Genomic DNA, 57,671 nt, shown 5'->3' with positions numbered 1-57,671 from the left:
CGTCCGGTGATGTGGTCGAGCACGTACTCATCGGCACCCGCACTTGGGCATGGCCCGGAGTCCATCTGACGGCCGCTCGTCAAGTAGAAGAAGCTGCGCCGACCCGGTCTGCGCTCCGCCGCCCGGTGCCGCGGGCGGCGGAGCGTACGTCCTCCCCGTCAGGGCGCTGCTCACGGCGAACTCGCACCAGTACGGTGATCCCGTAAGTCCTCGCTGCCTCCGGTCCGTCGACGCCGGTTACGCGGACGCCGAGGGCGGTATCCGCACCCTTCGCCATGGTCCCGGTGTCCTCGCGTCCCTGTTCATGCGACCTCACATGCGGATGTCGGCGGCGCGCAGGCCACCGGGATGACGTGACGTACGCCCCGGCAGCCGCCCGGCCTCGCCCCCGTCGGCCGGACGGGGCACTGCCCACCGGAGGAAGCCCGTCGCTTCCCCAGGTGGGCCCGGACCGGCGCACCGTCATCCGTCCGCCACCGAGGGGACGACGGCGACGGGACAGTGGGCCGTGTGCAGGACCTCGCTGCTCACCGAGCCGAGGAGAAGCCTGCGCAGGCCCGTTCGCCCACGGGAACCGACCACCAGCAGATCGGCCTGCCCGGACAGCTCCGTCAAGTGCGTCGCCGGACGCGCCCAGTCGATACGCACCCCGACCGGCACGTCCGGATACCGTCCGCTCATCCCGGCGATCCGCTCGTCGAGCAGGCGCCGGGCGCTGTCCTCGGTCTCGCGCGCCGCGGGCTCGACTCCGGTGAGTCCCCCGGTGACTCCGCCCGGAGCAGGCAGCAGCGCGGGCAGGTGGAGGGCGTGGACGACCTGGAGGTGGGCCGCCCGGCGGTCCGCCTCCGCGAACGCGAACTGCACCGCCTCGGATGCGTCGTACCCGGATTCGTGCACGAGGTCGACACCTACGACGACGCGTCCGCTCGGGGGCTCGACCGGTGCACCGGGGCGCATCACCAGCACCGGGCACCGGGCGTGCGTGGCCACCTGGAGGCTCACCGAGCCGAGGGGCAGGCGCGGGAAGCCACCGCCGCCGCGATGTCCCAGCACCACGAGGCACGCCTCCGCGGAGCGTTCCACCAAGGTCCCGGCTGGATCGCCGAGGGGCAGTTCTCCCGCCACGGTCAGGCCGGGGAACGCGGTCCGGGCCACCTTCTCGAACCGGTCCACCAGTGCCGCGCTCCGCTGGACGGCGGACCGGCCTTGGGCAATCTTCTCCTCCGCGTCGCCGAAGGGGCCGGGCAGCCGGACCGCGTGGGCGATGTGCAGGGGGACATCGCGCATAGCGGCCTCTCGGGCCGCGTACCGCACGAGGGTGCCCTGGCCGTCGACGTCGTCCACCCCGACGATGACGGGTTTCGTGTCAGCCATCTCGTCTCCCAGGAGGCCCGGCGGTGATCTGGGCCGTCACCGGAACGCCGGCGTCGATGACGGGTCCGGCCGGTGAACTCCCTCTGGTCGGCGTGGCCGACGGGCCCCGTGGTCCGGCGAAGGACTGGGTACCCCAGGTCCGGTGCGCGAAGCGCGGAGTCCGGAAGCCGCAAGGCTCTTGGAGCCCGTTCGAGGCGATGCCCCGAGGAGAGGACGGCCGACTCATGTGTCACCACGGCCGAACGGCGTACGACGCGTCACACTGAGCACGATGGAGGCGGCCAGGACGGTGACGATCACCGCGAGGCTGAGGAGGGAGTGCACCTCGGGTACGGCGGGGCTGATCAACTCGTGCGACGCCTGCAGGACCAGCTTCACACCGATGAACGCCAGGATCAGTGCCAGGCCCTTGTTGAGGTACCGGAACCGGTCCAGCAGTCCGGCGAGCAGGAAGTACAGGGCGCGCAGCCCGAGGATGGCGAAGGCGTTGCTGGTGTACACGATGAAGACGTCGTCGCTGACGCCCAGGACGGCGGGGACGCTGTCCACGGCGAAGACCAGGTCGGCGCCCTCGATCGCGGCGACGACGGCGAGCAGCGGAGTGGCGACGAGCCTGCCGTCCTCCCTGACGAAGAACCGGGCACCCTGGTAGTCGTCCCGGACCGGGACGACCTTGCGCAGCAGCCGCACGGCGATGCTCCTGCCGGGGTCGACACTGTCGTCCGCCCTGGTGAGCATCGTGTACGCGCTGTAGAGGAGGAGGGCGGCGAAGACGCACAGGACGGCGGTGAAGCGGTGGACCACCGCCACCCCCGCGGCGAGGAAAACGCCCCGGAACACCAGGGCGCCCAGGACCCCGAGGAAGAGCACGCGGTGCTGGTAGGCGCGGGGCACCTGGAAGTAGCCGAAGATCAGGGCGAAGACGAAGAGGTTGTCGACCGACAGACTCTTCTCCAGCAGCCACGCCGTCGTGTACTCCACTCCCGCGGTGGTGCCCACCACGAGGAAGACGACGAGGCCGAAGACCACGGCCAGGGCCACCCAGAGCCCGCTCCAGGCGGCGGCCTCCCGGAAGCCGATGACGTGTGCCTGCCGGTGCGCCAGGAGGTCGACCGCCAGTGCCAGCACAACGGTGACGGCGAACACCGCCCACAGCCACAGCGGTACCTCGTACACGAGCGCCCCCTCTCAGGCCCGGGTGACCGGCGGTCGTTGTCTCGTGTCCGTCACGACCGCCGGGGGCGACCGGGCGAGCCGTCGTCGCGGGCCGTACGACGACCGCCGCGGGACGGGCCGCGGCCGTGGCCGAGGGCGCCGAGCCCGTCCGGCGTCACCGCGGGGCGGCGACGACCACCGCGTAACTGCCGACTCCGAGGAGTGCGTCGCCGGGAATCCGTTCCTCGTCGGTCAGCAGATGACCGATGCGACCTGACCGCTCGTCGAAATCGATGCCGCGCACGGTGCCCTTGGTGCTGTCTCGGTCAGTACCGGTTTCCCGATGGGATCGTGGAACGAGTGGGCGGGATCGCCGGGATCGATGTTCTTCTCGTCGCGGATACGGCCGGCCCCGTCGACGGTGACCGCGTCCGGGCCGAAGGAGTACATCTCACTCCAGTCTAGGACGTGGTGTCCGCGGCCTCGCGTCTTGAGACGCAGGCCGGAGACGCGCGCCGGTGACGCGGCGACGGTGCAGGCGGTGACCGTCCCGACCGTCTCGGCCGTGGTGAGGTCCATGACGGCCCTGCCCTGGGCCTTGGTCAACAGCATCGGTCAGTTCTCCTGCCGCATCGGTCAGTTCTCCTGCCGGTCGTACCGGAGGCGGTCGCGCAGGCTCTGCACGGCGGTGCCGAACCCTCCGAGATCACCCGCGCTGTGCTCCGCGGTGGCGTCCGGAACGAGCACACGGTCTCCGGAGACGGTGACGGGGCCGTCCACCGGCAGCAGGACGCGACGACGGTCGGCGGTCTCGATCTCGTACCCCGCCACCACCGGCGTCCTGCCTGTCTCCACCACGGCGTCGGTGACGACGCCCAGCCGTGTGCCGCCGCGGGTCGTGATCGCGGAGCCCAGTACGTTGCCGCCGCCCGTCCGGCCCGTGCCCGGCCGGGCGGCCGCGTCGTCCTCCTCCAGGGCGGTCTCGTCGCGCACCATGACCACGTGCGGGCCCAGGGCATGGACGTTGCTCCACAGGAGGGCACGGTGCAACGGGCCCGCCAGCAGGCCGCGCCCGGCGAGGGTGAAGCAGCGGATGCTGCCCGTCGAGGCGTCGAAGACGAGGTCCTTCACCTTGGCGGAGGCGCCGGTGTCGAGGGCGAACATGAACGGCCCTTCGCCTCCGATGCTCACGGGGACGAAGGCCAGTGTCATGCCTTCCTGCTCCACGACCCTGAGCGGTACCTCGCGGGTCGTCTCCGAAGCGGTGCGCGGCGCATCCGTGCCGTCGCGTTCTTCCTCCACAGTGCAGCCGACGAGAAGCAGAGCGGCCAGAGGAACCGCCACGAGGTTCCGGCTCATCCGTCGGCACCTCGTGGCGGGAACTCCGTGGTTCCGCATGCCCGTTCGGCCGAGGTGTCCACCGCCTGCCCGCCTGAACTGCTGCAGCGCCGGCGTCGCCCTTCAAGCCTTCTGCAGGCGGCATACAGGTGGCGCCCGACACCGAGGGCCGATCCTGGAGTCCAGGGTCGGTGTGGCCGGGCGCGGCGGGCCGTCCGTTCAGGCGTCTTCGGCGTCCGTACCCGTGCCCGGACGTCACTCCGTGGGCTGGAGCCACTCCGTCGTGGGCTGGAGCACCGCCTCCGACAGTGCGCGGGTGCGCAACTCCGTCACGGCCTGGTACTCGGGATCGGCCACCATGCGGCTGAACGCCTTGCGGTCCGGGTAGCGCACGAGGATCACCGCGTCCCACGCCTGGCCGTCCTCGGCCACCAGTGCGGCACCGCCGGTCCCGGCGTACAGCACCTGCCCGCCGTAACGGGGAAGGAACGTTTCTCGCAGATGCCGTGCGTACTCGTCGCACAGTGCCCTGCCGCCCGGCGCGAAGCGCAGCAGGTTGAGCATCGTCACCGGGCCGCCGGGATCCTCGGCGAGCAGGTTCTTCAGCCGGGCGCCAGTGGGATCGACCGCCACGAGATGCCCCCTTCGCAAGCGTCGTCGCCCGCAGGACGCGGACTGCCGGGCGCCCGAGCATACCGGACGGTACGTCAGGTGGGGCAGACAGAGTGGGCGCAGCCGGGAAACGGGGCTGATACAAGATCAGGCACGGGCAGGGCGGGTGACCTCTCTCTGCGTACCGCAAGCATCAGTGAAGGACCACTTTCCCCTGGTGCCGGCCGACCGCTGCCTGTTCATCGCGGGCGGCATCGGGATCACCCCGCTGCTGCCGATGATCCGGCAAGTCGAAATGACGGGCGCTGAGCGGCAGTTGCTGTACGACGGCCGTACCCGCGCCTCGATGGCGTTCCGCGCGGACCTCACGCACGCCTGCGGCGGCCGCGTGCACCTCGACCCCCAGGACGAGTGCGGCCCGCTGGACCTGGCCGCGTGGCTGAACGAACCGCTGTCCGCGACCAAGGTGTACTGCTGCGGTCCGGCCCCTCTCCTGGCCGCAGTCCGGGAGGCGTGTGCCCACTGGCCCGGCCACAGCCTGCGTACCGAACGGTTCACCGCCGCGGACCGGTCCGAGCCCGTGCGCCGGACGCCCTTCGAGGTGGAACTGCGGCGCACCGGCCGTACGGTGACCGTCACCCCGGACGTCTCCGTGCTGCAGGCTGTGCGCGGGGCCGGCGCCGAGGTGCTGTCCTCCTGCGAACAGGGAACCTGCGGCACCTTTCTCGTCCCGGTGCTGGAGGGCACCCCCGACCACCGGGACGCGGTCCTGGCCGACCATGAACGCGCGGCGGGCGACCGCGTGATGCCCTGCGTGTCGCGCTCGCGCTCCGACCGCCTGGTCCTGGACCTCTGAGCGTTCTCGACCGGCAGCCGACCTGAGCCGCGTGCTGCCGAACCCGCGATCACCGCCGCCTCGAACTCCTCCGACCCGAGCCGCCTTTCATGGAGCCGCCATGACCGAGACAGCAGCCGTTCCCGCGTCGCCACCGATCAGTGACGCCGACCCGTTCGCCGCCGAGTGCCTGGCACACCCCGAGCCGCTGCACCGGCGGTTGCGCGAAGCCGGCCCCGTCGTCCGCCTGTCCCGTTACGACGTACACGTCCTGGCCCGTCACCAGGAAGTGCACGCCGCCCTCGTCGACTGGCAGGCCTTCCAGTCCGGTGCCGGAGTCGGACTGGCCGGTTTCCGCCACGACGACCCCATGATCATCACCGGCCGCAAGGCCACCCGGAGCCACCAACTCACCGATGCCGAGAAGGAAGCGAACCGGCTGGTCAGCCGCGAACGCGCCGCCGTCGAGCACGGGTTCGCCCACCTCAAGTCTTGGCGCATCCTGACCAAGGTCCGCACGAACGCCCGCCACGCGACCACCCTCCTGCGGGCCCTCCTCGTCCTCGCGAACACCGGGTCCAGAGGTGACCGACGATCACCCCCGCAGTGGTCATGATGCCGACCGGCGGGAATCCGTCGCTCCCGGACCGCACCAGCCCCACCCCCAGCCCCGCGAGCTGCGGAATCAGGATGAAACGGTCCCACTGGTCGTTCGCGGTGTTCGCCGTACCTATCCAGTACCTGAGCGGCGAGCGTCGTCCAGGACGTCACGCAGTGCCCAGTAGGCGGGTTTCGCCTCGTACGTCGCGTCCCAGGGAAGAGCGTTCCCCGGACTCGGGGGATAGTGTCGCAGGTCAGCCGTGGAGCCGTACTTGTCGGTGAAACCCCAGGTCGAGAACGAGGTGCAGTTGGGTTCTTCGCCGCAGACCGCGAGTTTCCCCGCCAGCTGGCGGGCCTGGACGTCCTCTTCGTCCTCGTCGACGAGGACGTCCGCCTCCGAGACCCGGGCCTTCAGGCCGAGCCCGGCCAAAGCCCGGACCTTGCGTCGGAAGACCTCGGGGTCGGTACGGTCGCCGACGGCGTACTCGTGGTCCTGGAAACCGACGCCATCGATCGGAACGCCCCGTTCCTTCAACCGGATCAGCAGCGCGTAGAGGGCATCCCAGCGTGGACCGTCCTCCTCCACCCCGTACTCGTTGAGGTACAGCACCGCGTGCGGGTCGGCCTCGCGGGCAGCATGGAAGGCGATGTCGATGTACTGCTCACCCATCGCTTCGAACCACAACTGTGGCCGCACGCCCCGGTTGCCGTTGGAGTAGTCCTCATCCTCGTCGGACATGGGCTCGTTCACCACGTCCCATTCCGCCACCTTCCCCCGGAAGTGGCCCGCTACCGCGCGTATGTGCTCCACCATGACGCGCCTGCGTTGCCCGTGCGTCATCTCGGCGCGCATCCATGCGGGCAGGGCTTCGAACCAGACGAGGGTGTGGGCGTGCACCTTCATCCTGTTGGCCTCGGCGAAGTCCACCAAGACATCGCCTTCCGCGAACGCGAACACGCCGCGTCGAGGCTGGACGAACTGCGGCTTGAAGTCGTTCTCCGGCGTCAGCATGGAGAACTCCTCACCCGCCGTCCGGCGGTAGGCGCTGTCAGTCAGCAAGGGCCCCGCGGCCAGGGCGGTTCCCATACGGATCGGGCGTGGGAGAACCGCCGCCAGATCACGCATCGCATCGCTGGACCGGGGCACTCGCAGGCCAGGCGCGTCCACGACGGACATCCGGCCCCGTCCCAGTGACCGCGCGTGGAGATCGCTGAGGGTCCAGCCCTTCCCGCGGGCTCCCGCATCCGCGCCGAACCAGATGCGGCCACTGCCGAAGACGTCCCGCGCGGGAACGGTTCCCACGACCCTGCCGTCGGCCTCCAGCACAAGCCTGTTTGCGCGGACTTCGACGGCGAGGCGGACTTCGAGCCCCAGGCCGCTCCCGAAGGTCCGGGTCATCGCAGGTCTGTCGGAGTCCCCGTCCCAGCGGTCGATCCGGAGCCTCCCGCCGACCACGCCGATGCGCACGCCGCGCCGTTCGTAGCGCCATTCGTCGTAGATGACCGGCGTCTCACCGTACAGATGCAGGTAGGCATCCGTGTCATCCGTGCGCCGCAGGCCGGCTTCGATCCGGACATCCCCTCGGAACACCATGTGGGGACCGCGCAGGTTCACCGGTGGGTTCGGCTGTCCGCCGGTACCGTCCTGGCGTGTGATGCGCCGGTCGAGGGGTGTGATTCGTACCCCTGCGTGCGTGGGCTTCCCGCCGGCGAAGTGAGCCCAGTCCCTGCCGTTCAGGAGGTCCTCCACAGGTCCCCCCGCGGGCACGGAGGTGCCGGCACGGTCCCCCGAGACACCAGCGACCAAGGCACACACAACCGCGATGACAGCGCCCTTTCGAAACCGCATGAACAGCAGCACTCCGTATCTCAGCCCGTCTTCCGACGGCATCGCCGCCCTCAGCCACACCGTCGCCGAGCACCGTCCTCTCCAGCCGCGGCGAGAACGGTGCGCAACCGATCGCGCCGCCCCGCTGTGACTGATCGCCATTGTCCCAGGTGCGAGTGAGGGACCGTCGGCCGAGGACCGTTCGGGAACGACGGCCGGCGAGCGGTCGGTACGGTCGGCGGTGGGCCGGTACGGTCGGCAATGGGACCGTTTCATCCTGATTCCGCAGCTCGCGGGGCTGGTGTGGGCGTGGCCGAGTCGCTCGTTCCCCACCTCTCCCGTTCCTGATGTTCCGTCAGGTAAGTCGGCATCTGATCGGCATCAGTCCCCGAACTGTCCGAGACGGCTACCCGGACAAGCGCCTGGTCTGCGGCGTCACCACAGCCTGCCTCGCACAGAAGCCCAGGTGGGAAGCCCGCTCGGTACGGTGCACGATGTTCTGCAAGGTCTTCGACCGGGAGGCGTGCCCGTGTACAGTAAAGACAGCCCTTGACCTGCACAAAGCGGGCAGGGAGCCGTCTTCCAGGAGTCCAAAAGTGCTGCGTACTCTGTTCAAGTCCAAGATCCACCGGGCCACCGTGACCCAGGCCGACCTGCACTACGTCGGGTCCGTGACCATCGACGCCGATCTGCTCGACGCGGCCGACCTGTTGCCCGGCGAGCTCGTGCACATCGTCGACATCACCAATGGCGCCCGGCTGGAGACGTACGTCATCGAGGGCGAGCGGGGCTCGGGGGTCATCGGGATCAACGGGGCCGCCGCCCACCTCGTCCACCCCGGCGACCTGGTGATCATCATCAGCTACGCCCAGGTGACCGACGCCGAGGCACGCACCCTGAAGCCGCGGGTCGTGCACGTGGACGGTGACAACCGGATCGTGGCGCTGGGCGCGGACCCTTCCGAGCCGGTACCCGGTACGGACCAGGAGCGCAGCCCGCAGGCCGCCGCGGTCTGAGCGCCGCGACCGGGGCACGGTGCCCAGGTGCGGGACCGGGCCGCACGGCGGATCATTCGTCCCGCCACGGAGTGAGTGTGCGCGCGGCACGGGGGTAACCGGGGAAAGGTCCAGAGCCGACGCAGTGAATGGCGGGAGGACCCATGACTAATCCGTATCCCGACCCCGTGCCGCCGGGACCCACGCCCGGGCCCACGCCGGGTCCTCCCGGTCCCGGCCCGGAACCCGCTCCGCCGAACCCGACCCCACCGGGGCCGAAGCCAGACCCGGTCCCGCCCGGTCCGAGCCCAGACCCGGTCCCGCCCGGTCCGAGCCCCGACCCGGTTCCGCCGGGTCCCGCTCCGGACCCCGTCCCGCCGGCGCCGGACCCGGACCCGATTCCCCCGGGTCCCGGCCCGGACCCGGCCCCGCCCGGCCCCGGGCCGACCCCCGACCCGGGCCCGCTGCACACCTGAGCGGACACCGGATCGCCGCGGACGGACGGGCCGGGGGCCCGGGTGCGGACATTCCCGCACCCGGGCCCCCGGCCCGTCCGGGCCCGCGCCGCGCTCGGGCCGCCGGCATGACCGGGCCAGGTCCGGTCCGTTCACCGGCAGGTCCGGCTACCGGCCCGCGCCGGGCTCAAGGGCCCGCCGGCCGGGTGCCCGAACCCCGGGCCGACCCCGGACCCGGGGCGCTGCGCACCTGAGCGGACGCCCGATCGCCACGTACGAAAAGGCCGGTGGCCCGGGCGCGAACTTTCCGCGCCCGGGCCACCGCCGTACCCGCACCAGGGCCGGTCCGGTCACCGGCCGGCCCGCGCCGGTCGGACGGGCCCGCGCCGGTCGGACAGGCCCGCGCCGGTCGTGCGGCCCGCACCGATCGGACGGCCCAGGCGCCGAACCAGGCGCCGCTCGTCAGGCCTCGACCTCGGAGCGGTCGCCGCCCCACAGCGTGTGGAACGCGCCCTCGCGGTCGGTGCGCCGGTAGGTGTGTGCCCCGAAGTAGTCCCGCTGCCCCTGGACCAGGGCGGCGGGCAGCCGCTCGGCGCGCAGGGCGTCGTAGTAGGCGAGCGCCGCCGAGAAGCCGGGCGTCGGCACGCCCTGGCGGGTGGCCGCGACCAGTACCTCGCGCCAGTCGTCCTGAGCCGCCGCGATCTCCTGGGCGAACGTCTCGTCGGAGAGCAGGCTGGGCAGGTCCGGCCGGGCGTCGTAGGCGGCGCGGATGCGGTCCAGGAACGCCGCCCGGATGATGCAGCCGCCGCGCCAGATGGAGGCGACGGCGCCCAGGTCGATGTCCCAGCCGTACTCCTCGCTGCCCGCGGCGATCTCGTGGAAGCCCTGCGTGTACGACACGATCTTCGACGCGTACAGCGCCTGCTCCACCCGGTCCGCGAACGCGGCCGCCTCCGCCTCGCTCAGCGCGGTGGCCGTCGGGCCGGCGAGGGAGCGCGACGCCTCGCGCAGCGCCGCGTGCCCCGACAGGGAGCGCGCGAACGTGGCCTCCGCGATGCCCGACACCGGAACGCCCAGGTCGAGCGCGATCTGCACCGTCCAGCGGCCGGTGCCCTTCTGCTCCGCCTGGTCCTGCACGACGTCCACGAACGGCTTGCCGGTCGCCGCGTCGACGTGGGCGAGGACCTCCGCCGTGATCTCGATCAGGTACGAGTCGAGCCGGCCGGTGTTCCAGGTGCGGAAGATCTCCGCGATCTGCGCGGGGGAGTAGCCCGCGACGTCGCGCAGCAGCTGGTACGCCTCGGCGATCAGTTGCATGTCCGCGTACTCGATGCCGTTGTGCACCATCTTCACGAAGTGACCGGCGCCGTCCGGGCCGACGTGCGTCACGCACGGCGCCCCGTCCGCGGCCTTCGCGGAGATCTTCTCCAGCATCGGACCGAGGGACGCGTACGACTCCTCCGACCCGCCCGGCATGATGCTCGGCCCGTTCAGGGCGCCCTCCTCGCCGCCGGAGATGCCCGTGCCGACGAAGTGGATGCCCTGCTCGCGCAGTGCGGCCTCGCGCCGGCGGGTGTCGGCGAAGTGCGCGTTGCCACCATCGATGATCATGTCGCCGGGCTCGAGGAGCGGGGCGAACTCCTCGATCACGGCATCGGTCGGCCCGCCGGCCTTCACCATGATGACCAGGCGCCGGGGCCGCTCCAGCGCCGCCACGAACTCCTTCGCGGTCTCCGCCGCGATGAAGTCGCCCTCGTGTCCGAACTCCTTCACCAGCGCGTGCGTGCGCGACGCGGTGCGGTTGTGCACGGCCACCGTGTAGCCGTTGCGCGCGAAGTTGCGCGCGAGATTGCTTCCCATGACCGCGAGGCCGGTGACGCCGATCTGGGCTGTGCTGCTCATGCGGTGTTCTCCTGATGGTTACCGGAAAGTGGGGTGCCGGGACGACCTGGTGGGTGATGTCGGCAGCGGCACATTCCGGGGAAACGGGGATCTCGGGGGATGTCGGTGAAAAGGTGTGATCGGGGTAATCGGTCTATCCGGCGTCAGCGTGATCGACAGCGCCGTTCTTGCTCGTCAGCAGTATTGCCGCTCCGTCCGTCCGCCCTCCTCGCTCATGGCCCTCCTTCGGCCATACCACTTCTTCGGCCATATTGCCGCTGCGCTCCCGCCGGTGTGTCCTGACGCAGACGGTGCCGTGCGGCTTGCCTGCGGGGAATGAATACGCAGGAAGAACCGCGCGCGTCTCGGATTTCTTCCGGGACGAGGGACGTTTCCCGGTCATCCCGAGCGCCCCGGCGGCTGGATCGGTGTCTTGTCATGGCCTGTTCTCTGCGTTTAGCTTTGCGGCTCCTGGCTACATGAGGGGGCATTTCATGGCCGTACGCGGTCGGCACCGCCGGTACCAGCCGAACAGGATCAATCGCGCCTCGCTCACCGTCACGGCGGGCGGCGCGGGGATGGCGCTTCCCCTCGTGGGCACCGGAGCCGCGGAGGCGGCCGACGTGGACACCTGGAACAAGGTCGCGGCCTGCGAGTCGAGCAACGACTGGAACATCAACACCGGCAACGGCTACTTCGGCGGCCTGCAGTTCAGCCAGTCGACCTGGGAGGAGTTCGGCGGCACGGCCTTCGCGCAGCGCGCGGACCTGGCCTCCAGGGAGCAGCAGATAGCCGTCGCCGAGAAGGTCCTCGACGGGCAGGGCCCCGGGGCCTGGCCCGTCTGCTCGGACCGGGCGGGACTCGCCCGCGGCGGGGCGGCCGCGGGGGACGACCCGTCGGGCGCCCCGGCCGCCGCACAGGCCTCGACCCGGACCCAGCGCACCCTGCGGGACGTCACCCCGCAGACCACACCCCAGTCGCAGGCCGGCAGCGCGCAGATGTACACCGTCGTACGCGGCGACACGCTGTACGGCATCGCCGACGCCCGTGACGTCCCCGGGGGCTGGAGCCGGCTGTACGAGGGCAACCGCAAGACGATCGGCGCCGACCCCGACCTGATCGTCCCGGGACAGCGGCTGAACCTGCGGCCCGCGCGCGACGGTGCGAAGGCCGACGACAAGGCTTCGGGCAAGGGCAAGGGCAAGGGCGAGGGCAAGGCGTCGACGGAGAGCGCTCCTTCGGGGCAGGGGCAGAAGAAGGCGCCCGAGGCCGCGCCCAAGGCGGGGAAGGCGCCCGAGGCCGAGAGGACGACCGGGAGCGAGGGGGCGGCGAAGGGCGTGACGTCCGCGCAGAACACGGCCTCCAAGTCCATGGTCTCCCCGGTGAAGGGCGGCACGGGCACGCCCTACCGCGCCTCCGGACCCTCCTGGTCGAAGGGCTACCACACGGGCGTCGACTTCCCCGTGCCCACCGGCACCTCCGTGCGGTCGGTGAAGTCCGGGAAGGTCGTGACCGCCGGCTGGGGCGGGTCCTTCGGCTACCAGGTGGTGGTCCGGCACTCCGACGGCCGGTACTCGCAGTACGCCCATCTGTCGGCCATCTCCGTGAGGTCCGGGCAGAGCGTGAGCACCGGTCAGCGCATCGGACGCGTCGGGTCCACCGGCAACAGCTCGGGTCCGCACCTGCACTTCGAGATCCGCACGGGGCCCGGGTTCGGCAGCGACATAGACCCCGTCGCCTATCTGCGCAAGGGCGGGGTCAAGCTCTGAGCAGCGCCGCCGCGTCCTTCAGGACGCCGCCGGAGAGCGGTGCCGGTCGAGGACGCTGACAGGCAGCCCGTCGGGAACGTGGGAGCCGTGGCGGCGCGGGTACGTGCCGCCCGGCTCCCCGTCGCCGTACGGGCTCTCCCGCCGGGCCGGTGGCACCGGTGCCGTCATCCGGCGGGTGCTGGTGGGTGTCGCGGGTGTCGCGGGTATCGCGTCGGCGGACCGCATGCCGAGGACCGCGAGCAGCTCGTTCACGGAGGCGGGCCCGGCACCGGCCGCCACCCCACCGCGTATCGCCACCGCACCGCGTATCGGCACCCCGCCGCGTATCGGCACCCCGCCGCGTATCGGCACGGCGCCTGCAGCCCCGGTGCGGGGCGGCCCCGCGCAGGCCGGTCCCGCACCGGCCGGTCCCGCACCGGCCGGCTCCGGCCTCGCGCCGGTCGGCGCGGATCCGGCGTCGTCCGTGCCCGGTTCCTCCGGCTTCGGCCCGTCCTCGCCCGCCCCCGTCGCCGTGCCGACCGCCGGCTCCGGCCGCTCCGCTGCCAGCCGTTCCGTGGTCAGCAGGATCAGCCCGCCCGCGGCGACGACACCGCAGCCCAGCGCGAGAACGGTCCCGGTCGTGCCGTGGCGGAAGGTCTCGCCGAACATCGTGATGCCGACCGCCGCCGCCACCACCGGGTTCACCACGGTGAGCGTGGCCAGCGGAGCGGCCAGCCCCGCGCCCCGGTAGGACGCCTGGGACAGCAGCATGCCGGCCGTCGCGAGAACGCCTATCAGTACCAGGCTCGGCCATGCGTCCGGGCCGGTGGAGACACCGCCGGACCAGTCCACCGCGACCGTCTTCGTGAACACCGAGGACATGCCGAAGGCGACCCCGGCCGCCAGCGCCAGCAGCGTGCTGCGCACCGCCGGGTGCCGGTGCGCCGTGCGGGCCGCCGTCATCAGCGCCACCACCGCGCCGCCGGTCACGGCCGCGGCCACCACGCGCTGGGCGCCGTGCAGGGACTGCGCCTCGGCCGTGCCGACCAGCGCGAGCAGGCCCGCGAGGCCCACCGTGGCCATGACCGCGCCCCGCCAGGCGGTCGCCCCGGCCCTGCGGCCCACGAACACCGCGGCCATCGGCAGCGCGCACACGATCGTCAGCGCGCCGAGCGGCTGCACCAGGCTCAGCGGACCGTAGGCCAGCGCCGCCACGTGGAGCACCCCGCCGAGGCCGTTCAGCGCCACGGCCGCCCACCAGCCCGGGCGGCGCACCGGCGCGTACGAACGGCCGGGGGAGGACACCGCGACCCGCTCCTGCACGATCGCGCCGCCCGCGTACACGACGGCGGAGACGATCTGCAGCAGCACGGACAGCGCGAGCGTGCTCATCAGCCGCTCCTCCGCGAGGTGCGGAGGCGCTCGGCCCGGCGTGGCGAAGGGGCGGAATCCATGGTGTCCACGATGCCTCGCAAAAGTGTTCACGTCGTCGTCCCTGAGCACTCATCCGGGCCTACTACCGTGGGAGTAGAAGGACCGCCCCGTCATACCCAAGGGGGGCGCCCCCTTGAGGGATGCCCTGATGAGGTCGGTCGGGGTCCTTGGTAGTACTGCCTCCTGTGAACCTCGACCCCGACCTCACCGCGCTCGGCACGCTCGGCGGCTTCTTCGTCCTGCGTACGGGAGAACCGCCTCAGGGATCCCTGCCCACCCTCGTCCGGGCGTACGCCGCCCGGAAGGGCGACGGCGCGGGCGCACGGGAGGCCCACGGGGACCCGGTGGCCGCCCGCGTGCGCAAGGTCGCCGGCTCCCTCCGTACGTCCGAGACAAGGGTCGCGGCCTCGGTGGCGCACCAGGGACTCGTGGCCCGGCTGTGGTCCGTGGCGCTCGGCTCGGTCGCCGTGTACGGTCACGTGCCCGACCTCGCTCCGCGGCTGCTGCGCTGGGACCCGGAGGCCGGCGCCCCCGACGACCTGTGGCTGGCCGAGGTGCGGTTCCTGCCCGCCGACGCGCTCGGCGACCTCGTACGGGACCGGCACCTGGCCCCGCTGGCTGCGGTCCTGCGGGCCCGCTTCCGGCTGCCGGACGGGTTGCTGCGGGGCAACGCGGCCTCCGCGCTCACGGGTGCCGTGCGGCAGATCGACCGATGGGCGCGCACGGGGGCTCACCCGGAAGCGGGCGACCGGGCACGCGCCGTCGCCGCGGAGCTGCTCGCGCACCCGTTCCTGTCCGGCACTCTCGACCCCGTCACCCTGCGCCGCCGTAGCTGCTGCCTGTACTACCGGGCGCCCGGCGGCGGCGTGTGCGGCGACTGCTGCTTCGACCGCCCGCCCCGCCGGTGCGACAGATGACAGAAGACGGCAGACAGATGACAGGAGACAGGAGACAGGAGACAGGAGACAGGAGACAGGAGACAGGAGACGAGAGACGGGTGACAGGAGACGGCAGACAAATGCCGGGAGACAGGTGACAGGAGACGGGTGGCAGGAGACGGGTGGCAAGTGACGGGTGGCAGGTGACGGGAGACGGGTGACGGGTGGCACGAGACGGGTGGCACGAGACGGGTGGCACGAGACGGGTGGCACGAGACGGGTGGCACGAGACGGGTGACACGAGACGGGTGACAGAAGACGGGAGACGGGAGACGGAGACAGGTGACACGACGGCGCACGGGTTCCGGTTCGCGTCCCGGTGCAACCGGCCACCGAACCGGCGGAACCCGCCACTCCACCCCGATCCGACCGGGCCGCACGCCCGTCCAGCCCGGCCGACCAGGTACGGAACCGTGCCTGCTCCGTGCGCGCCCGGCGGTGCTCTTCCGCAACCGTCGGAGCTGGGTCACCATGTGGGGACCAACCGCTGAGGCACCGCTGAGACAGGGGGGTTCCGGGTGCGTGTCGGCCTGCTGACCCGGGAGTACCCGCCGGACGTGTACGGCGGTGCGGGCGTCCACGTCGAGTTCCTGGCCCGGGAGCTCAGGTCGCTGACCGAGCTGGACGTGCACTGCTGGGGCGAGGGCGCCGCGGGCGGAGTCGTCCGGCACCGGCCCTGGTCCTCGCTCGACGGAGCCAACGACGCGCTGCGCACCTTCTCCGTGGACCTGTCGATGGCGGCCCGCCTGGAGGACCGCGAACTCGTCCACTCGCACACCTGGTACGCCAATCTCGCCGGCCACCTCGCCAAGCTGCTGTACGGCGTTCCGCACGTCATGACCGCCCACTCGCTGGAGCCGCTGCGCCCGTGGAAGGCCGAACAGCTCGGCGGCGGGTACGAGCTGTCCGGCTGGGCCGAGCGCAGCGCGATCGAGGCCGCCGACGCGGTGATCGCCGTGTCCGCCGCCATGCGCGAGGACATCCTCATCTGCTACCCGGCGCTGGACCCGGCCAGGGTCCACGTGGTGCACAACGGCATCGACACCTCCCTGTACCGGCCGGACCACGGCACGGACGCCCTCGACCGCGTGGGCCTGGACCCGGCGCGGCCCTACGTCCTGTTCGTCGGCCGGATCACCCGCCAGAAGGGCGTGCCCCAACTGCTGCGCGCCGCACGGCACATCGACCCCGCGGCGCAGCTCGTGCTGTGCGCGGGCGCGCCCGACACCCCGGAGATCGACCGGGAGTTCCGCGAGCTGTTCCGCGAGCTGAAGGCCGTACGCGAGGGAGTGCACTGGATCCCGCAGATGCTCCCGCGCGCGGAGGTCGTCCAGCTCCTCACGCACGCCGCCGTGTTCGTGTGCCCGTCGGTGTACGAACCGCTGGGCATCGTCAACCTGGAGGCGATGGCGTGCGGGACCGCCGTCGTCGGCTCGCGCGTGGGGGGCATCCCGGAGGTGGTCGAGGACGGTGTGACCGGGCTGCTCGCCGACCCCGGGGACGGCTTCGAGGAACGGCTCGCGCACGCCCTCGACACGGTGCTCGCCGACCCGGGGACCGCCCGGCGCATGGGTGCGGCCGGACGGGAGCGCGCGGTACGGGAGTTCGGCTGGGACGCGGTGGCCCGGCGTACCGTCCGTCTGTACGAGGAAGTCGTCAAACAGGGGTACTAGCACCAGGGGGTACCGGCGGGAGTGGCGGCGGGTACCGGCCAGGGCATCAGAGAGTCCGGCCGGGGCATCAGAGAAGCGGAGCCGGACAGCACGACCGGGCGTAGAGGGGCGGGCGGCATGCGCGGTGGACCTTCGGTGTTGGGGATAGTGCTGGCGGGCGGGGAGGGCAAGCGGCTGATGCCGCTGACCGCCGACCGCGCGAAACCCGCGGTGACCTTCGGCGGCACGTACCGCCTGATCGACTTCGTGCTCTCCAACCTCGTCAACGCGGACATCCTGCGCATCTGCGTGCTGACGCAGTACAAGTCGCACTCGCTGGACCGGCACGTCACCACCACCTGGCGGATGTCGAGCCTGCTCGGCAACTACGTCACCCCGGTCCCGGCCCAGCAGCGGCTCGGCCCGCACTGGTACCTCGGCAGCGCGGACGCGATCCACCAGTCGCTGAACCTGATCCACGACGAACGGCCCGACTACGTGGCGGTGTTCGGCGCCGACCATGTCTACCGCATGGACCCGCGGCAGATGCTCCGGCAGCACGTCGAGAGCGGCGCGGGCGTCACGGTCGCCGGGATACGGGTGCCGCGCGCCGAGTCGCGGTCGTTCGGGGTGATCATGCCCGGGTCCGACGGCCGGACCGTGGAGCGGTTCCTGGAGAAGCCCGCCGATCCTCCGGGCCTCCCCGACGACCCCCAGTGCGTGTTCGCGTCGATGGGCAACTACCTGTTCACCACCAAGGCCCTCGTGGACGCGCTGCACCGCGACGCCGAGGACGAGGACTCCGTGCACGACATGGGCGGCTCGATCCTGCCCCAGCTCACCGAGCGGGGCGAGGCGCAGCTGTACGACTTCGGCACCAACCACGTGCCCGGCGAGACCAGCCGCGACCAGGGCTACTGGCGTGACGTGGGCACCCTGGACGCGTACTACGAGTCCCACATGGACCTCATCGCCGAGCGTCCCGCCTTCAACCTCTACAACCGCCAGTGGCCCATCCTCACGACCTCGGGGCAGCTCTCCCCGGCCCGCTTCAACGCCGGCGGCATGGCGAGCGAGTCGATCATCAGCGCGGGATGCCTGATCCGGGGCCAGGTGACGCGGTCCGTGCTGTCGCCGGGGGTGGTGGTCGACCCGGGAGCGGTCGTGCAGAACTCGGTGCTGCACGACAACGTGCACGTCGGCAGGGGCGCGGTCGTGCGCGGTGCGGTCCTGGACAAGAACATCGAGGTACCGCCGGGCGCGGCCGTCGGGGTCAACCCCGAGCGGGACGCGGAGCTGTACACGGTGTCCAGGGGCGGAGTGATCGCCCTCGGCAAGGGCCAGCGCGTTCTGTGAGGGCCGTGCCGGTCCGGTCTCTGGACGGGAAGTGGAATCCGTGTTGTCATGCTCAGGTCCTGAAGTCCTTTACAACGATGTAACCGATGTAACGGTGTGCAGGACCCGAAGCATCTGAGCAACGAGCCGCCACCGCTTCCTCGAAGGAGAGGATCCGTGCGCACAAGACGACTCGGAGACCGACTCGCGCTACTGCTCGCCGCGGCGCTCGGCGTCACGGGGCTGACCGCAGCGCCCGCCGCCACCGCCGCCGACGACCCCGTGGAGATCCACGGCCTGAAGGGCGAGTACTACACCCACTCCGCCAAGGGCGCCTTCGACTTCCACGAGCTCAAGGCCACCGTGTTCGACCCCGACCTCGACTTCGGGAACCTGGAGCCGAGGCTGTCCTTCGCCACCGGGCAGTCGGACGACGTCAGCGTCCGCTGGACCGGCAGCCTCGTGCCGGAGGAGACCGGCGCCCACACCTTCTCCGTCATCGGCGACAACGGCTTCCGCCTCTGGATCGACGGGAAGCTCGCCATCGACCACTGGGTCGACGACTGGGACCGGGAGCAGACCGCCGAACCGGTCGAGCTGACGGCCGGGCAGCCGGTGGACATCAAGGTCGAGTACTTCGAGCACTACGGAGGCTCCAACCTCCATCTGCGCTGGACACCGCCCGGCGGCGCCAAGGAGCCCGTCCCGCAGTCGGCGTTCCGGCTGCCCGCGGACTTCGACTACGACGGACCGGTCGCGGCCGAGGTCGTCGCCTCCGGCCGCACCCTGAAGCTCGACTTCGCCAAGGACCTCGCCGCGCCCCCGGCCGGTTTCACCGACCACCTCGACGCGGTGATCGGCGGCGCCACCTGGCCGCTGGGCTCGGCGACGGTGGACCCGGCCGACCCCACGGCCCTGCTCGTCGCGCTCGACGAACCCGTCGTCGGCAACAAGACCGGTACGGCGCGCGGCAGCGCCGACGTCCGTTACGACGGCGAGGGCGGCCTCGCCGACAGCGACGGCAACGTTGTCAAAGAGTTCCTGACGAGCGGCGTCAACCGCTCCACGCACGAGCTGCGCACCCGCTGGGCCGACGAGGTGGGGCCGGACAACGCGCTGCCCGAGTACCCGCGCCCGCAGCTGACCCGCGGCGACTGGCGGAACCTCAACGGCCGCTGGCAGTTCGCCGCCGCCGAGGAGGGCGAGCAGCCGCCCGTCGGGAAGAACCTGAAGGAGCGCATCCTCGTCCCGTACCCGGTGGAGTCCCAGCTCTCCGGCATCCAGCGGCACGAGGACCGCATGTGGTACCGCCGCACCTTCACGGTCCCGAAGGACTGGCGCATCGGCAGGGCGGACCAGCGGCTGAAACTGAACTTCGGCGCCGTCGACTGGCGGAGCGAGGTGTACGTCAACGGCACGAAGGTCGCCGAGCACAAGGGCGGCTACGACAAGTTCAGCGCCGACATCACCGACGCACTGAAGCCCGGCCGCACCCAGGAACTGATCGTCGGCGTGTACGACCCGACGGACGCGGCGAACGGCGAGAACCCGCCGGTGGGCAAGCAGCGCCTGGACCCGAGCGGCATCTGGTACACCCCGTCCTCCGGCATCTGGCAGACGGTGTGGATGGAGCCGGTCGCCGCCGACCACGTGGACAACCTCAAACTGGTACCCGACGCCGCGGCCGGCACGGTGACCGTCGAGCCGCAGGGCGTGCGCGACGGCGTACGGGTCACGGCGACGGCGTACGACGGCAGGCGCAAGGTCGCCACGGTGAGCGGCCGCACGGGCGAGCCGCTGACCCTGAAGATCAGGAATCCCAGGCTGTGGTCCCCGGACGACCCCTTCCTGTACGACCTGAAGGTGACCGTCGGCGCCGACCGCGTCGGCAGCTACTTCGGTCTGCGGGACATCTCCGTGGAGCAGGTGGACGGCGTCCCGCGCACCATGCTCAACGGTGAGCCGGTCTTCCTGATGGCCACCCTCGACCAGGGCTTCTGGCCCGACGGCCTGCACACGGCGCCCACCGACGAGGCCCTGGCGTACGACCTGGAGCTGCACAAGGAGCTCGGCTACAACTCCGTGCGCAAGCACATCAAGGTCGAGCCCGACCGCTGGTTCTACCACGCCGACCGGCTGGGCCTGCTGGTCTGGCAGGACATGCCCGCGACGGCCGCGGGCCGGACCCCGTCCGCGGCGGCCCGGGCCCAGTACGAGAGCGAGATGAAGGAGATGATCGACGAGCACATCAGCAGCCCGTCGGTCGTCATGTGGGTCACCTTCAACGAGGGCTGGGGCCAGTACGACGTGGGGCGCGTCGCCGAGCAGGCGAAGGCGTGGGACCCGACCCGTCTGGTCAACAACCAGTCGGGCCTCAACCTCGGCGCCGACGGGGGCGCCGGCGACATCATGGACGAGCACGGCTACCCCTCGCCCGCCCTGCCGCCGTCCCCCGACGGCAGGCGCGCCCTGGTCACGGGGGAGTACGGCGGTCTGGGGCTCGGGGTGCCTGGGCACGCCTGGTCCGTCCAGATGTCGTACGTCGACGTCGACCCCGCGACGTACACCGACGACTACCTCACCAAGCTCGACGAGGTGCGGTCGCTCGTCTGCCGGGGCAGCAACGGCGCCGTCTACACCCAGATCTCGGACGTCGAGGGTGAGCTGAACGGGCTGACGACCTACGACCGCGCGGTGGTCAAGCCGGACGTGGAACGGGTCAGGGCCGCGCACGAGGCGCTGATCGGCGACGCGTCCCGGCCGGCTCCGGCGGGGTGCCCGGCGTCCTGACCCCGGCGCGCACTCCGGTGCGCGGCGCGACGCGGGACCCGTGAGCCCGGCCCGCCGGCATGTCCGGCGGGCCGGGCTCACGGCCGGCGCGCGGCCGGTGACCCGGACGGCCCGCGGCCGTCCGGGTGGGGTGTGCCGCCGCGCGGGGTGTCACCTGCGGTGACATCGCCGCAGGTGTCCCAGGAATCCCATGCCTTTCGGAAGATCGGGACGTAATCCGTTGTTAACTGAGCGTAGCTTGATCGTACTTGACCGTAATTGCCCTTCGGCGATTGACTGCTGAGCTCACCCGTCGTCGACGCGAGAGCAAGCCATTGACTTCCGACCTGCTCGCACCACTCGACCTGGCGTTCTGGAACATCGAGTCATCCGAGCACCCCATGCACCTGGGCGCGCTGGGCGTCTTCGCCGCGGCCTCGCCCACCGCGGGAGCGCTCGCGGCGGACCTGCTCGCCGCCCGCGCCGCCGGGGTGCCCGGACTGCGCATGCGGATCCGCGACGTGTGGTTCCCGGACCTGCGGCTGCCGCTGGCGCTCGGGGGCGCGGCCCGTGAGCCGGCGGACGACTTCGACCCCTTCGAGCACGTCCGGCTGCACGCGCCGACCGCGAACTTCCACGCGGTCGCGGGCCCGCTGATGCAGCGCCCGCTGGAGCGCGGCCGGCCGCCGTGGGAGGCGCACGTCCTGCCGGGCGCGGACGGACTGTCGTACGCCGTGCTGTTCAAGTTCCACCACGCCCTGGCCGACGGACTGCGCGCGCTGACGCTCGCCGCCGGGATCCTGGACCCGATGGAGCTGCCCGAGCCCCGGCCGTGCCGCCCCGAGCCCTCGCGCGGTCTCCTCCCCGACGTGCGCAAACTGCCGGGGCTGCTGCGCGGAGCGCTCTCGGACCTGGGCCGCGCGCTCGACATCGGCACCTCCGTCGCCCGCCACACCTGGAACGTCCGCTCCACGGCCGCGTTGACCTCCGAGCCCACCGGCACCCGGCACACCGCCGGGGTGGTCGTCGACCTCGACGACGTGCACCGGGTGCGCAAGACCGTCGGGGGCACCGTCAACGACGTGCTCATCGCCATCGTCGCGGGCGCCCTGCGCCGCTGGCTCGACGAGCGCGGCGACGGCAGCGAGGGTGTCGCGCCGCGCGCGCTGATCCCCGTCTCCAGGCGCCGTCCGCGCACCGCCTACCCGCAGGGCAACCGGCTCTCCGGGTACCTGATACGGCTCCCCGTCGGCGACCCGGACCCGCTCGGGCGGCTGCGGACCGTCCGCGCGGCCATGGACCGCAACAAGGACGCCGGGCCCAACCGGGGCGCGGGCGCCGTGGCGCTGCTCGCCGACCACGTGCCCGCCCTCGGGCACCGGCTGGGCGGACCGCTGGTCAGCCAGGCCGCCCGGCTGTGGTTCGACATCCTTGTCACCAGCGTGCCGCTGCCGAGCCTGGGCCTGAAGCTGGGCGGCTGCCCGCTCACCGAGATCTACCCCCTCGCCCCGCTCGCGCGCGGCCAGTCCCTCGCCGTCGCGGTGTCGACCTACCGCGGGCGCGTGCACTACGGGCTGGTGGCCGACGCGCAGGCCGTGCCGGACCTCGACCTGCTGGCCAAGGCGCTGGCGCGGGAGGTGGAGGAGCTGCTGGCCGCCTGCGGTCCCTGAGCGCCCGCGTCCCGTTTTTGGCCGCCCGGCACACCGCTTCGTAGAATGCCCCGTTCGAACAGCGGGCGCGGCAGGAGCGCCGCGGGTGGATCTCAGGAACGGCAGTGCGATGACGGTGACAGAGGACGGCCGGGCGGCTCCGGCCGTGGACGAGGCGGCCGCCGCCCCGGGCGCGGACGAGGCGGCGCGCGGCCCCGGCGGCGAGGCGGCGGTGTCGTACGGCCCCGGCATCGACCCCGAGCGGCTCGCCGTCTGCCTCGACGTGCTGAAGGAGCTCGACGGCATCGAGGTCGACCATCCCGACGCGATCGCGGTGCGCCGGGCCACCTCGCACATCTACCGCACCGTCAAGCAGCGCCGCCGCCAGGAGCGCCGGGCCGCCAAGACCGCGCACGACAAGGCGGTCACCGAGGCCACCGCCACCGGTTCCGCCGAGCGCATCGACGACGAGACCGAGGGCATCCTGCCGTCCTCCCGCACCCGGAACGGGCAGCTCGCGGGGGTGCTGAAGCGCCCGCGGTCCTGCTACGTCTGCAAGACCCGGTACGTCGAGGTCGACTACTTCTACCACCAGCTCTGCCCGGACTGCGCCGCCGAGAACAGGGCCCGCCGCGACGCCCGCGCCGACCTCACCGGCAAGCGCGCGCTGCTGACCGGCGGCCGTGCCAAGATCGGCATGTACATAGCCCTGCGGCTGCTGCGTGACGGCGCCCACACCACCGTCACGACCCGTTTCCCCAACGACGCGATACGCCGCTTCAAGGCCCAGCCGGACAGCGCCGACTGGATACACCGGCTGAAGATCGTCGGTATCGACCTGCGCGACCCGGCGCAGGTGGTGGCCCTCGCCGACTCGGTTTCCGCCGAGGGCCCGCTCGACATCCTGATCAACAACGCGGCGCAGACCGTCCGACGCTCCCCGCAGGCGTACAGCGAGCTGGTCGCCGCCGAGTCGGCCCCGCTGCCCGCCGGTGAACTGCCCGCGGCCGAGGTGATCGGCACCTTCGGCTCCGGCGCCGTGGCCGCGCTGCCGGTCGCCGGGGGCGGCGCGCTGACCGCCCAGGACGTCACCGACCTCGCCCTCGTCTCCGGCTCGGCGTCCCTGGAGCGCATCGCGGCCGGGACGGCGATCGACGCCGGCGGCCTGGTGCCCGACCTGCACGACACCAACAGCTGGGTGCAGACCGTGGACGAGGTGACGCCGGTCGAGCTGCTGGAGGTCCAGCTGGCCAACTCGACGGCGCCCTTCATCCTGATCAGCCGGCTGCGCCCGGCGATGGCGGCCTCGCCGGCCCGCCGCACCTACGTCGTCAACGTCTCCGCGATGGAGGGCGTCTTCGACCGCGGCTACAAGGGGGCCGGCCATCCGCACACCAACATGGCCAAGGCCGCGCTGAACATGCTCACGCGCACCAGCGCCCAGGAGATGTTCGAGAAGGACGGCATCCTGATGACCGCCGTGGACACCGGCTGGATCACCGACGAGCGTCCGCATCCGGACAAGGTGCGGCTCGCCGAGGCCGGCTTCCACGCCCCGCTCGACCTGGTGGACGGCGCGGCCCGCGTCTACGACCCGATCGTGCGCGGCGAGCAGGGCGAGGACCTGTACGGCGTCTTCCTGAAGGACTACGCGCCGGGCAGGTGGTAGTCCCGCCGGACTCGGGACGGGCCCGCACGGCGCTCCGCCGGACGTGGGACTCCGTCCTGCTGAAAAAGGTGTCGAAGCGGTGTGGGATGGGGTGAAATGGGCGGGGGAACGACTTGAGACAGTTACCCGAACTTTTCAGCCCCATCGAGCGGGGGGCCGCTCATATGGGTAATGTGGAGCGGACGGACAGCGAGAAACGGGTGACACCCATACCCGCGGTCCGTCCCGGGACAAGCCGGTCACCACGGTCTGCTCTCGCCACGCAGCGACGAAAGGCGCCACCGCGTCCGCACGATCCCGATCCGCACCCGGGCGGACACCGGACGCGAGGCCGCGGGCCGGCCGATCCGTCCCGAGGGTGACCCGACACAGAAGGAGTGCGCGGTGACACCGGAGAAGCCCCATCGCGATCAGCGCCCCGAGGAACGCACGGACCGCATCGGCCGCCGGCCCAAGGGAGAGCTCGGCAGCCTCGACGTGTGGGCCAGGTCCGCCCCGATCCGCCTCGCCGGATACGAGGACGACCTCGCCGAGCCCCACATCCTCCCCAGCGTGGACTGATCCGGCGAGCACCCCGCCGCGAACCGGCAGCATGGGCGTGCCAGACTCGCGCCCATGCTGATCAGGGAAGCCACCGCTGACGACTGGCCGCGCATCTGGCCGTTCTGGCACCGCATCGTGGCCGCCGGAGAGACGTACACCTGGGACCCGGACACCCCCGAGGACATCGCCCGCGGCCTGTGGACGGCACCGCCCAAGCGCGTGTACGTCGCCGAGGACGGGACGGGCGCCGTCGTCGGCTCCGCCTACGTCACGCCCAACTACGGCGGGCCCGCCGCGGGCATCGCCAACGCGGGCTTCATGGTCGACCCCGAGCACGGCGGCCGCGGCATCGGCCGCGCCCTCGCCGAACACGTGCTCGCCGCCGCGAAGGCGGGCGGCTACCGCGGCATGGTCTTCAACGCCGTCGTCGAGACCAACCCCGCGGTCGCGCTGTGGACCTCGCTCGGCTTCACCGTCCTCGGCACCGTCCCGGACGCCTTCGAACACCCGCGGCACGGCCGGGTGGGACTGCACGTCATGTACCGGGCCCTGTAGTGCGCGCCGCCCGCCGCGCTGACGTGTCAGGCCGTGTCAGCGCGGGCGCGCGCCGGCCGGGAGCCTCAGTAGATTGACGCGCACGGGCGTGGCCGACGCGTCGGGGTCCGGTCCGCCGGAGGGCGCGCCGCGGTGGAGAGCCTCGGGAACGAGGGGGCGGCGGAACACGACGGACCGGACGGTACGGGTTCGGCGACGCGTCGGCCACGCCCGGCCCACGGGCGCGAGGAGTCAGCCGTCATGCCGAAGGGGTTCACCATGAGCACTGTCCCGACCGTCCCGTCCACCGCACTGGTCACCGGTGCCTCCTCCGGACTCGGCACGGAGTTCGCCTCCCAGCTCGCCGCCCGGGGCCACGACCTCGTCCTGGTCGCGCGCTCCCGGGACAGGCTCGAGGCGGTCGCCGAGGAACTGCGGGCCGTGCACGGCGTCAAGACCCACGTCGTGGTGCAGGACCTCGGCCTGCCGCACGCGGGCCGCGCGGTGGCCCAGGAGCTCGCCGACCGTTCGCTCACCGTCGACCTGCTGGTGAACAACGCCGGGTTCGGCACCGCCGGCCGCTTCGAGGAGATCGACGCGGAACGCGACCACGAACTGCTCATGGTGAACGTCGTCGCGCTCGTCGACCTCACGCACGCCCTGCTGCCGGGCATGGTGGAGCGCGGCACCGGCGCCGTCCTCAACGTCGGCTCCACCGCGGGCTACCAGCCCAGCCCGTACCTCTCCGTCTACAGCGCCTCCAAGGCGTTCGTGCTCAACTTCTCCCTCGCGCTGCGCCAGGAGTACCGGGGCCGCGGCATCCGTGTCACCGCCCTGTGCCCCGGACCCGTGGAGACGAGGTTCTTCGAGGTCATCGGCACCCGCAACGCAGCCGTCGCCGGCGGTTTCAGCACGCCCGGGCCGGTCGTCCGGACGGCGTTGCACGCCCTCGACCGCGACCGCGCCTATGTGACGCCGGGCCTGGGCAACGCGATCATGGCGCATCTGCAGCCGCGTCGTCCGCGCACCCTGGTGGCGTGGGTCGGCGAGCGCATCTGCCGCAAGGTTCTGGAGCCCGCGAACGGCACGGGAGTTCCCGCCGCCGAGGGTGCGGCGAACTGACCCGGGACCGGCGGGGCACGCGCCCCGCCGCTGGCCGTACGCCGGTCAGGCGAAGCGGTCCGGGGAGAGGAAGCCCGGCGCCGCCGCGGGGTCGTCCCCCCGTACCCCCTGTACGAGGTCCGCGAGCGCCTCGCCGACGCCGGGGGCGTGTGCGAGGCCGTGGGCGTCGTCGCCGCCCGCGACGACCACCCGCGGATCGCCGCCGGGACGGCCGAGCAGGTACAGTCCGTCCGGCGTGCGGGTCCGGGTGCCCGCCGCGACCCGGGCGGGCAGCGGTTCGAGCCCCGGCACCTTGGCCGGCAGCAGCCGGGCCAGGTCCGCCCAGTCGTCCGGGACCACCGAGCGGTCGGCGCCCTCGGGATCCACCGGCTTGGCCACACCGCAGCCGCCGTCCAGGCCGAGCCTGATGCCGTCGCCGGCCCGGGCGCCGTCGCCCCACAGGACGCGTCCGTCCTCCAGTTCCCGGGCGAACGCCGGGAAGGCCTCCGGACCGAAGTCGTCGCCCGGTTCCAGCGGGCGCCACCAGGTGACGGGCGCGCGGACCGTCTCCAGGGGCAGCCCCGGCAGCAGCGCCGGAAGCCAGGGACCCGCCGTGACGACGACCTGACGCACCCTCAGCGACCGTTCCGCCGTGTGCAGACGGATCCCGCCGGGCACCGGCTCGACCACGGTGACCCGGGAGTCGGCGTACACACGCGCGCCCGCCTCCTCGGCGACGGCGACCGCGGTCCGCACCGCACGCTCCGGCCGTACGAGCCCCGCGGACGGCTCCCACACGCCCATGTGGTGGGCGGGCACGCCGGTGTGGCGCGGGTACTGGAACCGCAGGGCACTGGCCGTGAAGGTGCGGACCGGAACGCCGTGTGCCCGTGCCGCGCGCAGCGTGCCGCCCACGACCGGCCCGCCCTCGGGCCCGACCACCAGCCCGCCGCAGGGCACGAACAGGCTCTCCCCGCCGCTGTCCTCCAGCTCCGGCCACAGCTCCCTCGACCTGCGGGCCAGCGGCACCAGACCGGGATGGCCCGGACCGGCGACGCGGAGCGCGTGGGAGCCGCCGTGCGCCGGGCCGAAGGCGTGGCCCGGCGTGAACCGTTCGAACCCGACGACGTCGACACCCCGGGACGCCAGGCGCCACAGAGCCGCCGCCCCCCACGCTCCCAGTCCCACCACCGCGGCCTCGGCGTCCCAACGCGTCATGCCACTCAACTCCCCGGATCTCCCGACGGCGTCTGGGCACAACAGCGCACCACAGGCGGGCGCGCGCCCGCCTGAGTAACCGCCACTCACCTTCCCGGCCGTCCGACACGGCGAAAGGCGCGGTCGGCACCGGCCCACGCGGGCCGGCCGACGGAACGCGACCGCGCTTTGGAGTACCCGGGTACTCATGCGCCCGGTCCGGCGCGCGTGGTCCCTTCATGTGCGTCAGGTGCTCAAGGCCGCGACGACCGATGGAGGTTTCGATGCAGTTCCGGGTTCTGGGGCCGCCTGGGATCTACGACGACGTCAGGCAGCGGAGCGTGCAGCTGACCAGTCCCAAGCAGCGGGTGCTGCTCGGTGCGCTGCTGGTGCGTCCGGGCACCCCGGTGCCGACCGAGGAACTGATCCGCGAACTCTGGGGCGACAACGCGCCCGACAAGGCGGGCAACGCGCTGCAGGCACACGTCTCGCGGCTGCGTCAGCAGCTCATCGAGGTGGAACCCTCCCGGGCCAACACGCCGCGCCTGGTCGTCCGCGGCTCCGGCTACGTGCTCCAGGCCCGGCCCGACGAACTCGACGGCGTGCGCTTCCGGCTCCAGGTGACCCGGGCGAAGCGCCTGCTGGACGCCGACCCGCACGCCGCCGCGGTGCTGCTGCGCAAGGCCCTCGGCCTGTGGGAGGGAGCCGCGCTGGAGGGCGTCACCCAGGGTCCGCTCTGCTCGGCCGCCGCGGCGCGCCTGGAGGAGGAGCGGCTCCTCGCCCTGGAGGACCTCTGCGACGCCCAGTTGCGGCTCGGCGCGCACCGCCAGGTCGTGCACCGGCTGGAGGAGCTAACCGCCGCCCACCCGACGCGCACCCGCCTCCGGGACCAGCTCGTCGTCGCGCTGCAGCGCTGCGGGCGGCACGGCGAGGCCCGGGCGCTGCGCGAGACGGCGTGGCGCCCGCGCGCGGCCGACTCCGGCGCCCCCGCCCGGACCGACAACGTGCGTGTGCTCCGCGACCCCGCCGGCCCCCGGCCGGCCGCCGTGGACCGCCCGGTGGCCGGGGACCGGCCGGACGACGCGGACCTCGTCGACAGTCCCGGCACGCACGGTCGGGAACTCGTCCGGCTGCGGGTCCGGGTGGAGGAACTGACCTCGCAGCAGCACGTCCTCCGGTCGGAGCTGGAGCGCCTGACCGCTCTGGTGGAGGAGAGGGTGCGGGTCCCCCGCAGGGACTCCGCCTGACCGGACGGACGTCCCCCTCACCGGTGTCAGCACGGACGTCGTCGGCACGGACGTCCGGCACCGACGTTGTCAGCACGGAAAGGACATGTTCATGGCCGTCATGCACAGGACCGTCACCGGCTCGGCCGGCCCGGACCGGTTGTGGAAGGTGCTCGTGGACTGCGAGGCGTTCCCCGGCTTCATGGAGGGCGTCAACGAGGTGACGATCACCGGCCGGGACGGCGACCGCCGCACCGCCGCCTGGGTCGTCGAGCTCAAGGGCTCGGAGATGGAGTGGGAGCAGGAGGACGTCCTGGACCACGACCGGCGCCGCTGGGAGTTCCGGCAGACCGACGGCGACCTCGGCGAGTACGAGGGCTACTGGCAGGTCGTCGGGAGCACCGACGGCGACGGTGCCGCCCTCGAGCTGAAGGTGGAGTTCGACGTCGGGCTGCCCATGGTCGCCGACATGATCCACCCGGCGGTGGCCAGGGCGCTGGAGGGCTACCAGCAGGGCATCGTCGACCGGAGCGCGTAGGGGACGCGCAGGCACACACGCAGGGGACACGCAGGGGGACATCGTGACAGAGCCGCGCACCACCATGAACACCGCAGTCGCCGACGCCGGGCAGACCTTCCGGCGGGTGCGGCGCCACTTCTCGCCCGCGCTGGCCGTGGCCGGCAAGTTCACCGGCCAGGGAGCCGTCGAGGCCGCCGCCGAAGGGTGCCGGGTGACCCTCTCGGACGGCCGGGACGTCCTGGACTTCGGCTCCTACGCGGTCGCCCTGCTCGGGCACCGCAACCCGGCGATCGTCGAGGCGGTGCGGAACCAGCTGGACGTGCTGCCCGCCTCCACCCGCTCCGTGCAGAACCCGGTCGCGCCGCTGGCCGCGGAGCGCCTCACCGGGTACCTCGGCGGCGGACTCGGCCGGGTGTACTTCGGCTGCGGGGGCGCCGACGCCGTCGAGACCTCCGTCAAGCTCGCCCGGATGGCCACCGGACGCACCACCGTCCTCGCGGTCGACGGCGCCTTCCACGGCAAGACCCTCGGCGCCCTCGCCCTCACCGACAACCCCCGCTTCAAGTCCGGTCTGGAGCCGTTGCTCCAGGGCGTGGTGCGGATCTCCGGGGACGATCCCGGCGCCGTCGCCGAGGCCGCGCGCGAGCACGACGTCGCGGCCGTCGTCTTCGAGCCGGTCCAGGCCGAGAACGGCGTGCGCCTGCTGGACGAGTCCGTGCTCGCGCAGTGGTGCCGGGACGCCCACGAACACGGCGCGTTCGTCGTCGCCGACGAGATCCAGGTCGGTCTGCGGCGGTGCGGCGCCAGGTCACTGGCCCTGGCGGCCGGTCTCGACGTGGACTGCGTACTGCTCGGCAAGCCGCTGGGCGGCGGCGTGCTGCCGGTATCGGCCGTGGTGGGCAACGACCGGCTCTTCGCCCCCCTGCTGGCCGACCCGATGCTGCACACCGCCACGTTCAGCGGTCACCCCCTGAGCACCGCGGTGATCCCGACGGCGCTCGACCTCATCGAGCGGCACGCCGAGGACGGCGAGCGGATCGCCCTCGCGATGGAGCAGGGACTGGCCTGCTTGCGCGAACAGCATCCCGACGCCGTGGTCGCCACCCGTGGACGCGGCCTGCTCTGGGGCATCGACCTGCGCTCGCCGGAGCTGGCCGGCGACGTGCTGACCGGGCTCGCGCAGCGCTCCATGGTGGTGTCGCCGTGCCTGAGCCGTCCCGCCACGATCCGTCTGCTCCCGCCGATCGTCGCCACCGACGCCGACGTCAAAGAGGCGATGACCCTGCTCTCCGATGCGGTAGCCGGGGCGGCCGTCGCCGCCGCGTGACGCATCGGCCCGTTCCCACGGACTGTCACCGGGAAGGACCGTAGACAACTGATGACTTCGACGATACCCACGGAAGTCGCCGAGGAGTTCGCCGCGGATGTCGTACTGGCCGACGACATCACGGGCTTCCCGGCACCGGACCCGGAGACGGTGACCGAGGTGTTCCTCACCGGTGCGACCGGCTACCTCGGCGCGTTCCTCCTCACGGACCTGCTGCGGCAGGGACTCGTCGTGCACTGCCTCGTGCGGGGCGCGGACACCGGGGCGGCCCGGCGGCGGCTCGAGGAGAACCTCCGTACCTACCAGCTGCTCGACGGCCTCGACATGGAGCGGGTCCACGTCCACACCGGTGACGTGACCCGGCCCCGGCTCGGCCTGTCCGAGGACGTGTACGACGAGGTGGCCGGGCGGATCGGCGCGGTGTACCACTCCGCTGCCAAGGTCAACTTCCTCACGCTGTACAAGTGGCTGCGGAAGTCGACCGTCGAGGCGACCCACGAGGTCCTCCGGTTCGCCTGCGCGGCGCGGGCCACGCTGCACCACGTCTCGACCACCGGTGTGTTCGAGCCGGACCGGAACCGGCCGCCGCGGGGCGAACTCGACCCGACGGGCCCGCCCGAGGCGCTGTCGCTGGGCTACACCAAGAGCAAGTGGGTGGCCGAGCAGCTGGTCCTGGAGGCGTCCCGGCGCGGTGTGCCGGTGACGGTCCACCGCCCCGGGCAGGTGTGGGGCGACTCGCGCACCGGGGCCTGCCAGGCGAACGACTTCGTGTGGCGGTTCATCAAGGGCGCCCTCCAGACGGGCCTGTACCCGCGCCGGTTCAAGCTGGAGATGAACATGGTGCCGGTGGACTACGTCAGCGCCGTGATCGTCGCGGTCTCCCGGCGCCCGGAGGCCGTCGGCGGGATCTACCACCAGGTCAGTCCCGGAACGCTGGACTCGGAGGAGATCCTGCGGCTGCTGCGCAGCGCCGGGTACGAGCTGACGGAGGTCAGCATCCTCAAGTGGATGAAGGCCGTCGCCGCGGATGTCACCAACTCCATGGCCCCGTTGCTGAGCATCCTGGTGGAGTCGGAGAAGGTGGAGGTCGCGGAGTTCTCCGACGAGATCACGCGCGAGCTGCTGAAGGACTCCGGGATCTCCTGCCCGCCCATCGACGAGAAGGTGTTCGGCGGGTACGTCGAGTACTTCGTGCGGGGCGGCGTCCTGCCGGCCCCCGAGGGGCGCCGTCACTGACGAGCACTGACGAGCACCGACAAGCACCGACGGCGCGGCGGTGTCCCGCGGGGAGGAACCCCGTGGGACACCGCCGCGTGCGTCGCTCCCGGTCAGGCCACCTGTTCCGAGCCGCCGGGCGCGCCGACGAGGCGCAGGGGTGCCGCACGGCCGGGCTCCTGCGGCCGACCGGTGAGCTTCTCCAGGCCCCGCTTCAGGTCGTTGCGGGCCGTGATGCCGAGCTTGTGGTAGATGCGGTGCAGATGGTTCTCGACGGTGCGCACGGAGACCACCAGACGGTCGGCGATGTCGCGGTTGGACATCCCGGTCGCCGCGAGCGCCGCGACCTCCCGCTCCCGGGGGGTGAGCGAGACGGAGTCGGGCTCCTGCCGGCCGTCCCGCCCCACCCACGAGGGCAGCGGGGCGCCGCTGTCGCGCAGCAGGTCACGGCAGGCCGCCGCGGCCTCCCGCCCCTTGCGGTGCTGGCCCGAGGCCTTGAACGCCCGGGCCGCCTGGGCCGCCGCCTCGGTCGCCAGCGGCAGCGCGCCCATCCGCACGAGCTGTTCCGACACCTCCATCAGCAGCGCGCCGTCCGCGTCGGCGAGCGCCTCGACGTAGTCCGCGAGCACCCGCACCAGGCCGCCGGCGTTCCGGCCGTCGCGCAGCAGCGCCCGGTGCGGGAAACGCACCGCGGCGCCGTCCGTGACCCGGGCCGCCAGCAGCAGCCCGGCGACCGCCCGCACCGTACGGCCCGCCGCGGCCGCGCGCCCGGCCAGCTCCGCGGCCTGGACGCCGGCGCCGTAGTGGTCCCCGGTGTGGGCGAGCACCAGGGCGTTCTCGTACGCGATCTCGTCCTCGGCGATCGGGCTCGCGGGGGTCGTCCCGCGCAGGGAGCGGACCTCGACCAGGGTGCGCAGCGCCTCCGTGTGGTCGCCCGACTCGGCCAGCGCACCGGCCAGTTGGGCCAGCGGCCACGCGGCGGTCACCGGATACTCGTGGGAGGTGTCGGAGGCGACCGTCCGCCGCAGCAGGGCCACCGCCTCGTCCGGCCGTCCGAGCAGGCGCAGCAGCCGGGAGCGGTCGAGCACGGCCTGCAGGAGGGCGGGCCGGCCGTGCCCGGGGTCGTACCGGTGGACGGTCTCCAGTGCCTCGGCGGCGCTCTCCAGCCGGCCGAGCAGGGCGGAGCAGCGGGCGCGGACGGCGTTGACCAGCAGTACGGCGTCGGTGTCCCAGTCGGCGGTGGAGTCCTGGTAGCGGTCCAGCAGCCCGAGGGCGCCCGTCGGGTCGCCGAGCTCGGAGCGGGCGTAGGCCACGACGGGCACCAGCGCCTGGGCGACGGGCCGGTCCACCGCCGGCTCGTCCAGCACCCCGTCCCCGATGGCCACCACGCCGCGGAGGTCGTCGGCCATCACGGCGATCGCCGCCTGGGTGCCGCGCAGCACTCCGGCGTGGTCCGGGTCCATCCGTGCGATCGTGCGGGCCAGCAGATCGCGGGCGTCCTGGAGCCGCGAGAGCCCCCACGCCATGTTCGTCACCCGGGTGTGCACCGCGGCGACGTACTCCTCGAGCGGTACCCGTACCTCCGTGCCGAGCGCGGCGGACAGCACCGTCTCGGCCTCCGCGGGACGGTTCCTGCCGACGAGCACCCGGCCGAGCAGCAGGGCCGCCCTGATCCGGTCCGCCGTCTGTTCGGGGAACTTCTCTACGCGCGTCATGAGGCGGTGTAACTCCGCCCTGTACTCGGGGGTGTCGGGGACCGGACCGCACAGCGGCGGGACGTCCGGTTCGCCGGCCGTCTCCTGGAGGGCGAGCAGGCACATGCGCTCCGCGAGCGGGAAGTCACGGCGCCGGGTGGCGATCCGGGCGGCGGCGAGGATCTGCTCCCGCTCGGGGACGAGGCCCGCGTCCATGCGCAGCGACACGATGCGGAGGACGTCGTCGTCCCGGCGCGCCCCGGTGCGTTCGAGGGCGTCGGCGACCTCGCGCCGCAGCCGCTGCGCGGTGAGGCCGGACATGCGGTGGGCCACCACCAGCCGGGCCAGCGGCACGGCCAGCCGGAGCCGTGCGCGCGCCCCCCGGCGCTCGACGCTGACGATGCCGCGCAGGTCGAGCGCCTCGGCGGCCCTGCCGAGCCCCGCGGCGGCGACGATCTCGTCCTCGAGCGGTTCGGCGACGGCGAGCATGTTGACCAGTTCGTGCTCCTCCGGGCCGAGGTCGCGCAGCCCCACGCCGACGACGTCCGCCAGCCGCTTGCCGGGGCGTGCGCCCAGGCCGGGCCAGCGCCAGGCGCCGTCGGTGAAGGCGAGCGAGCCGTCCTCCAGTGCGTGCTCGACGAGTTCGCGCAGCATGAGCGCGTTGCCGTGGGTGGCCGCCCACAGCCTCTCCAGCGTGGCGGTGTCGGTGTGACCGCCCAGCCGGGCCCGGAGCACCCTGCCCATCGCCGCGCTGTCGAAGGGCGCCACCTCGATGTGCTCGACGAGCCGCTCCACCCACAGTTTGTCCACGCCGGCCGGGGCGGGCACGTCCTGCCGGGTCGTGGCGAGCACGCTGATCCGTCCCGCGGCGACGAGCCGGTGCAGCCGGACGCCGGACGCGGCGTCGACCAGGTGGGCGTCGTCGATGCCGATGAGGGCCCGGTCGCCGGCGGCGCCGGCCGCACCGACGGTGCCGGACGACGGCCGTACGGCCTCCTCCAGGCACTCGGCCAGGGTGCCGAAACCCTGCGTCCCGGTGGCACCGTTCCAGCCGACGCCCCCGACGTGCAGCACCCTGCGGCCCTCCCGGGCGGCCAGCCGCAGGGCGGTGGACAGCAGCAGGCTCTTGCCGACCCCCGGGGCGCCGACGAGCAGGGCGCCGCCGCGCCGTCCGAGAGCGGCCTTGATGGTGTGGAGCTCGGCGTCTCGCGCAGTTACCGGCCAGTCGAATATCTCATGCGTTCTATCCATCAGTTCAGCCCCCGCACTCGATTTTTTTCAGCCATCGTGCGATGCGTGTCCTGAACTCACCTGTCCGGCCGTCCGACATTTCACCGAGCGAATCGCGAGCAGTGGTGGAAGCGTCGGTCGCCGGCCGGTCTCACCGGTTCCCCACACCGGATCGGCCGGCCCCTTCGAGAGCCGTTCGAAAAGTGGTTGCTCGTTGGACGATGGCCAGTATAGGCCGGAAGCTCGGAAGCGAAACTGAACTGTGGACGACTTCCGCGAGAAAGGGGAGAGTCCCTGTTCAGCTGGTGTATCGGGCAAGCGTACCGGTGAGTAATCGGCAACTTGGACCGGCAACTCCGGCACGCTCGCGGCGGTCCGGTCCGAGAGCGCTCCCGGCGTGAATCAATTCATGTACAGGAAACATCCGAAAGCCCCCTCGGTTTCCCGAGGGGGCTCGATCCCTTTGATGCCGGGGCGGCGCTGTCGGATTCGCTCCCGGGGCTTGCCGCCTTTCGTCCGGAACGAGTCGTTCCGGATGCCGGTGACAATGACTTCGCGGCGGGCACGTGAATAGCGCTCGATACCGCCTGTTCATGTACCGCTCGTTCGTTTTACCTGTTCCGCCGGAACGAGACGTGAGCCGGGTCAGCCGGACACGGGCACCGGCCTCTTCGGCTCGGGTGCCGCGTCGGACTCCTTGATGCCGAACCTGCTGTAGAACCGGGCCAGCGGACCGGGGGCCCACCAGGCCGCCCTGCCCATCAGCTTCAGCACGGCGGGCACCAGCAGGATCCGGACGACGAGGACGTCCGCCAGGATGGCGAACACCATGCCGACGCCGAACAGCTTCATCGTGAGCACACCGCTGGTGGCCATCGCCGCCAGCGGGACGCACATCAGCAGCGCGGCGTTCACGATCAGCCGGCCGATGTTCTGCAGACCGGACGCGACGGCGGCCGTGGGGTCGCCCAGCAGGTCGTACTGCTCGCGGATCCGGGACACGAGGAAGACCTCGTAGTCCATGGAGAGCCCGAAGATCAGCGCGAACAGCATGATCGGCATGTTGGGCTCGATGTTGCCGGTCGAGTCGAAGCCGATGAGGCCCTCGAGGTGGCCGTCCTGGAAGATCCACACCAGCACACCGAAGGTCGCCGAGAGCGACACGAGGTTCATCAGGATCGCCTTGAGCGGCAGCAGGACCGAACCGAACGCCAGGAACAGCAGGACGTACGTCGCCACCGCGATGTACAGCAGCATCCAGGGCAGCGTCTCGGCGAGCGCGTCGAGGGTGTCGTCGAACACCGCCGTCTCACCGCCGAAGTACGCCTCGGCGCCCGCGGGCGGCGGCACGTCCTTGAGGCGGTTCACCAGGTCCCGGGCGTCGGCGGAGATCGCCCCGCCGTCGAAGGTGACGCCCACCCGCGCGGTGGTGCCCTCGGCACCGGTGATCGCCGCGCCCGTGGCACCCTCGACGGCGCCCAGCTCCTGGGCGTAGGCCTGGAGCGCGGCGCCCTGCTCCGGGGAGGTGGCGTCCGCCTCCATCACCAGCAGCGCGTCGATGGACTTCGCCGCGTCGCCGTCGAAGTCGCGCTCCATGATGGTGTGCACCTGCCGGCCCTCGGCGGTGTCGGGCAGCTGCCGCGCGTCGTTGGCGCCGAAGTCGATCCGCAGGAACGGCACGGCCAGGGCCAGCAGCACCGCCAGGGTGCCCAGCGTCACGAGCGCCGGACGGCGCATCAGGCCCTGCGCGAGCCGGTACCAGCCGCCCTGGCCCTCCTGACGCGCGGCCTTGTTCTTCCGGCGCAGCGACAGCGCGTTGACCCTCGTGCCGAGCACGCCGAGCGCCGCGGGCAGGGCGATCAGCGAGAAGAACACCGACAGCACGACCGCGGCCACACCGCCGTACGCCATGGACTTGAGGAAGCTCAGGGGGAAGAACGCCAGGCCGGCCAGGGCGACCGCCACGGTGATGCCGGAGATCACGACCGTGCGGCCGGCGGTGGCGACGGTGCGCGCTATCGCCTCCTCGCCGGTGTGGCCGCGCTCCAGCTCCTCACGGTAGCGGCTGACGATCAGCAGGCCGTAGTCGATGGCGACCGCCAGGCCCAGGATGGTCACCAGGCTCATGGCGAACACGGACACGTCGGTGATCTGGGCCATGACCCGCAGCACCGCCATCGAGCCCAGGATGGACAGGCCGCCGACCACCAGCGGGAGACTCGCCGCGGCCAGCCCGCCGAAGACGACCACCAGCAGGACGAAGAGCACCGGGAAGGAGAGGCCCTCCGCCACGGCCAGGTCGTTGCCGATCTCTTCGCTGACCTGGTGACTGGTGGGCACGAAGCCGCCGCGCAGGGTCTGAAGCCCCGGCGCGTCCAGCTTGTCCATGATCTCCTTGTACGACTCCTCCTTGGCGTTGTCGTCGCCGCCGCGGAGGTTGATGCCGACGTAGGTGGCGTGCCGGTCATGGCTGACCTGCGCCGGCATCCCGGTCGTCCAGAAGGTCATGTACCCGGTGACCGCCGACTCCGGCAGGGCCTCCACGGTGCTGGTGACCGCCTGCCGGAACGACGGGTCGTCCACGGTGCTGTCGTCGTCGCGGTAGAGGACCACGGCGTCGGGCGCCCGCTGCGGGAACGCCCGCTCGGCCAGCTGGGCGGCCTTGCGGCTGTCGGACCCCGGGTCCTCGAAGCCGCCGGGTTTCATGTCGCCGAAGACGCCGACGCCGTAGGCACCGGACAGGACGGCGAACAACAACGTCAGGACGAGCAGGGGCTTGCGCCTGCGGTGCAGAAATCGCCCCAGCGCCTCGAACATGGTTCTCCCTAGGACTAGTCGGCGGACGCCGCACGCCTGCCAGGGGCGGCGCCAGGGCAACCGTAACAGTGTTTTGATTGCCTTCTCCACTACTCCTGTGTGTCGCCCGACCGGAGGGCCACCAGATAACCGTTCTTGACCTGCGGCGACGACAGAAAAACGCCATCTCTAGGGAAAATCGCGGAGTTTGGTGTCGTGCGGGTGTCGGGCTGACGACTCGTCAGGCCTCATTCGTAACGCCGTTGTCATATCGTTGGGGAATGGCCAGGCTCAAGACACATGACGAAGCACTCCGGCTGCGGCTCATCAACCGCGCCGCCGCCACGGTCTTCGACCGGGGCACGGCGGCGCTGAGCCTCAGGCAGCTCGCGGCGGACGTGAAGACCTCGACCTCGGCGGTCTACTCGCTCTTCGGCAACAAGGCCGGTCTGCTGGCCAGTCTCTACCAGGAGGCCGCGAGGCTCTTCGTGGCGCGGCTGGCCGCCGTCTCCTCGACCGGCGACCCGGCGAACGACGTGATCCGCCTCGGCGTCGCCTACCGCGAGTACGCCCTCGCCAACCCGCACCTGTACGCGATCCTCTTCCTGGAGAGCGCGGCCCAGTTCGAGTCCACGGAGGAGGGGCAGCGCCAGATCGTCGAGATGTACCAGCCGCTGGTGGACGCGGTGCGCCGGGGACAGCGGGCCGGGCAGTTCACCACGGAGCTGGACCCGGAGGTCGTGGCGCTGTCCTGCTGGGCCGCGGCGCACGGCCTGGTGTCCCTGGAACTGACGGGCAACCAGCCGCCGGGCCTCCCGATCGGCGAGTCCTACGAGCGGACGCTGCACGCCCTGGTACGGGGGTGGCGGGGCGCCGGCCCGGCCGGGCAGCCGTGAGGCACCCGCCTTCTGCGACGCGACACGGCACAGGCCCGGAGGGGGAGCACTCCGGGCCTGTGCCGGAGAGAGGGCACGGGGTCCGTCAGCCGGTCAGTCCGACGCCCTCCGCGAGCAGGACGGTGACGCCCTCACGGCTGCCCGTCCACCGGTCCGTCCCCGCCACGGCGCGCAGGTGCTCGACGCGCTGGGCGCCGGGGGCCAGGACGAGACGGCGTACGGCGAACGTGCCCGGGGCGGTCCGGGGCGCGCCGCGGTCGGCCGCGCGGACGAGCGCCTCGACGGCCGCGGGGTCGACCGTGGGCTCGGGAGGGAAGGGCACCGTCCACAGGTCGGCGGGAAGGGCCGCGGGCACCGGGATCCCGGCGGCGGGGTCGTCCGGCGGGGCGCCGGCGCCCTCGGGGAAGACCACACCCGCCCAGTCGAGCAGACCGCTCCCGGCCCGCCGTACGGGCGTACGGCCGCCGGTCCCCGTGCCGGTCCCGGTCCCGGAGCCGGTTCCGGTGCCGTCCGGCACCCCGTCCGCCGGGACGTCGCCGTACACCGGCGTCGCCGCCGCCACCTCCGCGCCCGCGCCGTCCCGGACGGTGACGTCCACGCACCACTCGTCCCCGCGGTACCGGCCCCGAGCCTCCCGGCGCAGGGTGAGCGAGCCGCCCGCGAACCGCAGCCGCGCCAGGTCGACGCGCACGTCCCGCACCTCGCGCAGGTGCAGCGGCGGCCAGCCCTCCGGCACCACCCAGTCGCCCGCGGTCACGGCGTACTCCAGGACGACGCCGACCGGCACCGCGGGCTCCCCGGCGACGCGGAACTCGGCGAGACACGGATGCCGGCCGGCCGGCAGGGTCAGCGCGGTGCGCAGCGAGCGGAAGACCGCGTACTCCTCGACCTCGCCGAGGTAGTGGTCCAGCGCGTGCAGCCGGGGCAGGTCGGGATGGCCCGTGAGCATGCCGAAGCCGCGCAGCTGGCCGGGGGAGAGGACGGCGCCGACCCGGCCCAGGAAGACCACCTCGCCGGTGTGCCCGGAGGCCAGCTCGGCGCTCCAGCGGCGGGCGCCCTCGGCCGGGTCGAGCGTCGACACGTAGCGCACGGCGGCCGCGTAGTTGGCGATGACGCCGAGCCGTTCCCAGGTCGGCCAGCACAGGGTCTGCACGGGCAGCCCCAGGCCGTCCCGCGCCCAGAAGCCGAGGCGGGCCAGCGCCTCGTTGCCCGCCGCGTAGTCGATCTGCCCGACCATGCCGCCCATCCGGCCCGCGAGCGAGCCGACGTTGCTGAGCAGCCGCAGCCGGGCCCTGCGTTCCGGGCGGGCGAGGACCGCCGTGACCAGGTTGGCGAAACCGGTGACCTTGACGTCGACGGTCCGTACCACCTCCTCGGCGGACTTGCGGTCGAAGCGGGCCGGGTCGTCGGTCCCCGCGTTGTGCACGACGTGCGTCGGACCGTCGCCCAGCGCCGCGAAGACCCGCTCCACCTGCGCCGGGTCGGTGCAGTCGCAGCGCAGGTAGTCGATGCGCAGCCCGTCGGCCGCGGCGCCGGTGAGATTGCGCAGGACGGTACGGTCCTCCTCCGCGCGGCGCACCTCGCGGCGCACCCGGGCGAGGTCCGCGGGTGTCCGGGCGGTGGCCAGCCGGGCGCGGCGCCAGCCGGCGAACTCCGCGTCGTCCAGCCCGCTGCTCCCGTCCGGCACCGGGCGCTCGCCCCGGCCCGTCACCACCACCCGGCAGCCGAACGTACCGGCGAAGGCGCGCGCCGCCGCGAAGCCGACACCGCGCGCGCCGCCCGTGATCAGGACGGTGTCCTCCGGGCCGGGCGGCGTCCCGCCGGGCGGCGGGGTGTCCGCGGCGGGCCGCCCCGCGAGCACATGGCGCCGCCCGGCGCGGTAACAGACCTCGAAGTGCCCGGGCCGCGGGTACTCGCGGGCCACCGCCTCGGCGATCACCTCGGGCTCGGCCCGGTCGACGTCCACGACGACGACGCCGGTCGTGGGGAGTTCACGCGGCAGGCACTTGGCGAGCCCGGCCCAGATGCCGCCGAGCGGCTGCGGCACCGCCCCGTCGCCGTACCCGCCGAGCCCGCCGAGGTGGGTGACGGCGAGGTACACGTGCCGCCCGAAGCGCGGCTCGGCGGCCCAGCGGGCGTACGCGCCCCGCACGGCCTCGGTGGTGCGGACGAGCGCCGGGCGCCAGTTGGTGTCGCCCGGCTCGTACGTCGTGCCGGCCACGTTCAGGTCGACGATGCCGTCCCAGCCGTCCGCGCGCAGCTCCGTACCGGGCGTGTACGGCACGACGCGCGCCCCGCGCCGCTCCAGGGCCGCGCCGACGGCGCCGGCCAGGGCGGCGTCCTCCCCGACGAGGAGCAGCGCGCGCCCGGCCAGCGGGGCGGGGTCCTGCGGACCGGGACCGGGGGACGGGACCTCGACGGGCTCCCAGACGAACCGGCCGACGGGCCGCACGAAGGCGTCGGGGTCGAAGGAGGACAGATGGGGGCGCAGGGCGGGCCACCGGTGCCCGGCGGGCGTGCTCGGCGCGGCGGGGGCGGGGGCCGGGGGTCCGGCCGGTGCGAGGGTCATCGTCGGCGCTCCTCGGCCGTCACCTCGATGCCGCCCTTGGGGAAGAGCGTGATGTACGCGCCGGAGCGGGGCGCGCCGCCGGTCACGGTCAGCCGGAACCGGCCGTGCACCGCGGCCACCGTCTGGCGCAGCAGCGCGAGCCCCGTCTTCTTGCCGATGCACTGGCGCCGCCCGCCGCCGAACGGCACGTACGCGTTCCGGTCCCGCGACGGAGTGCCGCCCGGCCGGAACCGCTCGGGGTCGTAGCGTTCCGGGTCCTCCCACTGCTCCGGGTTGTAGTGGGCGCCGTACACGGAGACGAGCACCGGGGTGTCCGCCGGGACGCGTCTGCCCGCCACGACGTCGTCCTCGATCGTCTGCCGCGGGAACTGCCACACCGGCGGGTGCATGCGCAGCGCCTCGTCGACGGCCATGCCGGTGTACGTCAGGCCGTCGAGGTCGGCCGCGCCCGGCAGGCGCCCGCCGAGCACCCGGTCCGCCTCCTCCTCCAACCGCACCCGCACCTCCGGGTGGGTCGCGGTCTCGTACAGCGTCCAGGCCAGGGCCAGTGCCGTGGTCTCCACACCCGCGAGCATCAGCGTCACCAGGTCCGACCGGAAGGCGTCCGCGGGCAGGTCCGACCGCCGGATGAGGGTGGCCACTTCACCGATGCCCTCGTCGGCGTCGCGCGAGGCCCGGGCGATGACGCGCTCCAGGGTGCGCCGGGCGCGGTTCACCCGCCGCCGGTAGGGGGTCGGGACGAACGACGGGACCATCTTCTCCAGCGAGCCGACCTCCTTGAAGATCGCCTCCAGGGCGACGGACAGCGCCTCCGCGAACTCCTCGCCCTCCTGCGAGAGGTCCCGGCCCACCAGGGCGTGCCCGATGACCCGGCAGGTGAGCCTCATCGACTCGGCGTAGAGGTCGAACGGGCGTCCTGCGCGGGCGTGTTCCGCCCACCGGCCGACCAGGTCCGCCACGGCCGCGTCGGTCTCCTCGGCGCGCGCGGCGACCGCGCCCGGGGTGAAGGCCGGGTTCACGACCTTGCGGTGCGCGCGCCAGTCGGCGTCGTCCAGGGTCAGCAGCCCGTTCCCCATGAAGAGTTCGAACGCCTTGTAGTAGGCGCCGCGGGCGTAGTTGTCGGCGTTGCCCTGGAGGACGCGCCGGATGCCCTCCGGGTCCGTGATCTGCACGGTCGGGTTGTGCGGGATTATCGGCAGCCTCACCACGGTGCCGTGCTCGCGCTGGACGCGCCTGACGAAGCCGGGCGGGTCGGCGGCGTACAGGACGGTGGAGCCGACCACCGGCCAGGCCAGCGGCAGCCCGGTGGGGCCGTCCGGTTCCGGCGCCTGCGCGGCGGTGGCGCCCGTCACGGGGCAGCGGGGGGTGTCCTCACGGCTCATCGGGCGTCTCCGTCGTCTCCGTCGTCGTCCGGGCGTACGCGGCGGCGCGGTCGCGTTCGCGGTACGCGCCGGTGGTCTGGTTCACGTGGCCGAGCACGACCCCGGTCATGTCCTTGATCTGGAGCACCACGTCCCCGCCGGCGGTGACCGCGACGGCCCGGTTGCCGTCCGTGCTCTCCAGGTCCAGGCGCGAGGGCAGCGAGTACAGCTCCACGCGCGTGCCGGCGGCGGCGAGCGAGGCGTCGGTGTGGCCGCCGTACAGGTCGATGCGGCGGATCGTGCGCGGCACGGCGAGGGGGGTCCAGTCACCGCCGTGACCGGGCAGCTCCAGCCGGTCCAGGACGCACACCCGGGCCAGCCCGTCCAGCAGCACGGACGGCACGACGAGGCCGGGGAACCAGCGCTCGATGCCGGGCTGGTCGGGCGCGTAGCGGGCGCGCCGGCCGCTGGGGTGCGTACGGGTCGCGGCGGTGGACACGAAGACACCGCTGAGCAGTACGGCCGGGTTGGGCACGTGGTACGGGTCGGCCAGCGGCTCGGCGCCCTGGTCGTCCCAGTGCTCCCAGCGCGGCGCGGCGACCGGTTCGTCGCGCAGCCGGACCCGCGCGGTGAAGTGGCGGCGGTCCTTCACCAGCAGCCGCCCGTCCGGCGCGAGCACGTCGCCGCTCACCTCGACGTCGACGACCGACTCCCGGGGTCCCTCGTGCACCAGCCGGGCCCTGACACGTTTCGTCTCGGCGCGGTCCGGCCGGTACACGCGCAGGAACGACTCCAGGCGCACGTCCTCGATCACGGCCGGCACCCGGCCCGGTACGAGGTGCAGGGCGGCCTCGGCGGCCAGCTCGGGCACGAACGTGCCGGGCAGCGTGGGGTAGCCGTTGACGACGTGCTCGTGGAGGTAGCCGTCGCGCTCCCGGCCGAAGGTACGGACGACGGTGAGCCGTCCCGGGGCGCGGTCGACGATGTCGTCGACGTAGAAGGAGGGGAGGCGGGGGGCGACGGGTCCCGGAGCGGGAGCCGGAGCCCGAACCCCGTCGGCCGTGCGGCAGAAGTCCAGGTAGCCCGGGGCCGCGGCCTCGATGGCGGCGCGCTCGGCGGCGCCGAAGAAGACGGTGACCGGGGGCTGTTCCGCCTGGTCGAGCTCGTGCAGGAAGTGGTCCACGCCCTCCGCCGTGGGCATGGCGGTGAACCGGGCGCTCTTGGCGAGGAACGTCCGCATCAGCGGCGTCGCACCGAGGCCGACGTCCCGCCACAGGGTCCAGCCGAGCGTGAACTCCCGCGCGCCGTGCGCGGAGTGGTGCAGCGCGGCGGTGTTGAAGTAGTCGTTCGCGGCGCCGTAGTCGGTCTCGCCCGTCTGGCCCGTGAACCCGACGAACGACCCGAAGTTGCACCACCGGCGCGGCTGCCGGGCACCGAACGCCGCCTTGAGGTGGGCGTACGAGCGCACCTTCAGATCACGGACGGTACGGAAGTCCTTCAGCCGCTTCTGGTCCACCGACCCGGCGCGGTTCGTACCGGCGATGTTCAGCAGCAGGTCGACGGTGCCGTCCGCCTCCGTGATCCGGTCCACCACGGCCCGGACGGCGTCCCGGTCGCGCAGGTCGCACGCGTGGTACGTGACCCGGTCCGCACCGCACAGGGCACGCAGCGCGTCCAGGTTCGCGCGGATCTCCCGGGCGGCGCCCAGCCGGTCGTACGCCATGTTCGCCTCGCGCACGGTCATCCGCTCCGGGCCGGTGGTGCGCGCCCGGATGAAGTCCTTGCGCGCCAGGCGCGCGTCGGCCTCCTCGGCGTCGAGCCGGGTGGAGCCGATGACGTGCAGACGCGGCCGGTCGCGCCGGGCCAGCGCGCGCAGCAGCTCGGCACCGATGCCGCGGGCGCCGCCGGCCGCGACGACGGTGTACGCCCCGGTGCGCGTCCGCGGTCCCGCCGGTTCACCGGGCGCGCCGGGCTCGACGGATGCCTGCCACAGCAGCCGGGTGCCGCCCGCGTGGTAGACGACCGGCAGGAACTGCTCGGTCACCGTCTCGCGGGCGGCGTCCGGCGCGGCCGTGGCCAGGTCGCCGGCCTCGTGCACCACGGCGAGGACCGAGGTGTCCGCCCACTCCAGCGCCAGGCTCTTGGCGAAGCCGGTGAACAGCCCCGCGCACGCGTGCGGGACGCGAGTCGCGCTCACGCCGCCGAGGACGACCACGACGAACGACTCCGGACGCGACGGCAGCGACACGCACGCCTTCGCGGTACGGAACATCGCGTCGTGCAGGCCGAGCAGCGCCTCGGAGGGCACCGCGTCCTCGGCGCGCAGGTCGACCAGGACCCGGATGTGACGCGGGCGGACCCGCTCGACGGTCTCCTCGAGGGTGTCGCCGGAGGTGTCGCCCAGGGGGAGCGGTTCGGCGCCGGGCACCTGGTCGGACGTGTTGGTCAACAGGGCCGTACCGGGCGGGAAGAGGTCCGGTGCCGGACCGGAGGGGCGCGCCGGGACGGGGGCCGGGACGAGGCGGAGGACGTGGCGGTCGAGGAGGCGGGGCTCGGGGGCCGGTTCCGGTCCGGGAGCGGGAATTGGCTGCGGCCCGGGGCCGGGTCGGCGGAACACGATCCGCTGCACCGGGCCCTCCGGTTCCCTGGCCCGTTCCAGCACGGCGACGTCCGCCGCGCCGTCCGGACCGGTCAGGAAGGCGATCAGTTCGCGGGCGCCCTCGGCGCCCAGCAGGGTGGTGCCCCGGGGCGGGACGACGGTCATGCGGGCACGCTCCTCTCCGTGGCGGCGCTCCCCGTGGCGGCGCTCTCCATGACGGCCAGGACGGGGAGACCGGCCTCCTCGGCGAGGGAGCGCCGGGTCACCGCGAAGAGGAAGGCGCCCTCGGCGGCGGGGCGTCCGCCGCTGTCGTTCCAGCCGGGCAGCGCCGTGCCGTTCACCCCGGCGACCAGCGCCACGTCGATCTCCTTGAAGCCGAGGTACAGCCCGGCCACGGAGAGGGCCTCCAGGAACGAGGCCTCGCCCGCGTCGACGGTGAGGCTCAGGCCGCGCAGGTCGAAGTAGTTGGACAGCCGGGCGGCGATGACGTTCGGCATCTCGCCCGGGAACGAGTCCTCGGTCGGCGCGGCGATCATGCCGGTGGCCCGCTCCCCGAGGCGCTGCAGGAACTTCGCCGTGACGGCGGGCTCCTCGGCACCGTCCACGGCGTCGGCGATCTCGTCCAGGTACGCGCGGGTCTTGTACAGCAGGGCGTTGCGGGTCGCGCCGGTGTGTCCGACGACGACACCCGCGGTCTTCCTGTGGCGCAGGCAGAACTCCCGTACCCGCTCGTCCAGTCGCTGCATGCAGTGGACCAGCATGAGCTGGGTGCGGTCCGTGGTGCGGGCCGTCGGGGGCGGCATCCGCAGCTCCTGGAACGGCGGAACGGGATAGACGGCCCCGAACGACGGCTCGGGCCCGGGCCCTTCGCCCGCCGCCCACGCGGCGACCGCGCCGGCGTCCGGGTCGCCGGGCAGCCGGGACGACCAGCCGACCACCACCAGGTCCTCGTCGACGGGGGAGGGGAGCGCGAGCGGTGCCCCGGAGCGGGCCGTGGCCCGGTGGTCCTCGGAGAGGATCAGGTGCGCGTTCGTGCCGCCGAAGCCGAACCCGGAGACCGCCACGCGCCGCGGCCGGTCGGCCCTGGCCGGCCACGGCACCGGCTCCTCCGGCACGCGGAGGCCGTCCGACAGCCCGGCCAGCGCGTCCGGCAGCCGCTCGAAGCGGTACTGGGCCGGGATCGTGCCGTGCCGCAGGGCGAGCAGCGCGTGGATCACGGAGACCACGCCCGCGGCCCAGCCGCTGTGCCCCACGAGGGACTTGTTGGAGGTGACGTACGTGGGCCGGGTGCCGGTGCCCGCGTAGCGCGCGTGCAGCCCGGTGAACTCCGCCTCGTCGCCGGCCGGGGTGCCGGTCGCGTGCGCGACGATCCAGTCCACCTCGTCCGCCCCGAACCCGCCGCGCTCCAGGGCGCGCTCCACGGCGAGCTCCTGACCGGCGGGTGCCGGGGCGTAGATCGCCTTGCCCCGGCCGTCGGCCGACAGCCCGATCGCCGACAGCAGGCCGAGGACCTGGTCGCCGTCGGCACGGGCCCGCGACAGCCGCTTCAGTACGACGAGACCGGCGCCGTCGGAGAACAGCGCCCCGTCCGCCCCGGCGTCCAGCGCGCGCACCGCCCCGCCCGCCGACAGGCCGTTGAGCTTGGCGAACAGCACCGAACCGCTCGGCGCGAGGGCGAACGAGCCGCCGCACACCGCGATGTCGCTCCGCCCCGACAGCAGGTCGCGGACCCCGAGGTCCATCGCGTACAGGGAGCTGGAGCAGGCCGTGTCGACCATGTGCAGGCGAGTGCCGGACGGCAGGACGCCCCGCATGGCGTCCTGGCCGACGCGGTGCGGCAGGTACCCGCCCGACGGGTCGTCACCGCGGTGGAACCGGCGCCGCAGCGCCCGCCCGAGCGGCCCCTCGACCGCGTCGTCGCCGTCCTCGGCCAGCGTGTCCAGCGCGTCGCGCAGGACGAAGGCCTCCTCCAGGTGCTGGCTGCCGTCGGGCGTGTAGCCGACGCAGAAGGAGAAACGGTCGCCGGCCTCCCTGCGCACGCCCTCCAGCGCCTGGTGCAGGCTGTGCCGCAGCCACAGCGTGGTGTGGTCGAGCCCGGCGTCGGCCAGCCCCTCCTCGCGCAGCCGCTCGTGCGGCCGGAAGGACGTGATGAACCCGGAGCGGCGCTGGTACGTCTTGTCCGGGGCGCCGCGATCCTCGTCGTGGAAGCGGGCGATGTCCCACCGGTCGGCGGGTGCCTCCACGAACAGTTCGCCGCCCTCCAGCAGCAGCCGCCAGAACTCCTCGGGGGAGGAGGCGCCCGGGACGGCGAGACCCATGCCGACGATGGCCACGGGGTCGTCGGTGGCGTCGGTGGCGTCGGCATCGCCGGCGCCGGGGACATGGGCCTCGGCCGCCCGGGGTTCCGGCGCCGGGGCCGGCTCCGGTGTCGGGGACATCGCCGAGCGCAGCAGGGTCAGGCCGCCGTCCGCCAGGACCGTCTGTCCCGTGACCCAGCCGGAGCGCTCCGAGCCGAGGAAGAGCACCACCTCGGCGAGGTCCTCCGGACGCCCGAGGCGGGCGAGCGGCGTGGCCGCGACCGTGTTGGACCGGACGTCGTCGAAGGCGGGGAACATCTGGCCCACCGGGTTGTCGATCAGCCCGCACGACGCGGCGTTCACCCGGATCCGGTCCCCGGCGAGCTCCGCCGCGAGATAGCGGGTCAGCGACTCCAGCGCGGCCTTGGAGACACCCACCGGCAGGTAGTTGGCCGGAGTGGTGACCGAGCCCAGGGAGGAGACGTTGACCACCGCACCGCCCTTCCCGGCGGCCCGGGCGAGCAGCGGGCGGGCGTACCGGGCGCACCACAGGGGGCCCTTGACGTTGGTGGCGTACGTCCGGTCGAGCAGGTCCTCGGTGATCTCGTCGAACGGCACGAAGGAGCCCGCCGCCGCGTTGTTCACCAGGACGTCGAGCCGGCCGTACGTCTCGCCGATCTCCGCGAACATCCGCTCGACCTGCGCGGGCCGGGCCACCGAGGCCCGGATCACCCGTACGTCCAGGCCCCGTCCGGTCAGTTCGCGCGCCTGCTCCTTGGCCGCGTCGTAGGAGTGGAAGCAGTTCAGCAGCACCGTGGCACCGCGCTCGGCGAGCCGCTCCACGATGATCCTGCCCACGCTGCCGGCGCCGCCGGTGACGAGGGCGACCCGGCCGGCGAACTCCGGCTCCGCCTGGGGGAGGTGGGCGTTCATCGGGCGGCGGCCCCGTTCGCGTGCGCCCCGCCCGGGACACCGGCGGCCACGAAGTCGACGACCTTGCCGAAGGTGTCGTAGTCGCCCACCCGCAGCCCGGCCGGCGGCCTGCCGAGGCCGAACCGGTCGCCGAGCCGGCTCAGCAGCTCGGTCTGCTTCACCGAGTCGACACCGAGGTCCGCCTCCAGGAGCACGTCGTCGGTGAAGATCTCCTCCGGGTACTCCATCGCCTCGGCGTACAGCGCCCGCACCTGACGGGCGAGCGCGTCACGGTCGACGGGCGCGGAGGCAGGGGCGGGCGCGGACACCGGCGCGGGCGTGGGCGCGGCACTCTGCCGGGGCGGGGAGGCCACCCGGACCGGCTCGGCCGCGACGGGCTCGGTGACGACGGGGGCAGCCACGACGGCAGGCGCGACCGGGGCGACGGCAGGAGCCGCGGCCGCCGCCGCCGGGGCGGCCACCGCGCCCAGCGGCGGGCGCAGCGCCTCCGCGGCCGCCGCCAGCCCGGCCTCCTCGTCGCGGCCCGCGAGCGGCGCCGCCGTGTGCACGCCGGGGTGCGCCTCGGCGACCAGCTTCGTCAGCACCTGGCCGGCCCCCACCTCGACGAACGTCCGGGCACCGGCCGCGTGCAGCGCCGCGACGGACGTACGGAACTCGACGGGGGTCACCAGGTGCAGGGCGAGCAGCTCGGCGAGGTCGTCGCCGTCGCGGTAGAACCGGCCGAGGATCGGCGAGTACACCGGTACGGCCAGCGGGTGGCGCCGGAACGCGGCGATGCGCGAGGCCAGTTCGCGGCGGGCCCCGGCGAGCATCGGGTTGTGGAAGGGGTGCGGGGAGCGCAGGGGCGTCGCGGTGATGCCGAGCTCGCCGGCGATCGCGCCGGCCGTGGCGATGGCCTCCGCGGGACCGGAGACCACGGTCTGTTCCACGGCGTTGTCGACGGCGACCACGAGCGAGGGGTGGCCGATCAGCTCCACCAGCCGCTCGGCCCGCTCGCGTGCGCAGCGCAGCGCGAGCAGCGAGCCCGTGCCGCGGTCGTGCGCCCGGACGACGGTGATCCGCTCGCACAGCACGGCCGCCGCGTCGGCCAGGTCGTAGGCGCCCGCGCAGGTCAGCGCGGCGATCTCGCCCAGGCTGTGGCCCAGGTGGACCGAGGGCCGGGCACCGCGCTCGGTGAGCAGCCCGTGCACGGCGACCGAGGTGGTGAAGACCGCCAGCTGGAGGATGTCCGGGGCCTGGGAGAGCAGGGTCGCGGGGCTCGGCGGCGACGGCCGGAACAGCGTGGACGACACGTCCCGCCCGAGCCGCTCCTTGGCGACCTCGTCGACCACCTCGAACGTGTCCCGCACGGTGTCGGCGCCGCGCTCCCACAGCTCCGCGAGGACGCCGGGACGGTAGGCGCCCTGTCCGGGGAAGAGGGCAACGGTCGGGTCAAGGTCTCGGTTCACGGTGGGGACTCCCGTCGTCGTCGGACGCGCGTGGGGGCGTTCGGCTGGGTCGGCCCGGTCGGCCCGGTCGGCTCGGTCGGGCGGGCGGAGCCGGTCGGGGCCATGCGGCGCAGCGCGCCGGGCGGGGCGGTCGGGATGAGGGGGGCCAGGGGGTGATGCGGTGGCAAGCACAGCACCGGCACCGTCGCGCCTCATGAGTAGGCGGTACTCAACCGGGCGGTGCCGCCCACTCCCGGCGAGGGGCACGGGAGGCGTCGTGCGACGGCACGCACGGGGCCGGGCGTGACGCCCGGTGGGTGAACTGAGTGGCGACTACTCGTGTGCCCGCGCGACCCGTGCCGGTGCGGAAAGGGGCAGCATCTCCGGCTGTTGGCTCCCGTCCGAGAGGGTGGTGTACCCTCCTGGCCAGCGTTCGAGAGGGGTCGTCCGGCCTCTTCACGACCGCCCGCGCGCCGCGCAGGTCGCACCGAAAGGCTTCACGCCATGTGCCCATGGGCGCTGCCCCGACTGCTCGACGACTGACCGGAGTACAGGCGTCGGTTTCATCGGCGCCTCACAGGTGAGGTACATCTTCGTCATTCGGCCGGCCGCCGTCGGATGCGCGTGAAGGGTGGGGGATGAGTGCAGGGCGCTTGGGGGAGAGCCTCAGAGCCGCTCGCGTCAAGGCGGGGCTGACCCAGGAGGAGGTCGCGCGCAGGGCGGGCGTCAGCGTCAGGACGCTCCGGCACATCGAACGGGGCCAGGTACGCAGTCCCCGCGCCGAGTCGCTCGACCGCGTGGCCCGCGTCGTCGGGTACGAGCTCGTGCCCGCCCCCGGCGTCCGGCCCGGTGGCGGACGCACCGATCCGTCGTCCGCCACCCTGTGCGAGGTGCGTCTGCTGGGTCCGATGACCGTGCTGTGCGCGGACACGCCGGTGCCGATGCCGCCGAAGCTGCGCGCCCTGCTCGGCCTGCTGGCCCTCCAGGCGGACCAGGTCGTCAGGCACGACGAGATAGCCGAGGTCCTGTGGCCCGACGAGGTGCCGCCCGGCTACGCCAACCTGCTGCACACCTACGCCGGCCGGCTGCGCCACATCTTCGGCCGGGGCACCGGCCGCCGCGCCGGCGAGCGCCGGATCGGTACGGTGCGCGGCGGCTACGTCTTCGACAGCGGGGACGTACGGCTCGATCTGCGCGTGTTCGAGGAACGTGTCGCGCGGGCCGCGCAGACCGCCGCGTCCGACCCGGCGGCCGCGCTGGACCTGTACGGCCGGGCGCTGCGCGGCCGACAGGGCAGGCTCCTGCAGGACGTCCCCCAGCTGTGGCAGCATCCCGCGGCGGTCCGCGTCATCCAGCGCCACGTCGACATCGCCATCGACTGCGCCGATCTGGCCCTGCGGCTGAACCGGCCCGGCTTCGCCGTCGAACACCTGACCCCGGCCGCGCACGAGGAGCCGCTGCACGAGTCGCTCCAGGCGCGGATGATGCTCGCGCTCGCCGGCTCCGGCCGCCGCGCGGCCGCCCTGCACCTCTTCGCCGACCTGCGCACCCGGCTGCGGAGGGAACTCGGCGTCGAACCGAGTGACGAGATGTGGCGCGCCCGCTACACCGTCCTCACCATGGACACCTCCGAGCCGCCGCTCCCGCCGCGACGGCCCGGCATCGCGGCCCCGGCCCCCCGAGCCTCGCAGGCACCGCAAGCCCTCCCGGCTTCGTCCCGCCATCCGCGGCAGGGACCGTCAGGACGTACGGGCTCGCGGTCCCCGCGCGGCGGGCCGGTCCCCGCGGAGGTGTCGCGGGGGTCCGACGACGGCGCGCGTGTGCGGGACGACGGACCGTCGCACGGACGCTCCGCGGTGGCCCCGGAGCCGGTCCGGGGCATCGCGCACCCGGCCCAGCTGCCGCCGATGGTCACGCCGTTCACCGGACGGGAACTCCAGCTGCGCGCCCTGGACGAGCTGATGGACCTGCGGGGCGCGGACGGCGCGGGCGTGGGGATCGGCGTCGTGCACGGCCCCGCGGAGATCGGCAAGACCGCGCTCGCCGTCCGCTGGGCCCACCGGCGGCGCGGCGAGTTCCCCGACGGCCAGCTCTACGCCGATCTGCGGGGCAGTACGGGACGTCCGGTCCCCGTCCTCACCGTGCTCGTCCGCGCGCTGCGTTCCCTCGGTGTCCGCGACGAGTGGCTGCCGGACACCGTGGAGGAGGCCTCCGTGCTGCTGCGCAGCCTGGTCGCCGGCCGTCGCTTCCTGATGCTGCTCGACGACGTCGCGCACCCCGAACAGGTCCGCGCGCTGTTGCCGGGCACTCCCGGCAACCTGGTCCTGGCCACCAGCAGGAGCCCGCTGATGGACCTGGTGACCCGCGAGGGTGCCACACCGGTCCCCGTGGGCCCGCTCGCGCCGGCGGAGTCGTACGCGCTCCTGGAGGCCCACCTGGGGGTCGAGCGCACCGCCGCCGAGCCCGACGCGACGGCCGAACTGGCCGCGCTGTGCGGCCACTTGCCCCTGGCGCTGCGCACGGCCGCCGCCCGGTTCGCCGCCCGGCCGCCGATGTCCGTACGGGCCGCCGTCGCCGAACTCTCGGGGGCCGGCGCGGCGGTCCCGCGTCCCTGTTTCCCGCACCCCTGTTTCCCGCCGCCCGGCACGCGGCCGCAGGCCGTCGCGGACGGGGCGGACGACCGGCGGCGCACCGGCCGCGGTCCGGCTGACACGGGCGCTGACAGCGCGGCCGCAGGCTGACACCGCCGTTTCCCCCTCCGCTCCGTCCGGCATCGTCCCAGCTCAGCGCCTGAATCGTCGGCGGACGGCCGCCGCGTGACCGCTCCGCTTGGGCCCGGGTGCCCCGTCCCGGCGCCGGGGTGGGTTGCCGGGGCAGGTGCGCGGCCCTAGTTTCGCGCTCACGGATCACGATCCGTCGCCCGGCCCGTTGTGGCCCTCTTGCTCATCCACCCTTGCGCCTCCGCAGTGAGGCGTTCTTCCGAGGCTGCCCGGGCCGTCCCGGCGGCTCCCGGAAGACGTGCGACAAGCCGTTCGGAGAGGATCGGAAATGGTGAAAATCACGGCCGAGGATGCCCAGAAGTGGCTGATCGAGGAGATCGCTCAGCGACTGGGCGTCGACCCGTCCGAGGTCCCGCCGGACCAGTACTTCGACGAGCTTGACCTCGACAGCACCGCCGCGCTGATCATCGCGGGGGAGATGGAGAAGTGGCTGGGCTTCGAGCTCGGCACCACCGCGCTGTGGTACCACCCGACCATCGAGGCCCTCGCGGCGCACATCGCCGAGGAGTCCGAGAAGCGCACCGCCGCGGCGTGACCGACGGCGGGCCCCGGGCCGGCCACCCCACCCCGGCCACCCGAGCCCGCCCCACCGCGCCCCACCCCCACCGGACGCCCGGCCGCCCCCCCACCCGGCCGACACCGCCCGCCCGGGCGGGGGCCCGGGTGGCGTGCGTTGCCCCCCCGGGGCGGCCTCCCCGGGGAGGCGCTGCCCTCCGGGCGGCCGTCACCGGTGCGCGCGCCCTCCGGGGCGGCGCCCCAGGAGACGCGCCGCCGCCGGGCCACTGTCCGCCCGCCGCCCCCCGGGCCACTGTCCGCCCGGCGCACGGCCCCCAGGAAGCGCCGGCCGTACCGGCCCCGCCCCGCCCGTGGCCGCTGTCCGTCCGGGACCGTCGTCCGTTCGCCGTCCGTTCGCCGTCCGATCGGGGCCGGTCCGGTGGCGCGGTCGCCAGGACGTCCCGTCCGTCGCTCCCGACCTCCCTGTACGCCCCAGATCCAGAGAGACTCGCCGTGAACTCTTCGCAGGAATCCGACCTCGACCGTCGGCTCGCCCGGGAACCCCTCGCCATCGTCGGCCTCTCCGCGCTCTTCCCCAAGTCAGCAAATCTGCGGGAGTTCTGGTCGAACGTCGTCTCGGCCGCCGACTGCATCGACGACGTGCCCGCCGGCCACTGGGACGTCGACGAGCACTACGACCCCGACCCGACCGTGCCGGACAAGACGTACGCCAAGCGCGGCGGCTTCATCCCCGACACGCCGTTCAACCCGCTGGAGTTCGGGCTGCCGCCCAACACCCTCGAGGTCACGGACGTCCTCCAGCTGCTCAGCCTGGTCGTCGCCCGCGACCTGCTGAAGGACGCCGGCGCCGAGCAGCCCTGGTACGACAGGTCCCGTACCGGCGTGGTCCTCGGCATCACCGGCGCCAACCAGCTCACCCAGCCGCTCACCGCCCGCCTCCAGAGCGGCGTCCTCAAGGAGGTCGTCCGCAGCTGCGGCCTGTCGCAGGCGGACGCGGAGGCGATCGTCGAGAAGTTCCGCCTCGCGTACGCGCCCTGGGAGGAGAACTCCTTCCCCGGCATGCTCGGCAACGTCGTCGCCGGCCGCGTCGCGAACCGCTTCGACCTCGGCGGCATCAACATGACGATCGACGCCGCCTGCGCCAGCTCCCTCGGCGCCGTCCGCGCCGCCGCCAGCGAACTGGTCGAGCGCCGCGCCGACACCATGCTGGTCGGCGGCTGCGACGCCGAGAACACGATCTTCATGTACCTGTGCTTCAGCAAGACGCCCGCGCTCTCCAAGTCCGGGCACATCCGCCCGTTCGACAAGGACGCCGACGGCACGCTGATCGGCGAGGGCATCGGCATGCTGGCGCTGCGCCGTCTCGCCGACGCCGAGCGCGACGGCAACAAGATCTACGCGGTGCTGCGCGGCATCGGCACCTCCAGCGACGGCCGCTTCAAATCCATCTACGCGCCCCGCAAGGAGGGCCAGATGGTCGCCCTGCGCCGCGCGTACGAGGACGCCGACTGCTCCCCGGCCAGCGTCGAGCTCTTCGAGGCGCACGGCACCGGCACCGCCGTCGGCGACGCCACCGAGCTGAGCGCCCTGTCCGCGGTCGTCTCCGAGTCCACCGACGCGACACGCTTCGCGGCCCTCGGCAGCATCAAGTCCCAGATCGGGCACACCAAGGCCGCCGCCGGCGCGGCCGGCATGATCAAGCTGGCCCTCGCCCTGCACCACAAGGTGCTGCCGCCCACCATCAACGTGGCCGAGCCCAACCCCGCCATCGACTTCCGCGGCGGCCCGGTCTACGTCAACACCGAGGCCCGCCCCTGGATCCGTACCCCCGAGCGCCCCAAGCGCCGCGCGGCCCTGTCCTCGTTCGGCTTCGGCGGCACCAACTTCCACGTCGTCATGGAGGAGTACGGCGAGGGCGACGACCTGCGCGTCTCTTTCCCCGTCGCCTCGGTGCACCTCTGGCACGCCCCGGACACCGCCTCCCTGACCGAGGCCCTCGCCTCCGGCGCCCCCGCGACCGGCGGTCCGGCCCCCGAGGGCCACGCACGCGTCGCCTTCGTCGCCCGTACGGACAAGGAACTCACCGAGCTGCGCGACCTCGCCCTCGGCGAACTCCGCGCCCGCCCCGACGCCGAGGCCTGGTCCCACCCCAGGGGCGTGTACTTCCGCCGCTCCGCCGCGCAGTCGTCCGGCTCCGGTACCGGCAAGGTCGCCGCGCTGTTCGCCGGGCAGGGCAGCCAGTACGTCAACCCCGGGCGGGCCGCCGTCATGGCGCTGCCGCCGCTGCGCGCCGCCTTCGACGCCGCCAACCAGCACTTCGAGGGCGTCGAACCGCTGTCCCGCGTCGCCTTCCCGCCGCCCGCGTTCACCGACGCCGAGCGTGCCGAGCAGGAGACCGCGCTGCGCGCCACCGCCTACGCCCAGCCCGCCATCGGCGCGCTCGCGGCCGGCCAGTTCCGCTACCTCACCGAACTCGGCTTCGCCGCCGAGGGCTTCCTCGGCCACAGCTTCGGCGAGCTGACCGCCCTGTGGGCCGCCGGTGCCCTCACCGACGAGGCCTTCTTCGCCCTCGCCCGGGCCCGCGGCAAGGCGATGGCCCCGCCGGCCGACGCCGCCCCCGGCTTCGACGCGGGCGCCATGGCCGCCGTCTCCGCCACCGAGGAGAAGGTCACCGAGCTCCTCGCGCACCGTACCGACGTGGTCGTCTGCAACCGCAACGCGCCCGACCAGATCGTCGTCGGCGGCCCCACCGAGGAGATCGACCGACTGGTCGCCGCCGCCCGCGACGCCGGTCTGCGCGCGAGCCGGCTGCCTGTCTCGGCCGCCTTCCACACCCCCTTCGTCGGCCACGCCGTGGACGCCTTCCGCGCCGACGTCGAGCGGTACGAGGTCGGCGCCCCGAACGGCACCGTCTTCGCCAACACGGCGGGCGCCTCGTACGGCACCGACACCGCCGCCAACCGCGCGGTCCTCGCCGAACAGCTCGTCAACCCCGTCGACTTCGCGACGCGCGTCGAGGAGATGTACGCGGCCGGGTACCGGGTGTTCGTCGAGTTCGGCCCGAAGGGCGTGCTCACCCAGCTGGTACGGCGCATCCTCGGCGACCGCGAGCACACGGTGCTCTCCCTGGACGCCGGCCCGGGCAAGGACGCGGACGTCGCCCTGAAGCAGGCCGTGGCCCGGCTCGCCGTGCACGGACTGCCGCTCGCCACGGCCGACCGTTACGTCGCCCCGGCGGTCGAGGAGACCCCGGCCAAGGGCATGTCCATCCTCCTCAACGGCATCAACTACGTCTCGCCCGAGCGCAGGGCCGCCTACCGGGACGCCATCGAGAACGGGTACCGCATCGCCGTGCCCACGCTGCCCGGCGCAGGCTCCACCGGGGCCCCCGCGACCACGCCGAGCACCCCGGCGAGCGCGCCGAGCCCGGCGCCGGCCCCCGCCTACGCCACCACCGCCCCGGCCCCGAGCGTGAACGGCACGGCGTCCACCGTCCGTACGGCCCCCGCCCCGGCCGCGCCGAGCGCCCCGGCCCCGGTGGCCGCCGCGGTGGCCACCGTCATGGAGCCCGCCCCGGCGGCACCCGCGCCCACCCCCGCTCCGGCCCCCACCGTCATGGAGACAGCACACGTGGACAGTGACCGCCTGGCCGATCTCGTGGCCGACCATCTCGCCCTGCACGACGACTACCTGACCGGCCAGCTGCGGAGCGCCGAGCGCCTCACGGGGCTGCTGGAGCGCGCCGCGGAGCAGGGGCAGCTCGGCCAGGTCCTCCCCGGCATCAACGCCGTGAAGGAGCACGGCCTGGACATCGGGCGCAGCCACCTGCGGGCCAACGAGATCCTGCGCGACCTCGCCGGTCTGGAGATGGGCACGGCGGCTCCTTCGACGACCCGCCGCCCGGCCCCCGCCGCACGACCGGCCCCGTCCGTGGCCCCACGGAGCCCGCAGCCCGCGCTGCCCGCCCAGACGGCCCCCGCCCTCGCGCCTGCCCCGGCTCCCGCCCCCGCTCCGGCTCCCGCCCCGGTCCAGGCCCCCGCGCCCGCCCCGCAGCAGGTGGCCGTCGCCGAACCGGCTCCCGCCCCGGCCGCGCAGCCTGCCGCCCCCGGTCCGGACGCGGCGGGTGTGGAGACGGTGCTGCTGGAGGTGGTCGGTCAGAAGACGGGCTACCCGGCGGACATGCTGGAGCTGGACATGGATGTCGAGGCGGATCTGGGGATCGACTCGATCAAGCGTGTCGAGATCATGGGCGTGATGCAGGAGCGGTTCGGCGGTGATGTCGCCGCCGGTCCCGAGCAGCTCGCGGAGCTGCGCACCCTGCGCGACATCGTGACCTTCATGGCGGCGACCGCCCCGGCCGCCTCCGCCCCGGCCGTGACCCTCCCGGTGGAGGTCGGCTCCGTGACCGGTCCGGACGCGGCGGGTGTGGAGACGGCGTTGCTGGAGGTGGTGGGTCAGAAGACGGGTTATCCGGCGGACATGCTGGAGCTGGACATGGATGTCGAGGCGGATCTGGGGATCGACTCGATCAAGCGTGTCGAGATAATGGGCGTGATGCAGGAGCGGTTCGGCGGCGGTGTGGCGGCCGGTCCGGAGCAGCTCGCGGAGTTGCGCACCCTGCGTGACATCGTGACCTTCATGGC

At 73.3% G+C, this 57,671-nt stretch carries 37 protein-coding genes; 21 read left to right on the top strand and 16 right to left on the bottom strand.

The features are described from left to right. Positions 1 to 462: 462 nt before the first annotated feature. From IEZ04_RS16660 to IEZ04_RS16640, 5 genes are all read right to left on the bottom strand, one after another. Positions 463 to 1,374 carry a universal stress protein gene (locus IEZ04_RS16660; RefSeq protein ID WP_189217653.1) on the bottom strand — a complete coding sequence of 304 codons (912 nt, stop codon included), beginning with the start codon at positions 1,372 to 1,374 and terminating at the stop codon, positions 463 to 465. A gap of 222 nt (positions 1,375 to 1,596) precedes the next feature. Further along, entirely contained in the window at positions 1,597 to 2,550 is a 954-nt protein-coding gene (locus IEZ04_RS16655; protein ID WP_189217652.1) for a TerC family protein, read from the bottom strand. 231 nt (positions 2,551 to 2,781) lie between these two features. Further along, positions 2,782 to 3,141 carry a hypothetical protein gene (locus IEZ04_RS16650; protein ID WP_229821070.1) on the bottom strand — a complete coding sequence of 120 codons (360 nt, stop codon included), beginning with the start codon at positions 3,139 to 3,141 and terminating at the stop codon, positions 2,782 to 2,784. Between the two features lie 24 nt (positions 3,142 to 3,165). After that, entirely contained in the window at positions 3,166 to 3,888 is a 723-nt protein-coding gene (locus tag IEZ04_RS16645; protein ID WP_229821069.1) for a PRC-barrel domain-containing protein, read from the bottom strand. Positions 3,889 to 4,122: 234 nt separating this feature from the next. Further along, on the bottom strand, positions 4,123 to 4,500 hold the full coding sequence (locus IEZ04_RS16640) for a DUF1330 domain-containing protein (protein WP_189217651.1): 378 nt from the start codon (positions 4,498 to 4,500) through the stop codon (positions 4,123 to 4,125). 175 nt (positions 4,501 to 4,675) lie between these two features. Between IEZ04_RS16640 and IEZ04_RS16635 the strand changes: the two genes are divergently transcribed. After that, a complete protein-coding gene (locus IEZ04_RS16635) occupies positions 4,676 to 5,335 on the top strand; it encodes a flavin reductase family protein (protein ID WP_229821068.1) in 660 nt (219 codons plus the stop codon). Between the two features lie 100 nt (positions 5,336 to 5,435). Beyond that, positions 5,436 to 5,930, top strand: a complete 495-nt coding sequence (locus tag IEZ04_RS34870; RefSeq protein WP_229821067.1) for a transposase family protein — start codon at positions 5,436 to 5,438, stop codon at positions 5,928 to 5,930. A 114-nt stretch (positions 5,931 to 6,044) separates the two neighbouring features. Here IEZ04_RS34870 and IEZ04_RS16620 read toward each other — a convergent pair whose 3' ends face one another. Then, on the bottom strand, positions 6,045 to 7,664 hold the full coding sequence (locus IEZ04_RS16620; RefSeq protein WP_229821066.1) for an endo-1,4-beta-xylanase: 1,620 nt from the start codon (positions 7,662 to 7,664) through the stop codon (positions 6,045 to 6,047). Between the two features lie 674 nt (positions 7,665 to 8,338). Here IEZ04_RS16620 and panD point away from each other — a divergent pair. Further along, positions 8,339 to 8,758, top strand: coding sequence for an aspartate 1-decarboxylase (panD, locus tag IEZ04_RS16615; protein WP_189217650.1), 420 nt, complete (start codon positions 8,339 to 8,341; stop codon positions 8,756 to 8,758). Positions 8,759 to 9,654: 896 nt separating this feature from the next. On the opposite strand, the gene gnd is transcribed toward panD, so the two are convergent. Beyond that, positions 9,655 to 11,094: an NADP-dependent phosphogluconate dehydrogenase gene (gene gnd / locus IEZ04_RS16610; protein ID WP_189217649.1), complete on the bottom strand. Its 1,440-nt coding sequence runs from the start codon at positions 11,092 to 11,094 to the stop codon at positions 9,655 to 9,657. Positions 11,095 to 11,567: 473 nt separating this feature from the next. On the opposite strand from gnd, the gene IEZ04_RS16605 reads away from it, so the two are divergent. After that, positions 11,568 to 12,842 carry a transglycosylase family protein gene (locus IEZ04_RS16605; RefSeq protein ID WP_189217648.1) on the top strand — a complete coding sequence of 425 codons (1,275 nt, stop codon included), beginning with the start codon at positions 11,568 to 11,570 and terminating at the stop codon, positions 12,840 to 12,842. Positions 12,843 to 12,860: 18 nt separating this feature from the next. On the opposite strand, the gene IEZ04_RS34865 is transcribed toward IEZ04_RS16605, so the two are convergent. Next, positions 12,861 to 14,213 carry a DMT family transporter gene (locus tag IEZ04_RS34865; RefSeq protein ID WP_229821065.1) on the bottom strand — a complete coding sequence of 451 codons (1,353 nt, stop codon included), beginning with the start codon at positions 14,211 to 14,213 and terminating at the stop codon, positions 12,861 to 12,863. A gap of 227 nt (positions 14,214 to 14,440) precedes the next feature. Between IEZ04_RS34865 and IEZ04_RS16595 the strand changes: the two genes are divergently transcribed. The 9 genes from IEZ04_RS16595 (at position 14,441) to IEZ04_RS16555 (ending at position 26,466) form a co-directional block, all read left to right on the top strand. Further along, on the top strand, positions 14,441 to 15,172 hold the full coding sequence (locus IEZ04_RS16595; RefSeq protein WP_189217647.1) for a (2Fe-2S)-binding protein: 732 nt from the start codon (positions 14,441 to 14,443) through the stop codon (positions 15,170 to 15,172). A 539-nt stretch (positions 15,173 to 15,711) separates the two neighbouring features. Further along, positions 15,712 to 16,866 carry a glycogen synthase gene (glgA, locus tag IEZ04_RS16590; RefSeq protein WP_189217646.1) on the top strand — a complete coding sequence of 385 codons (1,155 nt, stop codon included), beginning with the start codon at positions 15,712 to 15,714 and terminating at the stop codon, positions 16,864 to 16,866. A 117-nt stretch (positions 16,867 to 16,983) separates the two neighbouring features. Beyond that, positions 16,984 to 18,201: a glucose-1-phosphate adenylyltransferase gene (gene glgC, locus IEZ04_RS16585; RefSeq protein WP_189217645.1), complete on the top strand. Its 1,218-nt coding sequence runs from the start codon at positions 16,984 to 16,986 to the stop codon at positions 18,199 to 18,201. Positions 18,202 to 18,357: 156 nt separating this feature from the next. Then, entirely contained in the window at positions 18,358 to 20,970 is a 2,613-nt protein-coding gene (locus IEZ04_RS16580; RefSeq protein WP_189217644.1) for a PA14 domain-containing protein, read from the top strand. A 314-nt stretch (positions 20,971 to 21,284) separates the two neighbouring features. Then, the gene (locus tag IEZ04_RS16575; protein WP_189217643.1) at positions 21,285 to 22,619 is read left to right on the top strand and encodes a wax ester/triacylglycerol synthase family O-acyltransferase; all 1,335 of its coding nucleotides are present in this window, start codon (positions 21,285 to 21,287) and stop codon (positions 22,617 to 22,619) included. Between the two features lie 109 nt (positions 22,620 to 22,728). After that, positions 22,729 to 24,267: an SDR family NAD(P)-dependent oxidoreductase gene (locus IEZ04_RS16570; RefSeq protein WP_229821064.1), complete on the top strand. Its 1,539-nt coding sequence runs from the start codon at positions 22,729 to 22,731 to the stop codon at positions 24,265 to 24,267. A 384-nt stretch (positions 24,268 to 24,651) separates the two neighbouring features. After that, positions 24,652 to 24,828, top strand: coding sequence for a hypothetical protein (locus IEZ04_RS16565; RefSeq protein ID WP_189217642.1), 177 nt, complete (start codon positions 24,652 to 24,654; stop codon positions 24,826 to 24,828). A gap of 54 nt (positions 24,829 to 24,882) precedes the next feature. Next, positions 24,883 to 25,365: a GNAT family N-acetyltransferase gene (locus tag IEZ04_RS16560; RefSeq protein ID WP_189217641.1), complete on the top strand. Its 483-nt coding sequence runs from the start codon at positions 24,883 to 24,885 to the stop codon at positions 25,363 to 25,365. A 258-nt stretch (positions 25,366 to 25,623) separates the two neighbouring features. Beyond that, positions 25,624 to 26,466: an SDR family NAD(P)-dependent oxidoreductase gene (locus IEZ04_RS16555; RefSeq protein ID WP_189217640.1), complete on the top strand. Its 843-nt coding sequence runs from the start codon at positions 25,624 to 25,626 to the stop codon at positions 26,464 to 26,466. Positions 26,467 to 26,511: 45 nt separating this feature from the next. Here IEZ04_RS16555 and IEZ04_RS16550 read toward each other — a convergent pair whose 3' ends face one another. Further along, the gene (locus IEZ04_RS16550) at positions 26,512 to 27,663 is read right to left on the bottom strand and encodes an FAD-dependent oxidoreductase (RefSeq protein WP_189217639.1); all 1,152 of its coding nucleotides are present in this window, start codon (positions 27,661 to 27,663) and stop codon (positions 26,512 to 26,514) included. A 263-nt stretch (positions 27,664 to 27,926) separates the two neighbouring features. Between IEZ04_RS16550 and IEZ04_RS16545 the strand changes: the two genes are divergently transcribed. The 4 genes from IEZ04_RS16545 to IEZ04_RS16530 all read left to right on the top strand — a co-directional run bounded on the left by IEZ04_RS16545 (position 27,927) and on the right by IEZ04_RS16530 (position 31,951). Continuing rightward, positions 27,927 to 28,889 carry an AfsR/SARP family transcriptional regulator gene (locus IEZ04_RS16545; protein ID WP_189217638.1) on the top strand — a complete coding sequence of 321 codons (963 nt, stop codon included), beginning with the start codon at positions 27,927 to 27,929 and terminating at the stop codon, positions 28,887 to 28,889. Positions 28,890 to 28,980: 91 nt separating this feature from the next. Further along, positions 28,981 to 29,406, top strand: a complete 426-nt coding sequence (locus tag IEZ04_RS16540; protein WP_189217637.1) for a type II toxin-antitoxin system RatA family toxin — start codon at positions 28,981 to 28,983, stop codon at positions 29,404 to 29,406. A gap of 43 nt (positions 29,407 to 29,449) precedes the next feature. Beyond that, positions 29,450 to 30,715, top strand: a complete 1,266-nt coding sequence (locus IEZ04_RS16535; RefSeq protein WP_229821063.1) for an aspartate aminotransferase family protein — start codon at positions 29,450 to 29,452, stop codon at positions 30,713 to 30,715. 51 nt (positions 30,716 to 30,766) lie between these two features. After that, positions 30,767 to 31,951, top strand: coding sequence for an SDR family oxidoreductase (locus IEZ04_RS16530; RefSeq protein ID WP_189217636.1), 1,185 nt, complete (start codon positions 30,767 to 30,769; stop codon positions 31,949 to 31,951). Positions 31,952 to 32,043: 92 nt separating this feature from the next. Here the strand turns inward: IEZ04_RS16530 and IEZ04_RS16525 are convergent, their stop codons facing one another. Continuing rightward, positions 32,044 to 34,875, bottom strand: a complete 2,832-nt coding sequence (locus IEZ04_RS16525) for a LuxR family transcriptional regulator (protein WP_189217635.1) — start codon at positions 34,873 to 34,875, stop codon at positions 32,044 to 32,046. Between the two features lie 624 nt (positions 34,876 to 35,499). Further along, complete coding sequence (locus tag IEZ04_RS16520) at positions 35,500 to 37,671, bottom strand: MMPL family transporter (protein WP_189217634.1); 2,172 nt, start codon at positions 37,669 to 37,671, stop codon at positions 35,500 to 35,502. Positions 37,672 to 37,931: 260 nt separating this feature from the next. Between IEZ04_RS16520 and IEZ04_RS16515 the strand changes: the two genes are divergently transcribed. Further along, positions 37,932 to 38,546, top strand: a complete 615-nt coding sequence (locus tag IEZ04_RS16515; RefSeq protein ID WP_189217633.1) for a TetR/AcrR family transcriptional regulator — start codon at positions 37,932 to 37,934, stop codon at positions 38,544 to 38,546. Positions 38,547 to 38,631: 85 nt separating this feature from the next. On the opposite strand, the gene IEZ04_RS16510 is transcribed toward IEZ04_RS16515, so the two are convergent. Genes IEZ04_RS16510 through IEZ04_RS16490 form a run of 5 tightly spaced genes read right to left on the bottom strand, consistent with a single transcriptional unit; the run spans position 38,632 to position 49,753 of the window. Beyond that, positions 38,632 to 41,115: an SDR family NAD(P)-dependent oxidoreductase gene (locus IEZ04_RS16510; protein WP_189217632.1), complete on the bottom strand. Its 2,484-nt coding sequence runs from the start codon at positions 41,113 to 41,115 to the stop codon at positions 38,632 to 38,634. Continuing rightward, on the bottom strand, positions 41,112 to 42,497 hold the full coding sequence (locus IEZ04_RS16505) for a cytochrome P450 (protein WP_189217631.1): 1,386 nt from the start codon (positions 42,495 to 42,497) through the stop codon (positions 41,112 to 41,114). The genes IEZ04_RS16510 and IEZ04_RS16505 overlap by 4 nt, the downstream gene beginning before the upstream one ends. Continuing rightward, entirely contained in the window at positions 42,487 to 45,240 is a 2,754-nt protein-coding gene (locus IEZ04_RS16500) for an SDR family NAD(P)-dependent oxidoreductase (protein ID WP_189217630.1), read from the bottom strand. The genes IEZ04_RS16505 and IEZ04_RS16500 overlap by 11 nt, the downstream gene beginning before the upstream one ends. Beyond that, on the bottom strand, positions 45,237 to 48,305 hold the full coding sequence (locus IEZ04_RS16495) for an SDR family oxidoreductase (protein WP_189217629.1): 3,069 nt from the start codon (positions 48,303 to 48,305) through the stop codon (positions 45,237 to 45,239). The genes IEZ04_RS16500 and IEZ04_RS16495 overlap by 4 nt, the downstream gene beginning before the upstream one ends. Continuing rightward, entirely contained in the window at positions 48,302 to 49,753 is a 1,452-nt protein-coding gene (locus IEZ04_RS16490; RefSeq protein ID WP_189217628.1) for an acyltransferase domain-containing protein, read from the bottom strand. The genes IEZ04_RS16495 and IEZ04_RS16490 overlap by 4 nt, the downstream gene beginning before the upstream one ends. Positions 49,754 to 50,370: 617 nt before the next feature. On the opposite strand from IEZ04_RS16490, the gene IEZ04_RS16485 reads away from it, so the two are divergent. From IEZ04_RS16485 to IEZ04_RS34855, 3 genes are all read left to right on the top strand, one after another. Then, entirely contained in the window at positions 50,371 to 52,473 is a 2,103-nt protein-coding gene (locus IEZ04_RS16485) for a BTAD domain-containing putative transcriptional regulator (protein ID WP_189217627.1), read from the top strand. A 307-nt stretch (positions 52,474 to 52,780) separates the two neighbouring features. Then, positions 52,781 to 53,047 (top strand): acyl carrier protein, encoded by a 267-nt coding sequence (locus tag IEZ04_RS16480; protein ID WP_189217626.1) that lies wholly within the window; start codon positions 52,781 to 52,783, stop codon positions 53,045 to 53,047. Between the two features lie 473 nt (positions 53,048 to 53,520). Next, positions 53,521 to 57,671, top strand: a 4,151-nt coding sequence (locus tag IEZ04_RS34855; protein ID WP_229821087.1) for a type I polyketide synthase, incomplete at its 3' end; no start/stop codon positions are given.

The sequence above is a fragment of the Streptomyces ruber genome (genome assembly GCF_014648075.1).
GTDB lineage: Bacteria > Actinomycetota > Actinomycetes > Streptomycetales > Streptomycetaceae > Streptomyces > Streptomyces ruber.
Note: the sequence above shows the minus strand (reverse complement) of the source record. Positions and strands in the feature narration are given on the sequence as shown.

Coding starts and splice junctions, on each gene's coding strand:
- IEZ04_RS16660 (WP_189217653.1), bottom strand. CDS start 1,374: ATGGCTGACACGAAACCCGTCATCGTCGGGGTGGACGACGTCGACGGC.
- IEZ04_RS16650 (WP_229821070.1), bottom strand. CDS start 3,141: ATGCTGTTGACCAAGGCCCAGGGCAGGGCCGTCATGGACCTCACCACG.
- IEZ04_RS16645 (WP_229821069.1), bottom strand. CDS start 3,888: ATGAGCCGGAACCTCGTGGCGGTTCCTCTGGCCGCTCTGCTTCTCGTC.
- IEZ04_RS34870 (WP_229821067.1), top strand. CDS start 5,436: ATGACCGAGACAGCAGCCGTTCCCGCGTCGCCACCGATCAGTGACGCC.
- gnd (WP_189217649.1), bottom strand. CDS start 11,094: ATGAGCAGCACAGCCCAGATCGGCGTCACCGGCCTCGCGGTCATGGGA.
- IEZ04_RS16605 (WP_189217648.1), top strand. CDS start 11,568: ATGGCCGTACGCGGTCGGCACCGCCGGTACCAGCCGAACAGGATCAAT.
- IEZ04_RS34865 (WP_229821065.1), bottom strand. CDS start 14,213: ATGAGCACGCTCGCGCTGTCCGTGCTGCTGCAGATCGTCTCCGCCGTC.
- glgC (WP_189217645.1), top strand. CDS start 16,984: ATGCGCGGTGGACCTTCGGTGTTGGGGATAGTGCTGGCGGGCGGGGAG.
- IEZ04_RS16570 (WP_229821064.1), top strand. CDS start 22,729: ATGACGGTGACAGAGGACGGCCGGGCGGCTCCGGCCGTGGACGAGGCG.
- IEZ04_RS16560 (WP_189217641.1), top strand. CDS start 24,883: ATGCTGATCAGGGAAGCCACCGCTGACGACTGGCCGCGCATCTGGCCG.
- IEZ04_RS16555 (WP_189217640.1), top strand. CDS start 25,624: ATGAGCACTGTCCCGACCGTCCCGTCCACCGCACTGGTCACCGGTGCC.
- IEZ04_RS16550 (WP_189217639.1), bottom strand. CDS start 27,663: ATGACGCGTTGGGACGCCGAGGCCGCGGTGGTGGGACTGGGAGCGTGG.
- IEZ04_RS16545 (WP_189217638.1), top strand. CDS start 27,927: ATGCAGTTCCGGGTTCTGGGGCCGCCTGGGATCTACGACGACGTCAGG.
- IEZ04_RS16540 (WP_189217637.1), top strand. CDS start 28,981: ATGGCCGTCATGCACAGGACCGTCACCGGCTCGGCCGGCCCGGACCGG.
- IEZ04_RS16530 (WP_189217636.1), top strand. CDS start 30,767: ATGACTTCGACGATACCCACGGAAGTCGCCGAGGAGTTCGCCGCGGAT.
- IEZ04_RS16525 (WP_189217635.1), bottom strand. CDS start 34,875: ATGGATAGAACGCATGAGATATTCGACTGGCCGGTAACTGCGCGAGAC.
- IEZ04_RS16520 (WP_189217634.1), bottom strand. CDS start 37,671: ATGTTCGAGGCGCTGGGGCGATTTCTGCACCGCAGGCGCAAGCCCCTG.
- IEZ04_RS16515 (WP_189217633.1), top strand. CDS start 37,932: ATGGCCAGGCTCAAGACACATGACGAAGCACTCCGGCTGCGGCTCATC.
- IEZ04_RS16510 (WP_189217632.1), bottom strand. CDS start 41,115: ATGACCCTCGCACCGGCCGGACCCCCGGCCCCCGCCCCCGCCGCGCCG.
- IEZ04_RS16505 (WP_189217631.1), bottom strand. CDS start 42,497: ATGAGCCGTGAGGACACCCCCCGCTGCCCCGTGACGGGCGCCACCGCC.
- IEZ04_RS16500 (WP_189217630.1), bottom strand. CDS start 45,240: ATGACCGTCGTCCCGCCCCGGGGCACCACCCTGCTGGGCGCCGAGGGC.
- IEZ04_RS16495 (WP_189217629.1), bottom strand. CDS start 48,305: ATGAACGCCCACCTCCCCCAGGCGGAGCCGGAGTTCGCCGGCCGGGTC.
- IEZ04_RS16485 (WP_189217627.1), top strand. CDS start 50,371: ATGAGTGCAGGGCGCTTGGGGGAGAGCCTCAGAGCCGCTCGCGTCAAG.
- IEZ04_RS16480 (WP_189217626.1), top strand. CDS start 52,781: ATGGTGAAAATCACGGCCGAGGATGCCCAGAAGTGGCTGATCGAGGAG.